General features: G+C 47.8%; 43 protein-coding genes, 1 tRNA gene and 1 riboswitch (1 of these 45 running past the window's edge). Of the genes, 18 read left to right on the forward strand and 26 right to left on the reverse strand.

Translation table 11 applies throughout. The features are described from left to right. Positions 1-319: 319 nt before the first annotated feature. The 8 genes from Q4A89_RS01380 to Q4A89_RS01415 all read right to left on the reverse strand — a co-directional run bounded on the left by Q4A89_RS01380 (position 320) and on the right by Q4A89_RS01415 (position 8,695). On the reverse strand, positions 320-823 hold the full coding sequence (locus Q4A89_RS01380) for a hypothetical protein (protein ID WP_303183164.1): 504 nt from the start codon (positions 821-823) through the stop codon (positions 320-322). A 396-nt stretch (positions 824-1,219) separates the two neighbouring features. After that, positions 1,220-1,924: an MgtC/SapB family protein gene (locus tag Q4A89_RS01385; RefSeq protein WP_303183166.1), complete on the reverse strand. Its 705-nt coding sequence runs from the start codon at positions 1,922-1,924 to the stop codon at positions 1,220-1,222. A 1-nt stretch (position 1,925) separates the two neighbouring features. After that, on the reverse strand, positions 1,926-3,197 hold the full coding sequence (locus Q4A89_RS01390) for a S9 family peptidase (protein ID WP_303183168.1): 1,272 nt from the start codon (positions 3,195-3,197) through the stop codon (positions 1,926-1,928). A gap of 61 nt (positions 3,198-3,258) precedes the next feature. Continuing rightward, a complete protein-coding gene (locus tag Q4A89_RS01395) occupies positions 3,259-5,520 on the reverse strand; it encodes a leucine-rich repeat domain-containing protein (protein ID WP_303183170.1) in 2,262 nt (753 codons plus the stop codon). A 12-nt stretch (positions 5,521-5,532) separates the two neighbouring features. Beyond that, on the reverse strand, positions 5,533-6,447 hold the full coding sequence (locus Q4A89_RS01400) for a dihydroorotate dehydrogenase (protein WP_303183172.1): 915 nt from the start codon (positions 6,445-6,447) through the stop codon (positions 5,533-5,535). Beyond that, positions 6,435-7,214, reverse strand: coding sequence for a dihydroorotate dehydrogenase electron transfer subunit (locus tag Q4A89_RS01405; protein ID WP_303183173.1), 780 nt, complete (start codon positions 7,212-7,214; stop codon positions 6,435-6,437). Before Q4A89_RS01405 ends, Q4A89_RS01400 begins: the two co-directional genes overlap by 13 nt. Before the next feature lie 36 nt (positions 7,215-7,250). Continuing rightward, the gene (locus Q4A89_RS01410; RefSeq protein WP_303183174.1) at positions 7,251-7,697 is read right to left on the reverse strand and encodes a DUF4870 domain-containing protein; all 447 of its coding nucleotides are present in this window, start codon (positions 7,695-7,697) and stop codon (positions 7,251-7,253) included. A gap of 176 nt (positions 7,698-7,873) precedes the next feature. Next, on the reverse strand, positions 7,874-8,695 hold the full coding sequence (locus Q4A89_RS01415) for an ion transporter (protein WP_303183237.1): 822 nt from the start codon (positions 8,693-8,695) through the stop codon (positions 7,874-7,876). A gap of 642 nt (positions 8,696-9,337) precedes the next feature. On the opposite strand from Q4A89_RS01415, the gene Q4A89_RS01420 reads away from it, so the two are divergent. Beyond that, positions 9,338-10,603: a carboxypeptidase-like regulatory domain-containing protein gene (locus Q4A89_RS01420; protein ID WP_303183176.1), complete on the forward strand. Its 1,266-nt coding sequence runs from the start codon at positions 9,338-9,340 to the stop codon at positions 10,601-10,603. 99 nt (positions 10,604-10,702) lie between these two features. On the opposite strand, the gene Q4A89_RS01425 is transcribed toward Q4A89_RS01420, so the two are convergent. From Q4A89_RS01425 to Q4A89_RS01435, 3 genes are read right to left on the reverse strand one after another with little or no spacing between them, the layout of a single operon-like run. Beyond that, complete coding sequence (locus Q4A89_RS01425) at positions 10,703-11,716, reverse strand: ABC transporter ATP-binding protein (protein ID WP_303183178.1); 1,014 nt, start codon at positions 11,714-11,716, stop codon at positions 10,703-10,705. Further along, complete coding sequence (locus Q4A89_RS01430) at positions 11,713-12,750, reverse strand: iron ABC transporter permease (protein ID WP_303183179.1); 1,038 nt, start codon at positions 12,748-12,750, stop codon at positions 11,713-11,715. The genes Q4A89_RS01425 and Q4A89_RS01430 overlap by 4 nt, the downstream gene beginning before the upstream one ends. Next, entirely contained in the window at positions 12,747-13,892 is a 1,146-nt protein-coding gene (locus tag Q4A89_RS01435; protein WP_303183181.1) for an ABC transporter substrate-binding protein, read from the reverse strand. Before Q4A89_RS01435 ends, Q4A89_RS01430 begins: the two co-directional genes overlap by 4 nt. Before the next feature lie 42 nt (positions 13,893-13,934). Further along, positions 13,935-14,131, reverse strand: a riboswitch (cobalamin riboswitch). 86 nt (positions 14,132-14,217) lie between these two features. Between Q4A89_RS01435 and Q4A89_RS01440 the strand changes: the two genes are divergently transcribed. The 7 genes from Q4A89_RS01440 to Q4A89_RS01470 all read left to right on the forward strand — a co-directional run bounded on the left by Q4A89_RS01440 (position 14,218) and on the right by Q4A89_RS01470 (position 24,504). Beyond that, complete coding sequence (locus tag Q4A89_RS01440; RefSeq protein WP_303183182.1) at positions 14,218-14,853, forward strand: DUF3256 family protein; 636 nt, start codon at positions 14,218-14,220, stop codon at positions 14,851-14,853. Between the two features lie 3 nt (positions 14,854-14,856). After that, positions 14,857-15,624, forward strand: a complete 768-nt coding sequence (locus tag Q4A89_RS01445) for an EFR1 family ferrodoxin (protein WP_303183184.1) — start codon at positions 14,857-14,859, stop codon at positions 15,622-15,624. Positions 15,625-15,664: 40 nt separating this feature from the next. Continuing rightward, positions 15,665-17,698, forward strand: coding sequence for a M13 family metallopeptidase (locus Q4A89_RS01450; protein ID WP_303183186.1), 2,034 nt, complete (start codon positions 15,665-15,667; stop codon positions 17,696-17,698). 5 nt (positions 17,699-17,703) lie between these two features. Beyond that, positions 17,704-19,173: a hypothetical protein gene (locus tag Q4A89_RS01455; protein ID WP_303183188.1), complete on the forward strand. Its 1,470-nt coding sequence runs from the start codon at positions 17,704-17,706 to the stop codon at positions 19,171-19,173. A 23-nt stretch (positions 19,174-19,196) separates the two neighbouring features. Next, positions 19,197-20,912 carry an SGNH/GDSL hydrolase family protein gene (locus Q4A89_RS01460; protein ID WP_303183190.1) on the forward strand — a complete coding sequence of 572 codons (1,716 nt, stop codon included), beginning with the start codon at positions 19,197-19,199 and terminating at the stop codon, positions 20,910-20,912. A gap of 866 nt (positions 20,913-21,778) precedes the next feature. Beyond that, the gene (locus tag Q4A89_RS01465; protein WP_303183192.1) at positions 21,779-23,005 is read left to right on the forward strand and encodes a beta-ketoacyl synthase; all 1,227 of its coding nucleotides are present in this window, start codon (positions 21,779-21,781) and stop codon (positions 23,003-23,005) included. Between the two features lie 35 nt (positions 23,006-23,040). Further along, positions 23,041-24,504, forward strand: a complete 1,464-nt coding sequence (locus Q4A89_RS01470; protein WP_303183194.1) for an NAD(P)/FAD-dependent oxidoreductase — start codon at positions 23,041-23,043, stop codon at positions 24,502-24,504. A gap of 235 nt (positions 24,505-24,739) precedes the next feature. Here the strand turns inward: Q4A89_RS01470 and scpA are convergent, their stop codons facing one another. The 9 genes from scpA to Q4A89_RS01515 all read right to left on the reverse strand — a co-directional run bounded on the left by scpA (position 24,740) and on the right by Q4A89_RS01515 (position 38,923). Continuing rightward, positions 24,740-26,887: a methylmalonyl-CoA mutase gene (gene scpA / locus Q4A89_RS01475; RefSeq protein WP_303183239.1), complete on the reverse strand. Its 2,148-nt coding sequence runs from the start codon at positions 26,885-26,887 to the stop codon at positions 24,740-24,742. Between the two features lie 17 nt (positions 26,888-26,904). Next, entirely contained in the window at positions 26,905-28,812 is a 1,908-nt protein-coding gene (mutA, locus tag Q4A89_RS01480) for a methylmalonyl-CoA mutase small subunit (protein WP_303183195.1), read from the reverse strand. 67 nt (positions 28,813-28,879) lie between these two features. Further along, entirely contained in the window at positions 28,880-29,977 is a 1,098-nt protein-coding gene (locus Q4A89_RS01485) for an SPOR domain-containing protein (RefSeq protein ID WP_303183197.1), read from the reverse strand. Between the two features lie 81 nt (positions 29,978-30,058). After that, positions 30,059-31,618: a RagB/SusD family nutrient uptake outer membrane protein gene (locus Q4A89_RS01490; RefSeq protein WP_303183199.1), complete on the reverse strand. Its 1,560-nt coding sequence runs from the start codon at positions 31,616-31,618 to the stop codon at positions 30,059-30,061. Between the two features lie 24 nt (positions 31,619-31,642). After that, complete coding sequence (locus Q4A89_RS01495; RefSeq protein WP_303183201.1) at positions 31,643-34,651, reverse strand: TonB-dependent receptor; 3,009 nt, start codon at positions 34,649-34,651, stop codon at positions 31,643-31,645. Between the two features lie 551 nt (positions 34,652-35,202). After that, positions 35,203-35,289, reverse strand: a tRNA-Ser gene (locus Q4A89_RS01500). A gap of 299 nt (positions 35,290-35,588) precedes the next feature. Next, positions 35,589-36,173 (reverse strand): uracil-DNA glycosylase family protein, encoded by a 585-nt coding sequence (locus Q4A89_RS01505; protein ID WP_303183202.1) that lies wholly within the window; start codon positions 36,171-36,173, stop codon positions 35,589-35,591. 1 nt (position 36,174) lies between these two features. Beyond that, the gene (locus tag Q4A89_RS01510; RefSeq protein ID WP_303183203.1) at positions 36,175-37,344 is read right to left on the reverse strand and encodes a proline dehydrogenase family protein; all 1,170 of its coding nucleotides are present in this window, start codon (positions 37,342-37,344) and stop codon (positions 36,175-36,177) included. 271 nt (positions 37,345-37,615) lie between these two features. Next, positions 37,616-38,923 carry an alpha-L-fucosidase gene (locus tag Q4A89_RS01515; RefSeq protein ID WP_303183241.1) on the reverse strand — a complete coding sequence of 436 codons (1,308 nt, stop codon included), beginning with the start codon at positions 38,921-38,923 and terminating at the stop codon, positions 37,616-37,618. 231 nt (positions 38,924-39,154) lie between these two features. On the opposite strand from Q4A89_RS01515, the gene lysS reads away from it, so the two are divergent. From lysS to Q4A89_RS01530, 3 genes are read left to right on the forward strand one after another with little or no spacing between them, the layout of a single operon-like run. Next, positions 39,155-40,891 (forward strand): lysine--tRNA ligase, encoded by a 1,737-nt coding sequence (gene lysS / locus Q4A89_RS01520; protein ID WP_303183205.1) that lies wholly within the window; start codon positions 39,155-39,157, stop codon positions 40,889-40,891. A 31-nt stretch (positions 40,892-40,922) separates the two neighbouring features. Continuing rightward, positions 40,923-41,921, forward strand: coding sequence for an NAD(P)H-dependent glycerol-3-phosphate dehydrogenase (locus Q4A89_RS01525; protein WP_303183206.1), 999 nt, complete (start codon positions 40,923-40,925; stop codon positions 41,919-41,921). A 35-nt stretch (positions 41,922-41,956) separates the two neighbouring features. Then, positions 41,957-43,303 carry a glucose-6-phosphate isomerase gene (locus Q4A89_RS01530; protein ID WP_303183207.1) on the forward strand — a complete coding sequence of 449 codons (1,347 nt, stop codon included), beginning with the start codon at positions 41,957-41,959 and terminating at the stop codon, positions 43,301-43,303. A gap of 300 nt (positions 43,304-43,603) precedes the next feature. Here the strand turns inward: Q4A89_RS01530 and Q4A89_RS01535 are convergent, their stop codons facing one another. From Q4A89_RS01535 to Q4A89_RS01550, 4 genes are all read right to left on the reverse strand, one after another. Beyond that, positions 43,604-44,350 carry a DUF6261 family protein gene (locus tag Q4A89_RS01535; protein WP_303183209.1) on the reverse strand — a complete coding sequence of 249 codons (747 nt, stop codon included), beginning with the start codon at positions 44,348-44,350 and terminating at the stop codon, positions 43,604-43,606. 159 nt (positions 44,351-44,509) lie between these two features. After that, positions 44,510-46,003: a bifunctional UDP-sugar hydrolase/5'-nucleotidase gene (locus Q4A89_RS01540; RefSeq protein WP_303183210.1), complete on the reverse strand. Its 1,494-nt coding sequence runs from the start codon at positions 46,001-46,003 to the stop codon at positions 44,510-44,512. Between the two features lie 16 nt (positions 46,004-46,019). After that, complete coding sequence (locus Q4A89_RS01545) at positions 46,020-46,451, reverse strand: hypothetical protein (RefSeq protein ID WP_303183211.1); 432 nt, start codon at positions 46,449-46,451, stop codon at positions 46,020-46,022. 226 nt (positions 46,452-46,677) lie between these two features. After that, positions 46,678-48,216, reverse strand: a complete 1,539-nt coding sequence (locus Q4A89_RS01550) for a capsule assembly Wzi family protein (protein ID WP_303183213.1) — start codon at positions 48,214-48,216, stop codon at positions 46,678-46,680. Positions 48,217-48,334: 118 nt separating this feature from the next. On the opposite strand from Q4A89_RS01550, the gene rpsF reads away from it, so the two are divergent. From rpsF to dnaA, 6 genes are all read left to right on the forward strand, one after another. Further along, positions 48,335-48,691, forward strand: a complete 357-nt coding sequence (gene rpsF / locus Q4A89_RS01555; RefSeq protein ID WP_124751179.1) for a 30S ribosomal protein S6 — start codon at positions 48,335-48,337, stop codon at positions 48,689-48,691. Positions 48,692-48,693: 2 nt separating this feature from the next. Next, positions 48,694-48,972, forward strand: a complete 279-nt coding sequence (gene rpsR / locus Q4A89_RS01560; protein WP_124751180.1) for a 30S ribosomal protein S18 — start codon at positions 48,694-48,696, stop codon at positions 48,970-48,972. A gap of 26 nt (positions 48,973-48,998) precedes the next feature. Continuing rightward, positions 48,999-49,445, forward strand: a complete 447-nt coding sequence (gene rplI / locus Q4A89_RS01565) for a 50S ribosomal protein L9 (RefSeq protein ID WP_303183217.1) — start codon at positions 48,999-49,001, stop codon at positions 49,443-49,445. 105 nt (positions 49,446-49,550) lie between these two features. Beyond that, positions 49,551-50,693, forward strand: coding sequence for an N-acetylmuramoyl-L-alanine amidase (locus Q4A89_RS01570; RefSeq protein WP_303183218.1), 1,143 nt, complete (start codon positions 49,551-49,553; stop codon positions 50,691-50,693). A 22-nt stretch (positions 50,694-50,715) separates the two neighbouring features. Then, a complete protein-coding gene (locus Q4A89_RS01575) occupies positions 50,716-51,600 on the forward strand; it encodes an MlaD family protein (protein ID WP_303183220.1) in 885 nt (294 codons plus the stop codon). A 364-nt stretch (positions 51,601-51,964) separates the two neighbouring features. Further along, complete coding sequence (dnaA, locus tag Q4A89_RS01580; protein ID WP_303183221.1) at positions 51,965-53,368, forward strand: chromosomal replication initiator protein DnaA; 1,404 nt, start codon at positions 51,965-51,967, stop codon at positions 53,366-53,368. 130 nt (positions 53,369-53,498) lie between these two features. On the opposite strand, the gene Q4A89_RS01585 is transcribed toward dnaA, so the two are convergent. Together Q4A89_RS01585 and rplS are read right to left on the reverse strand one after the other, a co-directional pair. After that, positions 53,499-55,892: an ABC transporter permease gene (locus Q4A89_RS01585; protein ID WP_303183222.1), complete on the reverse strand. Its 2,394-nt coding sequence runs from the start codon at positions 55,890-55,892 to the stop codon at positions 53,499-53,501. A gap of 344 nt (positions 55,893-56,236) precedes the next feature. Beyond that, positions 56,237-56,593 carry a 50S ribosomal protein L19 gene (gene rplS, locus Q4A89_RS01590; RefSeq protein ID WP_303183224.1) on the reverse strand — a complete coding sequence of 119 codons (357 nt, stop codon included), beginning with the start codon at positions 56,591-56,593 and terminating at the stop codon, positions 56,237-56,239. Positions 56,594-56,849: 256 nt separating this feature from the next. Here rplS and Q4A89_RS01595 point away from each other — a divergent pair, with 256 nt between their 5' ends. Then, on the forward strand, positions 56,850-57,671 hold the 5' portion of the coding sequence (locus tag Q4A89_RS01595; RefSeq protein ID WP_303183226.1) for a glycoside hydrolase family 3 N-terminal domain-containing protein. The gene runs 2,163 nt beyond the window's last position; only the first 822 of its 2,985 coding nucleotides appear in the window; the start codon lies at positions 56,850-56,852; its stop codon lies off the right edge, out of view.

Here is a 57,671-nt window from a genome sequence, read left to right on the forward strand (position 1 = left end):
GAATTTCCAAGTTTTACAAGGCGAAGAAAATTGGGCTTTTTAAGGAGTGACTAAACAGCATGTTTTTACGCGTTGTTGTACAACAATGACCCTTAAACAGCAGTTTTGACCCTGTTGTTGTACAACAACGGCATGAAACGGAGCTTTCTGCCGCGTTACCGTATCCCTGTAACGTTTAAAACAGGTTTATCCATGGTTTGTAAATTTTGTGTCTAAGAGATTGAAAAATAATCGGAAAGTAAAGAAATAAGCATAAAAAATGAGACTGTCCGCGTTTTTGAGACAGCCTCATTTTAATGCGATTAAAATATAAATGTAGTTACACACCTTTGTGTACGATTCGGGATACTGCTTCGGGAGTCAGGTCTACGCCCACAATGACTCCTTTATCGTCTATCAGAAAGTTCCTCAGTCCTTTCTTCAAACCGTACGCTTTGTACAGCGACGACGATTTTCCCTTTCCATCGTACCACTGATTCGCCGCTTCCAGTCCATCTGTTTTCAAAGTCTCCGTAAATACGGAGAATCTTTCGTCCATCGAAACGGAATACACTGTAATGCGTGTCGAATCCCAATCTTTCACTTTGTTCCAAAGCGCTATGTTGCGAACACGGGAGTCAGCATCGTAAGCTGCCCAGAAATTTACTAACGTGTAGCCTTCGGAACGATTTCGGAAATCAATATCTCTACTGTTTTCCAAAGACTCTATCCTCGGAGCAAGGTCTCCCAAACGATATCCTTCGGTCATCCCTGCTTTATCCGTCCCGGCCGATAAGAATAACCCAATCACCGCGACGGAGAGTACACAAGTTCCAATCTTCATACTTTATATTTATAGTGAAAAAAACATCGAAAAACATATCGAGAATACTCGCTCCGCTTGTCTGTTCAGACCCCAAGAAACGCTTATTTCTTCCATATTTTTCGACCCCCTGATTTTCAGGAGTGAGAAAAAAAGACCGCCTTCGCTAAGGCCGGTCTTTTACCTCAATTCGGGTGCAAAGATAATGCAAAATTTCTGAGCGGAAATCGATTTAACATTACTTGACGCCTGAAAGTCAGGCTTGAAATTCTTTGCAAGCAGTGACTTTTCTTATTCTATCGGCATCCTGAGCCATTCTTGCTCCTCAAACGACCGATTTATATGGGAATCATTGTGAATATATTTATTAATATATTGTTTTCAAATGATATGCGGATAAAAAGAAAGCTCCGTTTGTCAGGCTAAAATCTTAATTTGTGTTATGTAATCGCTCTTACGAATAGCCGTGAACAGGCTGGTATAAGACGAACGCGGTTTGACATTGACTTTATACGTAAGTACAGACGTGTCAGTCTCATAATTCAATTCATAAGAATTACTCATGACGTAGACGTTTTGCTCTTCTAATATCTTGCGCATCAACTTTAAGTTGGGCTCTGCCGTCGAACAGGTAATGACCAGAATCTTATTCACTCCGTCAAGCAAAATCCGTTTTTCGAAGCGTTCCAGCGATATCAGGACGGTTACGGTAAGCAACGTCACGATAATAGCTGCCGTGAACATACCTGCTCCGACGGCCAGCCCGATGACGGCGACCACCCAGATACAGGCTGCCGTGGTCAGTCCGTACACGCTACCGCGGCTCTGAATAATCGCTCCAGCACCCAGAAAACCGATGCCGGTCAATACCTGTGCGGCAATACGTCCCGGATCGCCGTTCAGAAAATTCGGATAAATCTGCGGAATCCAGATCGAGATCAGCATCGCCATGGTAGAACCGAGGCAGATGAGGGTGAACGTGCGCAAACCGGCTTCGCGACGACGCATCTGACGCTCCGTGCCCACAATCGCACCTAACATAAAACTGATTATCAATCGCAGTATGGTAGTCCATATATCGATCTTCGTACTGCTCATTACTTCATTTAACCATTCCATCATTTTATTTGTATTTGGGAAGATACGACATCAAATAAATAAAATAAGAGATTCCCGCACGGGGATGATCGCCGGGCACATCGATGAACGTCACTTTACCTCCGGAAGCACGATGCTTCGCCGCATATGCCTGCGCGTTTTCGAAATGAACCGTCCGGTCGTCTTTTCCGTGAATCAGCACGAACTCGCACCGGTTAGTCCAAGGTTTCAGGCTGTTCGCTTCGAGTATCGCATCAATCTGCTCATTCGCCTGATTCGTGTTGTGTATAAACGCATCCGTAAACAAGTCGTGCGTTTTGTCGGGGAACTCCTTATATGTATGACTCTGTCCGTCGAAGTAAACGGCCAGCCTCGACGCGTATGGTTCTCTTAGCAGGCGTCTCACATCCAAATTGTGATAACCGTTCTTTTTATACCCGTAAATAGCAAGAGGTAACAGATACGGTTCCGGCATCGTTTCCGAAGTCCTTACCTCGTCGGAGATATCTTTCAGCAGACAAGGCGTACCCCCGGCCAGCAGCAGATCGACCGTAAGGCCGTCTATCAGATTCGTTTCCAGTTCCCGTGCTACTTGTGTTGCGACGAAACCGCCCAGCGAATAGCCGGTGACAAGCATATTTTTCTTTTTGGCGTAATGATTCTCCTGCAACACTTTCTGTGAGGCTCGTACGAAATCGATCGTCGTACGCACCATCGATTTTTTTTCTATGTAGGGAATAAAACATTTCCCGTACGAATCGCCAAATCCCGGATAGTCGGGAATCATCACCACATAGCCTTTCGAGGCTTGCCACATCCAGAAAATCAGGTAAGCTTCCAGAGTGGAAGCATCGTAGTCTGTCAATTGTCGGGTAGGGGCCTGTTTGTCCAGTACATACGTGTAAGGAGGCGCAAGGATCTGTCGATGGAGTGTAGCCGAGTCGATGGCCGGCGGTACCAACAACACGCCGGACAGGGTGATTTTTTCGTCGGAACCGTTCGGATTTGCTGAGGAATACATGACCTTGAATGCACGCAACTGAATGTCTCCATCAAAAACGGGCGTATTACCGATCAGGCTAAACGCCGAAAGTCCCAGCCCTTTTTCCGCAGTTTTCAGTTCGGCAAACGTGAATTCCTTTAAGAGCTTCCATTTTACCCCTGAAACCTCCTCCGGTTTGAGAGGGTTATCCGGCCGGTCGACGAGTGAAGGATGATTTTCGTCGCAGGCTGTAAACAGATACAGCGATGCGATAAACCATCCCAGCAGATATTTTATTAGCCTCTCTTTTTTCATGTCCTCCGTTTTTTTCGTGTTACGGAGGGTAAAATTAGGCATTTCCGCCATATTGGCAAATTTACCGGTAATTTACCTGCGCCTTAATCGGGTAAGCCAGTTTTGAATAGACCACCTCGCGAGGACAGTAAAGCGTTTCTAACGCAGGCATCGGGGCCGATTCCAGAAACTTGAGCTTTAGGTTTTGACGGACATCGATTACTTTTAACCCATTGCCCATGCATTTCAGTCGCTTGAGCATCGGATTCTTGCTGACATCCAAATCGGTCAATCGGTTATGTGAACAATTGAGCGACTCTAATGCGGGATTTTTCGCAAGGTTCAACTCGCTGATCGCATTTCCGTTGCAGGCCAATTCGATCAGTGCGCCGTTATGCGAAACATCGATACGATCCAGCGAGTTGCGTCCGCAATCGAGAATCCGGAGTGCGGAATTACGACTTACATCGACCGAGGTGAGCTGGTTCTCACTGCATACCAAACCGGTTAGTGCCTGATTGCGTACCACATCAATCACCGTCAGTTGGTTCGCACTGCAATCCAGATAGTTTAAGCCGCTATTCTGCGATACGACGAGCATCTTCAATTTGTTTTTTCCACAGTTCAGGGTATCGAGCTGTTGATTTTTCGTAATATCAAGTGCCGTCAGATGGTTGTTATGGCAGCTCAACACACGGAGAGCCGGATTCTTAGCAATATCCAGCTTGATAAGCCGGATACTGTTGCAGTGCAAACTCTTCAACGCCGGATTATGGCTTATGTCGAGTGTGATGAGGTTGTTGTCGGAACATTCCAGATCGTTCAGCATCGGGTTGTTACGTACATCCAGCCGGTGAAGTTTATTGCGGGAGCAATCCAACGATTTCAAGGCCGGGAAATAGCTCATGTCTAACACTGTGATACGGTTATCGCTACATTTCAGTTCTTCGAGCGATGAGAAATATTCAAGTCCTTCGACGGATGTCAGTCCCAATCGCGAGCAATCCATCGTTTTGACGGCGCGCGCTTCTGCTCCCGACAATTCACCGTCGCCGTTTGTATCGTACCGTCCGAACAGGAAAGCTGCCAATACGGCATCGGGCACGGTAATGTTTCCACTGTATGTCCGTATGGCGGTGCGGCGTTGCTCTTCCGCGATGCGCTTTTCTTCTTCCAATTTTCGGAGCTCGGCCTGTCGGCGAGCCTCATCGTAATACCTTTCACGCGCGGTAAGCGGGCTCTCCTTGGATGCTTCTTCTTCGCTTTTTACAGCCGTTTCGGCTACTTTCGTCGTCTCTTCTTCCTTCGTCTTTTCCGTTGTGGCGATATATGTTTCGATCTCCGTAATCGTTGTCTGCGTATCTACGCGATACGTCGTGACTGAAGCCGTCAGATAACTCAGGTTTTGATATTCCGTGCCTTTGATCAGATAGACCGATGTGAGCGATGGCATTGCGTTGCAATACAAATTCTTCAATGCCGGATTGTGCGACACGTCTATCGCTGTCAGCCGGTTGATGCTGCATTCCAGATCGGTCAGGGCTGTATTCTGTGAAACGTCAAGTTTCGTCAGACGGTTGCTGCCGCAATCGAGATCGGTCAGCGCCGTATTATGAGAGACAATGAGCGAATCCAGTTTGTTGTGGCCGCAATAGAGTTGCGATAAATGGATATTGTTTTCCAGCACCAAAGTCTTCAGCCGGTTGTTGTTACAGAAAAGATGCTCCAGATTAGTGTTCTGTGTCACATCGAGCGACGTCAGCCGGTTCTCCGCACAGTTCAGCCATCGCAGCGACGGGCACGAACTTATGTCCAGTGATTCTAAACGGTTCATGCCGCAGTGCAGTAGAGCGAGGGCAGGACAATCCTCAAGTCGCAACTGTGTCAAGCGGTTATTGTCGCAGAGCAGCTCCTCCAATACTTTATGATGGCTGACATCGAGCGATCGTAACATATTATTCCGGCAATGCAGTTCGGTCAGTTCCACGTTCTGACTGACGTCGAGCGAATCGAGCCGGTTATTGTTGCAATGCAGCTTTTTCAGCGCCTGATTGCGGCTGACATCGAGCGAAGTAAGGCCGCCACGTTGGAAGTAGTTCGCATACGAACAGTCGAGTTCTTCCAAGGCTGTGAAATATTCGATTCCCTGCAACGAAGTGAGCGGTTTATCCGTACATTTAATTTTCCGTACGGTGCGTGCCTCTTCGACCGATATTTCACCGTCGTTGTTCGTATCGAAGTGCTCCAGCAAATATGCTTTGAAGGCTGTATCGGGAATGGTAATCTGTTGCGCACCGGCGTATAACGACGTGGTCGCAAAAAATAGAATGATATTTTTTCTCATTTCAATAATGTCTTAATCTACGGTCAGTGCACCGACGAGCTCGGCAGCTGACGCGAACCCGTGACGGTCGCAATAAGCTTCGATTCCTTCGATAACACTCTCCGAAATGGTCGGGTCAATGAAATTATAGGTTCCGATCTGAATGGCTGTTGCACCGGCAAGCATAAACTCGACCGCGTCCTGCCATGAAGCGATTCCCCCCATACCGATCACCGGAATCCGGACTGCCGAAGCCGTCTGCCATACCATCCGAAGAGCGACAGGTTTGACGCACGGACCGGACAATCCTCCCGTGACGGTCGAGAGCAAGGGACGACGACGCTCCACATCAATCGCCATGCCGAGCAACGTGTTGATCAGCGACACGGCATCTGCTCCTTCGGCCTCCGCCGCGCGGGCGATCTCGGTAATATCGGTCACGTTGGGCGAGAGTTTCACAATCAGTGTCTTAGGGTAAACCTTGCGCACGGAACGCACCACTTCGACAGCCGACGACGCACAAACCCCGAACGACATGCCTCCTTGCTTCACATTGGGGCACGAGATATTCAGTTCGATGGCAGGAATTCGCTCCAGTGCAGCCATTTTTTCGGCACACTCGACATACGTTTCGATAGACGAGCCGCTGACGTTGACAATCATATTCGTATCAACCTCGCTGAGTCGCGGATAAATCTCACGTGCAAAATAATCGGCGCCTTTGTTTTGCAATCCAACGGCATTGAGCATCCCCGACGGTGTCTCAGCCATACGCGGATAGGGATTTCCTTCGCGCAGCTCCATCGTCGTACCTTTCACAACGATCCCGCCGAGCCGGGCGATATCGAACAAATCGGCGTATTCGATCCCGTAACCGAACGTTCCCGATGCTGTCATTACCGGGTTTTTCAATGTCAAACCTCCTATGGTTATTGTCAAATCTGCCATGTCAATTGATTGATATTAAATACCGGACCTTCGGTGCAGGCGCATACATTGCCTTCGGTGGTGCGCTCGACACAACAGAGACATACGCCGAAACCGCATGCCATCATATTTTCGAGCGATACTTCGCAAGGTGTTCCGACTGTCTTCGCATATTTCGCCACAGCCATCATCATCGGCTTGGGGCCACAAGTATAAATTTGTCCGAATGTTTTCTCTTTCAATATGGAATGTTGGGTTACCAATCCTTTTTCTCCCATCGATCCGTCTTCGGTCGTAACGTATACCGATCCGTGCTTCTCGAAAGCTTCACGTTGCAGGATGTCACTTCCCGAACAGGCACCCAAGAGGAATACCGGAGTAAATCCAACCTTCTTCAACGACTCACCCAAATAGAGCATCGGTGCTGTCCCAACTCCGCCGCCGACGAGCAACAGCTCAGGCGACGACGGTTTCTGTGGAATTGAAAAGCCGTTGCCCAAAGGCAACAACACATTCACCGTTTCGCCTGCTTTATACCGTGCCATGCGTCGCGTACCTTCACCGATCAGGCGTATCAGTAGCCACAGCTCGTTTTGTATTCGATCGACATAGTTGACCGAAATCGGACGGCGCAGAAAAGTTGACGGCGAGTCGTCGACACGCACCTCTACGAATTGTCCGGGAACCATTTCGGGTAATGGCTGCTCGGTCGTCAATTTCAATAAACAATAATCATGGTGTAACGGCTCGTTCGATGTCACCGTCATATCCAACAAATATTTCTTCATCCTCTCCATTTTACTCCACAAGTGCCGGTGTACGGTTTATTTGAGGAAGCGGATAGTCAACGGATATTTCCATGATTCACCATTCAACGCCTTGATGATGGCGATAATGATCATCACAAAAATCGCAATGCCCACGACCGGAACGATGACAAGGCCTACAATCGTTATACATAACACAATAATATATAATGTATAGCTGATTTCGAAATTGAGAATTTCCTTGCCGGCTTCGTCTACTTTAGCACTTTTATCTTTATACAGTAACCAAACAATCAGCGGCACAATGAAGCTCGACAGAAACTGCGAGGCATGCATCAGTCCTACGAATGTCCGTTCGTCTATTCCCAAATCCCATGCTGGCTGTCCCGGCGAAGAAACAGGTGGGGTTAGGAGTTTTGCCTTTTCACGTTCATATTCTTCGTGCGTAATGGCACCTTGATCCAGCAATTTTTTTAACTGTTCCAGTTTTCCGTATGTGTCCATCCGTATTGTTTTTTTGAGTGTCTTATATTCGTTTTACTTCGTGATAATCTTTTGTTTGTTTTTTTGAAGGGACAAAGATAAGCATTTCCGCAAAATACGACAGACTCAGCCGTCAAAAGTGAACGGCCGGACAACAAGCGGAAGCGCACCGGTACAAACCATCCCATATATGAATATCAGGAGGTTGACTCTTCTGTTTTCACATTGACCGGTTGCCCGCAATACTTGCAGTACGAAGCGTCGAGGTCGTTATTTTTTTCGCAATGCGGACATTTTTTACTTCGGGTGCCGGATTTTTGCATCATCGTTGCCGATACGATGCCCGTCGGTACGGCAATAATCGTGTAGCCCAACAGCATGACCAATGCGGAGAGGAAACGTCCGGCCCCCGTCATCGGGGTAATATCACCATAGCCGACGGTGGTGAGCGTCACGATCGTCCAATAAATACTATTCAAGATGTTATCGAACCCCGGCGTGTGATTCGCTCCTTCGATCATATACATCAGCGTACCGAGCGAGATGGTCAGAATCAAGACAAAGAGGAAGAAAACGAAGATTTTGCGACGACTCTCCTTGAGTGAATGAAGCAGAACATTCCCTTCGGAGATAAATCCGAAAAGCCGGAAGATTCGGAACACGCGTATCAGACGGAACGAGCGTGCAATGACCAGATAAGCGGCCGTATGAAAAAAGAAGGTCATATAAAGCGGCAGCGTCGATATTAGATCGACAATGCCGTAGAAACTGAATATATACTTCTTGGGCTTCGGCGAACAATAAATTCGAAGCACGTACTCTACCGTGAAAAACAATGTGATGATCCACTCCAGCACATGCAATATCTGGTTAAACGTGTCCGTAAACAAGTGTAAACTGTCGACGATGATCAACAGAATACTGACCAGAATAAAGATGAGTAACGTTACATCGAAAAGTTTGCCTTCGCGCGTATCTGCCTCGAATATAATTTCATAGATGCGCTCTTTCCGAGTCATTGCCGATAAGGGCTTCTTGGGTAACGAACTTTTTTTGTTTTGCTTTTTCTGTTTCATTATCTGTATCGTTTATGTCATACTTTTTTCCGGTACCGATTGCCGCAAAGCAACTTTTATATCTCGATCAATCATATTAGCCGTGAGTCTTTCCTCAAGTCGAGGCCTCTCGTCTGTGTTCAATATTCGACTTTTTAATTTCTTTATGATCGTAATAGCCCAGAGGAAATAGAAAGCATTTACCTCTATGTCATTCCGGTCTGTCTCGTTATTATTCACTGTTTGCTCTTCAATAAAGCCTGTTACAGGATTCTTCCTGCGAACGCAAAGATATGAAAATTTCATTTGGCGTTATTGCCGTCGGGTAAAACTTTTTCACATCACAGATTAGCCTTGAATGAAGACTTTTTCTTCTTCTCGGACAACTGACAACCCAGTGATTCTCGTGATAGGTGTGTTTCATCAGATAAAATCAGCATGAAGAGGTGGCGTTTTTTTAATAGTCTTAATAATCAATTACTTTTAAGGGATATGGATATTCTTTTTTATCGGGAGTTTTTCGTTTTAGGTGTTAGTTAGATAAAATTAACAGACCGAAGATGTATTTGTTTTCCGGATTTTTCTATCTTAGGAGCATCATTCAATATGGGAATTATGAAAACAAACGCGTTGATTCGAATTATTTTATGGAGCGCATTCTTCGTAGCTACCGGATTTTCCTTGTTCGCACAGGAGGCAGGGAGTGATTTTATTACGGTGAATGGAGTCGTTAAGGATAAGCAAACGAATAAAAAACTGGTGTCCGTCAACGTGTCGATTCCACAAACGACTGTCGGCACAGTCACCAATGCCGATGGCTATTTTTCGATTAAAGTGAAAGATTCGTTGCAGGCGAAAAATCTGGAATTTTCGCATATCGGATATGCCAATTTGCTTTATCCTGTTGGTAACAAGGATATAGAAAATGCCGAAGTGTTTTTACTTCCGAATGCCAATGTCTTGGCTGAAATAACCGTGATGGGGGGTGATGCGCGTGGAATTGTGGAGGAAGCGATAGAGAAAATCGCAACAAACTATCCGGCAAAAGAAAATCTGTTGACCGGCTTTTATCGCGAAGTGATACAGAAACGGAAGCGATATATTAACATTTCGGAAGCTGTCGTTCATATCTTCAAAACGCCTTATACACGTGGCTTCGAACATGATCGGGTACAGGTCTTTAAAGGACGGAAGCTGCTTAGCCAGAAAGCGGGCGATACGTTGGTTGTCAAGCTGGAGGGAGGACCTAATCTGTCGCTTTATATCGATTTGATCAAGAATAAAGAGTTGCTACTCGACAAGACGGAAATGGAAAATTACTCGTTCCGTTTCGGAGAGCAGGCCATGATAGACAACAGGCCTCACCATCAAGTGAACTTCCAGCCGCGTTTGTTGTTGCCTTATGCCCTTTACTATGGCTCTTTATATATCGATAAGGAAACGATGACGATCACTCGTGCCGAGTTTAACCTCAGCATGGACGACCGTTCGAAAGCGACTCAGGCCATGTTGCGCAAAAAGCCTTTCGGCTTGCGTTTTAAGCCGGAACGAATGACTTTTCTTGTGGCCTACAAACGTCATGAGGGACGTAGCTATCTGAATTATGTGCGTAACGAAGTGCGCTTCAAATGCGACTGGAAACGGCGCTTGTTTTCGACTTCTTATACCGTTTTTTCCGAAATGGTCGTTACCGAACGGAAAGAAGATGATTTTTCCCGAATTTCATACAAAGAATCCTTTAAGTCCGGCCATTCTTTGTCGGATAAAGTCGGAAACTTTTATGATGAAGATTTTTGGGAAGGTTACAATATTATCGAGCCTACCGAATCGCTGGAGAATGCCGTTAACAAGCTAAAGAAGCAGTATAAATGATGTCTGCGTTGTTGTATCGTTTGTGTTTCTGACATAGCAGGTGAGCATAATCTTTTCCGATTGAAATCACCTGCTTTTTTTACGTTGGCCGTTTATCGCTTATTGAAAAATCAAGTTGGTAGCTTCCAGCAGTGCTTCAATCGTTTGAGCCTCTGTCATCTCTCCGTTCGGATGATGGAGTACAAATCCTCCGGGTGATTCTCCGTCTGTTTGGATATAGATGTCGCTATCGATATGCCGGTGTGCGAGGATGCCGTTGCGCTGTAATGCTTTGCGTACCATCGCGTAACGGTTACCATGCCCCTCGATGCGAATTTGTGCGCGGAATACATTGTCGATACGAAAGAAGCCGGTCTCTGTGTCATACGTAATGCCTTTGCGCGAAAAGAAGTTGCTTAGTTTTCCTTCGAGCGAAAGATCTTCGGGGGTTCCGGTAACAATGCCGTTCACTTTGTCCATCAGCCATATTTTATCGGCAATCTGTAAAGCGAGCTCCAGATCGTGGGTCGACATGAAAACGGTTTTGTCAAGCGTCTGCGTCAAGTTGTGAAGCAATTGCATAATCTCGACTTTGCTCGGAAAATCGAGGAAAGCCGTCGGCTCGTCGAGGAAGATGACGGGTGTTTCCTGTGCCAGCGCTTTTGCGATCATCACCTTTTGGCGTTCTCCGTCACTTAGCGTATGCACCATACGTTGGGCAAGCGCCCTGATATTCACCAGTTCGATGGCTTCCTGCACGGCCTCCTTATCTTTTTGCCTCAGCGTTCCCCAGAAACCGGTGTACGGGCTGCGTCCGAGGCCAATCAATTCTTCTGCCGTCATGTTTCGGATATCACATTTTTCCGTCAGGACGACGCCGATGATCGTAGCTAATCTTTTGTCGTCGTACTGCGAAAGCGGTCGGCCGAGGATTTCAATTTCGCCGCTGAGCGGAGCCTGAAAAGCGGAGAGGGTACGCAACAAGGTTGATTTTCCGACACCGTTTGTTCCTAATAGACATGTCAATTCGCCGCTGTTGATTTGCGCGTGAATATGGGATGCCACACGCTTCGTGCCGTGCTTGTCGGGATATCCGATGCTCAGATCCCGAATATTTATCGTCGTTTGTTTCATTCGCTCATTTCGTTTTTACGTTTGCTGAAAAGGACATACACGACGATCGGGGCACCGATAAGCGCCGTGATGGAGTTGACCGGCAACGCACCTTCGAAGCCGGGCATACGTGCGATCAAGTTGCACAGCAGAGCTAGTGAAGAGCCGGTAAGTACGGCTGCGGGCATCAATACGCGATGATCGGAGGTGCGCAGCAAGCCTCGGCACAGATGGGGTACAGCGAGCCCGAGAAAAATCACGGGGCCACAATAAGCCGTCACAATGGCTGTAAGGATTCCCGAACAGGAGATGACATACAACCTTGCCCGCTTGATATTCAAACCCAGATTCTTCGCATAGCCGTCGCCGAGAAGCAGCAGATTAAGGGTTTTAATCAGCAAGAACGACAGTGGCAGCAATACGGCCATGATGCAGATGAGGAGCGTCATCTGGTTGCCCGATACACGCGCGAAACTACCCAATCCCCAAATAACATATGCGCGAATGTCTTCCTCGACACTGAAGTATTTGAATACGCCGATAATCGCATTCGCGACGTAACCGATCATCACTCCGATAATCAGCAAAGTTACGCTTCCTCGGACCTTCTGCGAGACAAATACGATCAGCGTCATTACCGACAGCGCACCTGCCGTAGCCGCGATTGTGAGGGCAATCTCTCCGATGTATCCCAGTTTGCTCAAGGCTACGCCGCCGAGGCTGCCCGAAAGCAGGATTACCGAAGCTACGCCGAGGCTGGCTCCTGAACTGATGCCCAGCACGGAAGGGCCGGCCAAAGGGTTGCGGAACACGGTTTGCATCTGCAGGCCGCTTACGGATAATCCTGCACCGGCCACCAACGCCGTAAGTGACTGAGGAATCCGCGACTTCCAGACAATATTTTGCCATACGACGGGTTCTTCTGCCGATCCGCAGACAATGTTCCAAACCGCTCGTAAGGGGATGTGTACAGATCCCAGTACGAGGTTGAGGAAGAAAAAGAAGACGATCGATACCGTGATGAAGATCAGTACAAGAACCGTGTATCGCTTCATTTCAATAATTTGTAATATACCGGTTCGTAATCGGGCAGCAAATCGGGGTGGAACACCCGGATCAAGTCGGCCAGTATGACTTCCGGTTGCGAAGGAGCGCTTTCGTAAAACGGTTGTTTACGCAGGTTGCAGTAAATAATCCCTTTGTCGCGGAAGGCTTTGAAATCGGTGTAGCGATTGTCTTCTTTACGCAAGGCGTCGTATGAAAACTCCCCGTCGAAACTGTTCACGATACGCCAGTATTGAGCACTCTCGGCTTGACTGTAGACGGCTTCGAAGTCGAGCGTAAGTCCTCCGGAATGCGTATCGTCTTTCAGAAAGTAATTGGCTCCGGCATCGCGGAACTGCTGTGCGAGAAAACTTTTTCCACCGACGGCATACCAATTGCCTCCCCGCATTTCGCCGCTGAACACGACAGGACGCTCTTCGACATCGGCGGTCAGCGCCTTCAATTCATTGTATTTTCGTTCAATCTCGTCGAAACGTTCATTCGCTTCTTCTTCACAACCGGTCAGCAATCCGATCAATCTGATCCATTCGGCTTGTCCGAGCGGGGTCAGTTCTTTGTAGCCCAGATGAGGAATCAGGGGAACTCCTGTTTCTTTCAAGGCTTCATATCCTCCGCGTTTAAACGGAGAGATCAGGATAATTTCCGGATCCATCCCGATAATGATTTCGGTATCGAAATTCCCTTCGATGCCAATTTTCCGTGTTTGGCCTGTTTTCAGCTGTTCGTTCATCTTCGGGTCGAAGAGATGGCGTGTACTGGTAATGCCCGCCACAAGGTGCTGCCTGTCGAGCTTGATGAAATTCGATAGTTGCAACGAAGTCATACAAACGACCTTTGTTATGGGGATGGGAATTCTTTCGTAACCGTCCGGAGCAGAGATATCCTGCTCATCTTTGGGGACGAGGGCATAATGATAGGAGGCTCCTTCTTCCTTTTGCGGGTCTTGAATATCTACGAGCCATATTTTGCCGGAAGAGGTGATGCGAAACCCCTCTGCATAATGGGTGCGCATTTGCTCTGTTCGCTCCTTATCGGCGGTATCTCCCGTACTTTTATCGGCTTGTCGCTTGCCTGTCTGCTGACACGATGCCCAAAGCATCAGCATGATGCAGACGATCATTTTTTTCTTCATTTCTATGTATGTATCATTTCTTGCTCCTTCACCCGAAAGCGGTCTGTCCTGTATGCAATAGGCAGGTCTTCTGACTTGTTCCGGTAAGCACGCCTTCCCGGTTTTTCGACCAGTGGCGGAGGTTGTGCTCCCATCAATAGAACTTACAGCTACGGGGATAGTTCCCGATTTTCACGGGATTCCCTTTTCATTTCGCTTCGTGTATGACGAACCGAAAAACCTTTGCGGAAGCAAAGATAGTGCAAGCAAAAGCAACGGCAAAAAAAATTGTCTTCTTTTGCGAAAATGCCTACCTTTGAGACCCGATTAATAAAGACGAATGAAGATGAAGCGAATGATAATGAGTGTGCTGTTCTTCGCATGCGCAATAATCAGCGCCGGAGCGCAGGATATGGCCGAGCTGTTTGTGAAGATGCCGGACGAATATATGGTCGAGCTGGAAGATGCGTGGCGGAAAGATCTGGTGGATCTCTACAAAGCAGGGAAAGAAGCCAAGCTGCAGAACATGATGCAAGGCACATCGCAATTGATGAAACTTACCCCCGATTATCTGAAAATACAGACGAGCGGGCGAAGCACAGTCGAACTGAGACGCCTCCCGCTGGTTAATCATACATATATCCTTTGTAGGGTTACGACCGTTTCGGCTCCGGTATCCGACAGCCGTATCGATTTTTTTACGACGGATTGGAAACCACTTCCTGCCGGCGACTTGTACACACCCGTTTCGGCCGGTGATTTTCTACGATCGGATATCGATACAACCGAAGTCGCTTTTCTCGATGTGACGGCTGCACTCGATATGGATTTATTCGTTTACCGACTGAGTGAAGAAACACAGACATTGACTGCTGAATACACGACTTTGCAGTATCTCGACAAGGCGATGCGTGAAAAAGCGAAACAATTTTTTCAAACAGAACCGAAGGTTTTGATGTGGACAAAGGGGCGCTTCGAATAGGCGATGGTTTTTTATTTTTCAGGTACGGGAAATTCTTTGTGGGTAGCGCGTTCGGTAGCCGATGCTTTTTCCGAGCAGCTTATCCCGATGTCGGAATATCTTCTGAAAGATACGGTGAAGCAGTCGTTTTTCTCTTTATCTGAAGGAGAGCGAGTAGGCTTTGTCTTTCCGGTGCATTCGTGGGGTGTGCCTCCGCTGGTGAAAGATTTTATTCGCTGGGTTCGTTTTGATGTTCATGCTGCACCATTCATTTACGCTATTTTTACGTGTGGCGACGAATGCGGATATACAGGACGGATGTTTCAGCGCTTGCTTGCAGAGCGGGGATGGAAAAGCCGTCACATCTATTCGTTGCAGATGCCGAACAGTTACATTGTTTTTCCCGGATTCGACGTAGATGATAAGGCATTGGAAGAAAAGAAAAAGAAGAGGGCGAAAGAAAAACTTCCCGGCCTGATTCGGGCGATAGCCGACGATGAGCCGGCAGATTGTTACCTTACCGGTTCGATGCCTTTCCTGAAATCGAAGGTGATCTATCCGTTGTTTTGCAGATATGCACTGAACAGCCGACCGTTCCATGTGTCCGACGATTGCATCGCATGTTCCCTTTGTGTCTCGCAGTGCCCCACCGCCAACATTACACTGGTCGATAAAAAGCCGCGCTGGGGGAGGAATTGCACGCAATGTCTGGCATGTATTCATCATTGTCCTGTTCGCGCCATCGAATACGGCAAAACCACTCAAAAAAAAGGACGATATACGTACTGTTGACTATAAATAATGTATAACTTTGCCCGAAAAAACATTGAATATGAAAAAAAAGTATTTATCAGTAGCATTAATCCCATTGATGATGGCTTGTAATTCAAATCCGAAGACGGCGACTTTGACAGACGATGCCGGTATCCGTCTCGAAAACCTGGACACGACTGCCAGTCCGGGTGCTAATTTTTATCAGTATGCTTGTGGCGGGTGGATGAAAAATCATCCCCTCACGGGTGAATATTCGCGTTTTGGCTCGTTCGACAAACTGGGTGAAGACAATCGCGAACAACTGAAAAGTCTGATCGAAGAAATTGCCGGAAAAGAACATGAAAACGGTACGGTAGCACAAAAAATCGGTGACTTGTACCATATCGCTATGGACAGTGCCAAACTCAATACCGACGGAACAGCACCGTTGAAGCCGTGGCTCGATAAGATCGCAGCCATCAGCGATAAAGCCGAACTGTCCACTTTCCTGGCCGAGATGAAACTGTCGGGTATGTCGCCGTTTTTCAGTGTGTATGTCGGTGCGGATGTAATGGATAGCAAGAAGAATATCTTTTCGACGTATCAAGGCGGGCTCTCGCTGGGAGAACGTGATTATTACCTCGAAGAGGATGAAAGCACGATGAAAATCCGTAACGAATTCAGAAATCATGTCGTCAAGATGTTCGAATTGTTCGGGATTTCGGGCGAACAGGCACAGCGCCAAATGGAAGATGTGATGCGTATCGAAACACGTTTGGCCAAGTCACATTTCGACAAGGTGAAAACGCGCAATCCGTATGCGAATTATCATAAAATGACGGTCGACGACCTCCAGAAGCTGGTTCCGAACATTGACTGGACCAAATTCCTCGCTACGCTGAATGTGCAGATTAAGGAACTCTCCGTATCGCAGGAGGAGCCGATGGTTGAAGTGAACAAGCTGATTGCCGAAGAACCATTGAGTGCGATCCAATCGTATCTTTCATGGAAAGCGATCGATCATGCCGCGTCTTACTTGAGTGACGAGATTTATGCGCAGAACTTTGAATTTTACGGAAAGGTGCTTTCGGGCAAGACCGAGATGCAACCGCGTTGGAAACGTGCGCAAGCCAGTGTGAACGACTGTCTGGGCGAAGCGGTGGGACAGATGTATGTGGCGAAATATTTTCCGCCCGAAGCCAAAGAGCGTATGGTCAATCTTGTGCATAACTTGCAGAATGCTTACGCCGAACGTATTCGTAATCTCGACTGGATGGGCGATTCGACGAAAGCCAAAGCGATCGAAAAACTCAATGCTTTTTATGTAAAGATCGGTTATCCCGACAAATGGAAAGATTATACGTCGCTCGAGGTGAAAAAAGATTCTTACCTTGCCAATATCGAACGTGCCGCGCAGTTCGCCGTGCGCGAGATGCTCGATAAAGCAACGAAACCTGTCGATCGCGACGAATGGTACATGACACCGCAGACCGTGAATGCCTACTATAATCCCACCACGAACGAGATTTGTTTCCCGGCGGGGATTCTTCAGTATCCGTTCTTCGATATGAATGCCGATGACGCCTTCAACTACGGGGCGATCGGGGTCGTGATCGGCCATGAAATGACTCACGGCTTCGATGATCAGGGACGTCAGTTCGATAAGGACGGTAATCTCAAAGATTGGTGGACGGCATCGGACGCGGAGAAGTTCCAAGAACGTGCCAAAGTGATGTCCGATTTCTTCGATAACATCGAGGTGGCGCCCGGTGTGCATGCCAATGGGAAGTTCACATTAGGCGAAACACTGGCCGATTACGGCGGTTTGCAGATTTCGTACCAAGCCTTTAAAAATGCGACAGCCGGTAAAACATTGGAAAACAAACTCGGTTTTACGCCTGACCAGCGTTTCTTCCTTGCGTATGCAGGCGTTTGGGCGGGGAATATCCGGGACGAAGAGATTCTTCGTCGCACGAAGACTGATCCTCATGCCTTGGGTAAGTGGCGTGTAGACGGTGAATTGCCGCATATCGATGCATGGTATCAGGCCTTCGGTATCACGGAGGACAGTCCGATGTATATCGCCAAAGAAAAACGAGTAACGATTTGGTAGTGTAAATGAAACAAATCGTAGTCTTATTTTTAAGTATCGTTTGTCTGTCAGGTGCCTTGCGCCTGACAGCGCAGACGTATAACGCGCAGGAAGTAGCCAAGCTGAAAGCGTTCTTCAGCCAGAACTCGGCGGAAAAAGGGAAAAAGAATTACGAACAATTGGGCGTTGCTTCACTCGATGCAGTAGACTGGAAGAACGTTTCCGGACTGAAATGGAATGCGAACGGGCGTGTGGAGAGTATAAACTGGAAAGAGAAGAAACTGGGAGGCGATTTAGATGTCAGTGGCTTTACCGATTTGCTGGTAATGCACTGCGAAAGGAATCAGTTGCAGTCTTTGAATGTCACCGGCAATACGAAGATGACTTATCTCGACTGTTACAATAACGAATTTAAATCGATCGATATCTCTACGAATGTCAATCTGACAAGTTTCTGTTGTCGTTATAATCAGTTGACGAAGCTGGACGTGACGCATAACCCAAAACTTACGTTTCTCTGCTCGAGCGGAAACCGGTTCGAACAAATCGATCTCTCGAACAATGCGGAACTCGTAGAATTTTATGCGGCCAACGGTAAACTGAAGAGTATCGATCTTTCCCATAATCCGAAGCTGAGAGATGTGGCTTTGCGTACGAATCAACTCACATCGCTCGACGTATCGAATCTGACAAAATTAGAAAACCTGACTTGTTACGAGAATAACTTGACAATATTCAATGCGTCCGGCTGTAAATCGTTAAAATTGATTCGCGCTTACGAAAACAAAATCACGTCTCTCAATGTGTCGGGGTGCACGGCATTGAAAACGTTGGCTTTCTATTCCAACAACCTCGCGGAGTTGGATGTGTCGGAATGCCCGAACATTGAGTTTATTTCGTTGATGAATAATGGGACACATACGTTAAAGCTGCCGCCTAATCCGTCGAATAAGCTGGAAATCATGTGCGAAAGAAACCGTTTTACTTTTTCCACGTTACCCCGGCCGTCGTTTTTGCGTTCTTATGCACCGCAAGCCAAAGTGACGTTGTCGGCGCCATCCGACAAAATCGATCTGAGAAGCGAGTATAAACTGAACGGAACGGCATCCGTGTTTGTTTGGATGGACAGGGGCGCTCCCGTGATTCCTGAGGCTAATCGAGACGGACTCTTTTCGTTTGCCGAATCGTATGTGGGCAAAACGTTGACGTGTACCGTCACGAATCCCGCATACCCCAAGCTGACGATGACGTATGAGGTGTCGTTGACGGAGCCGGTAGCCAATATCATCGTCGAATCGGAAGTGGCGTTCCGGACACAGAGAGAACAGCTTTGCCTGACGGCAAGTCGTCCTGTGACAGTGTATATTTATACGATCATCGGCACGCTGTTGCGGAAGCAAAGCCTGAGCGAAGGCGAGACTTGCTTCGCGTTGCCGCAGGGAATATATATCGTGTCGTTGAGTAACGGTACGGTACGAAAAATAGTAATACCATAAAAGAAACGATTTTTTAAGCAAGTATGAATAAAATATATACGATATTAGGTCTGTGCCTGATTTCTATGAGTCTACAGGCGCAGACCATGAAGTGGTTTAATCCGCAACAGAGTGAAATACCCTGCATTCAGCAACGCGGCTGGGCCGATGAGATGAAGAACAGCTATGCGCGCCTTCCCGACCGTGCCCGCGCCGAGGTACGCGAGCCGGTTTGGAAATTATCGCGCAACGCTGCCGGGTTGGCAATCTATTTTTATACGAATGCTTCCGAAATACGCGTTCGATACACGGTGAGTAGCGGGCTGAGCATGCCTCACATGCCGTCGACCGGTGTTTCGGGCGTGGATTTGTATTCCATCGACAAGCAAGGACGCTGGATGGATAACGGAGTTAAATACATCTTCGGAGATACGATTCTCTATACGTATACCGATTTGAATACGAAGATGGAACGCGAATACCGGCTCTATCTGCCGCTTTATAATTCGGTGACGTGGATGGAAATCGGAGTCCCCGAAGGGGCAGTCTTCAAGGTCGAACCCGTACGCCGGGAGAAACCGATTGTCGTTTACGGTACGTCGATCGCACAGGGCGCATGCGCCTCGCGACCGGGCAATGCGTGGACGAATATCCTGGCGCGCAAGCTGGACTGGCCGGTCGTGAATTTCGGTTTTTCGGGAAACGGACAACTGGAGCCTGAGGTGCTTAAGTATATCAACGAAGTAGACGGAGCGGCCTATTTGCTGGATTGCTATCCGAATCTCGGTAAGTTTACGGTCGAAGAGAAGACGCGTCGTACCATCGAAGCGGTGCGTACCATTCGTGCGCGGCATGCCGCTCCGATTGTGATCGTGCAGCATACCGGATTTAATCAGGACGAAGTGCAGGCGTCGACTCGCACTCAGGTGGCGGAAGCGAATGAAGCGGCACGGAAGGCGTACGACCAGCTCAAGAACGAGATCAAAGACCTTCATCTGATGACGTTCGACGAAAGTGTCCGCACAACGGAGACAACGGCCGAAGGCATTCACCCGAACGATTACGGCATGGTTGTTTTGGCCGGGCATCATGAAGCGTTCTTGCGTCGGCTGCTGCGTATGTCGAAAGGGACGAAGAGCACCATGATTCCGGTGACGCAACGCCGTGAACCGGGTACGTACGACTGGCAGGCAAGGCATCAGGATATCCTGCGTCAGAATGCCGAACAGGCTCCGCGACGTGTCATCATGGGCAATTCCATCACCCACTATTGGGGAGGAGCGCACAGGATTCAAGACGGCAAAGAAAGTTGGAACAGAGAGTTTGTACCGGCCGGATACCGTAACATGGGTTACGGCTGGGATTATGTGCAGAATGTACTCTGGCGGGTGTACCATGGCGAGCTGGACGGGTTTGAAGCCGAGAAGGTGGTGCTGAATATCGGCACCAACAATTTGACTTTCGATAGCGACGAAGATATCGTCGAAGGATTGCTTTTCCTGCTGGCCGCGATTCGTGAGCGTCAGCCCAAGGCGGCTATTAAAGTCGTCGCCCTGTATCCGCGCCGGGCTATGGAGGAACGCGTGGCCGGACTGAATCGAAAGATTGAACGGGCTGTGCTTCCCTTGGGCTATGAATATTGCGATGTGGGCAGTTACTTTCTCAAGCCCGACGGAAAAATCGATGAAACACTTTTCAGAGACGGTTTGCATCCCAATGCGAAAGGGTACGAACGGATCGCCGCGAAAGTAGCCGAATAAGATAGAGTGAAGAGAGGGTGTGTCAAAACGCAATGTTTGGGCACACCCTCTTTAAGAATGGGCGAAAAGCCAATCTCTCGGTATGATTAAGTCTTCCGACGGCCATGATGAAGCCTTCGCGTGGTTATGGATAAGCTTGCCGATGCTTATGAGTTATTAGAACCATAGTTGTGTTCCAATTGGATCACAGCTGTGAAACAATTGTCTCACAACTGTGATCCAATTGTCCCACAATTGTGGGACAAGTAACTGAATGTGATCGGCCGGCTTAACTGTACGCATCGGAGGGCTAAACAGTGCCGATCGCTTGGGTTAACCCCGGATTCCGCAATAGAACAAATCATAATGAATTTCATTCAGGCTTTCAGCCCTCTAAATAGGGTGCGGACATCGATACCCCACCCTTACGGGATGGGGCTGAAATAATTCGGGCTTTCAGCCCTTGGATGCCCTTCGGGGGGGAGTTGTTGAAATGTTTATTTGTTGAGTTGAATGTTAAACAACAAACACCTAAACAACTAAACATCCGAAGGACTGAACGCTGAAGGCAAATAACGCAAATGACGCGAATGATCGTAAAGTGAAAAACGAAAAGTGAAAAGTGAATACCCGGAGGACTTCTCGTTTTTCGTTCTTCGTTTTTCACTTTCCCATAACAATTAAATAATGATAAACGCCGAACTGTGTATCGCGTAATTTGGGTTAAAAGTAAGGTGGAAATACCGATAGGTTTTGCCAAAAGGAGTTTAATGGCTGTTATGCTTCGTAAAGAGATGCTTTTTTACGGGCTCGTGTATCGGAATCTCAGCTTTTTTATCTATGTTTGCCGAGTTTTGCACAGACGATAACATTAGAAAAAGAACAACGTGAATAGGAGAGTAGTTATTACCGGTATGGGCATTTATTCGTGCCTCGGAAAGAATCTGGACGAAGTGCGGGAGTCGCTTTATCACGGAAAATCAGGAATTATCTTTGATCCTGTCCGCAAGGAGATGGGATTTCGTTCGGCGTTAACGGGGCATCTTGAAATCCCCGAATTGAAAGGGATACTCAGCCGCAGCCAACGCGGATATATGCCCGAGCAGGCGAAATATGCCTACGTCGCCACATGTGAAGCGATGGCGCAGGCACGGCTCGATGCCGATTATATCGAACGGCACGAAGTAGGTATCCTTTATGGGAACGACAGCACCTCCGAAGCTATGGTCAGAAGCGTGGACATCTTGCGTGAAAAGAAAGATACGACCTTGATCGGTGCGGGGGCTATTTTCCAGTCGATGAACTCGACCGTCACGATGAATCTCTCCTGCATCTTCAAGTTGAGAGGGATGAATCTGACGGTTTCGGGCGCCTGCGCGAGCGGATCGCATGCGATAGGTCTGGGCATGTTGCTGATCCGTGACGGACTGCAAAACTGTGTGATTTGCGGGGGGGCTCAGGAGATCAACCCGTTTGCCGTTAGCAGCTTCGACGGAATCAGTGCGTTCTCGGTCAGAGAAGGTGAGCCGACGAAAGCTTCCCGCCCGTTCGATCGCGATCGTGACGGATTGGTGCCCGGCGGTGGCGCCGCAACGGTTATCCTCGAAGACTATGAATCGGCCGTACGCCGGGGAGCACCGATTCTCGCCGAAGTGTGCGGATACGGCTTTTCGTCGAACGGCGACCATATTTCGGTGCCGAACGTAGAAGGACCGGTACGTTCTTTGCATATGGCGATCAGGCAAGCGGGCATAGACATCCGCGAAATCGGCTATGTGAATGCACATGCGACTTCAACCATTGTGGGCGACAAGAATGAAGCGAAATCGATCGACACGGTGTTCGGCGACCGGAAGCCCGAAGTGACTTCGACCAAGTCCATGACCGGACATGAGATGTGGATGGCGGGAGCGAGCGAGGTCATCTATTCGATGCTGATGATGAAGAATGATTTTATCGCGCCGAATCTCAATTTTGAAAATCCTGACGAAGATTCGGCCAAACTTAATATTCCCGCGACACGCATCGATAAACATTTTGATATGTTTCTGTCGAACTCGTTCGGCTTTGGCGGAACGAATTCGACCCTTGTCATCCGAAACATGAACGGCTGACCGTTCGTATCACCTACCTGTCAACATATACAACAGTGAATTACGACGTAATTATTATCGGAGGAGGGCTGGGCGGTCTGGAGTGCGGTTTTATATTAGCCCGTCACGGACTGAATGTATGTGTACTGGAGCAACATACACAGGTTGGCGGCTGCTTACAGACTTTTCGGCGAAAAGGCGTAACGTTCGACACGGGTTTTCATTATATCGGAGGATTGGGCGAAGGCGAATCGCTCTATCCTTTCTTCCGTTATTTCGGGCTGCTCGATTTGCCGTGGCAGCGAATGGACGATCTGTTCGACGAAGTGGTTATCGGAGAACAGTCTTACTTTTTTGCCAACGGACACGAACGCTTCGTCGATACACTGGCAGAATCCTTTCCGCATCAGCGCAAACAGTTGGAGACTTATACCGCTTTTCTGAAAACGGTGGGCGAGCATCTGCTCGATGTGTTTGATCCCGACGTGATGAATGGAGAGTATGTGCTTCCCCTGTTCGGACGGTCGGCGTATGAATTTCTGCATGAAACGATCGACGATCCGCTGTTGCGAAAGGTCCTTTCGGGTACTTCGCTCAAGATGGAGCTGGATGCCGACAAGCTGCCGCTTTATACGTTTGCGCAGATTCATAACTCCTATATTCAGAGTGCGTGGCGACTGCGTGGCGGAGGATCGCAGATTGCCGATCGTCTGGTACAACAGATCGAGGTGATGGGAGGAACCGTGCGTACCCGGGCCGGTGCAACACGATTGATTGAAACGAACGGCCGAATCACGGCAGTCGAGGTGAACGGTGACGAGCAGCTTACCGCTCGCTTTTTCATCTCCAACGCCCATCCGTCCTATACGTATTCGATGCTCGAAGAGAGCCGGTGTATCCGTAAAGCTTTCCGCAAACGTATCACGCATCTGCCTAATACGGCCGGGGTATTTACGGCCAACATCCGGCTGCGTCCCGGCAGTGTGCCCTACTGCAACCGCAACATTTACCTTCACGACGAGGCGTCCGACCTTTGGCGATACCGCTTTGACAAAGAACCGTCCGGCATGTTTATCAGTTATAAGATACCGGAAAACAGTGACGGCTATACGCCGAATATCGATTTGCTTGCCCCCATGGCGTGGGCTGAGGTGGAGCGCTGGAAAGATGGGCCACGTGATGCGGGCTATGCCGCGATAAAGCGCGAGAAGGCCGAGGCGTGCCTTACTTTTGCTGCGCGTCGGCTGCCCTGGCTGCGTGATGCCGTCGAAGAGATATATACCAGTACGCCTTTGTCCTACCGCCGCTATACGAATACGGTCGACGGTTCGGCGTACGGTATCCGAAAAGACTGTACTTCTCCGATCAGTACCGTACTGATGCCACGGACGCCGGTCCCAAATCTGTTTTTAACAGGACAGAACCTGAGCCTGCACGGTATCCTCGGCGTATCCGTAACATCTTTCTTTACTTGTGCCGAAATCGTCGGTATGAAAACGGTAACGAAAGACTTTCGATAGAGTAGGGGAGAAGAGAAGTTCTCCGATAAAGAATGCGGTGTGTCATAACGGGCGAACTGCTTCGTTGCTTGCGGAATGTGAGCTCGGTCACATACCTTAGTATGCTCCCTCGCTCTCATCCTTAGCGCCCCCCAATTTCACCCATTCTTACACACCTAAAGAGGGTGTGCCCAAACATTGCGTTTTGACACACCCTCTTCAAACAGAAAATTATATGCAAATAAAAAAATGAATCTTAATCGGAGAGTAAGATTTCCAATATCTGACAAGCGGCTTTGGCCACAGACGTTCCCGGACCGTAAATCGCCGCTACACCGGCCTTGTAGAGGAAATCGTAATCCTGCGCGGGGATAACGCCTCCGGCAATGACCAGAATATCCGGACGGCCGAGTTTCTTCAACTCTTCGATCACTTGCGGTACAAGCGTCTTATGTCCGGCAGCGAGCGATGATACGCCAAGCACATGCACGTCGTTCTCGACCGCGTCGCGGGCCGCTTCTTCGGGTGTCTGGAACAATGGTCCCATATCGACGTCGAATCCGCAATCGGCATAACCCGTTGCAACTACTTTGGCGCCCCGGTCGTGTCCGTCCTGACCCATCTTGGCGATCATAATACGCGGCTGACGCCCCTGTTTCTTGGCAAACGCCTCGGCCAACTCGCACGCCTTGCGGAAGTCGCCGTCTTCTTTTGTCTCTGATGAATACACGCCTGATATCGTTCTGATAATTGCTTTATAACGTCCTACCACCGCTTCGCAAGCGTCGGAAATCTCGCCCAGCGAAGCACGCAGCCCGGCCGCTTTGACGGCCAGATCGAGCAGGTTGCCCTGCTTCGTCTTCACACACTCCGTGATATCGGCCAGCGCTTTCTGTACGGCTGCCTCGTCGCGCTTTCCGCGCAAATCCTGCAAACGAGCCACCTGCTCTTCGCGAACGGCCGTATTGTCGATCTCCAGAATATCGATCGGGGCCTCTTTGGCCAAGCGATATTTGTTCACTCCTACAATCGTCTGAACGCCGGAGTCGATACGAGCCTGCGTGCGCGCGGCAGCTTCCTCGATACGCATCTTCGGCAGACCGGTCTCGATAGCCTTGGCCATACCGCCCATGCTCTCGATTTCCTGAATCAACGCCCATCCCTTGTGGATCAATTCATGGGTCAATGCTTCGACGTAATACGAACCGGCCCACGGGTCGATTTCCTTACATACCTGCGTTTCTTCCTGAATGTATATCTGCGTGTTACGCGCGATACGAGCCGAGAAGTCGGTCGGCAACGCGATAGCCTCGTCGAGCGCGTTCGTGTGCAGCGATTGCGTATGTCCGAGCGAAGCGGCCATCGCTTCGATACATGTACGACCAACGTTATTGAACGGATCTTGCTCGGTCAACGACCATCCCGACGTCTGACTGTGCGTACGCAACGCCAGCGATTTGGGATTTTTCGCGCCGAAGCTCTTGACGATCTTCGCCCACAGCATACGTGCGGCACGCATCTTGGCGATCTCCATAAAATGGTTCATGCCGATAGCCCAGAAGAATGACAGACGCGGTGCGAACGCATCGACATCGATTCCGGCATTGATCCCCGCACGCAGGTACTCCATACCGTCCGAAAGCGTATAAGCCATTTCAATGTCGGCCGTTGCGCCGGCTTCCTGCATGTGGTAGCCTGAAATCGAAATCGAATTGAACTTCGGCATATTCTGTGACGTGTACTCGAAAATGTCGGCGATGATACGCATCGAGAATTCGGGCGGATAAATATACGTATTACGCACCATGAATTCCTTCAGGATGTCGTTCTGAATCGTTCCCTGCATCTCTTCGAGCTTGGCGCCCTGCTCCAGACCGGCATTGATATAAAAGGCGAGCACCGGCAGCACGGCTCCGTTCATGGTCATCGAAACGGACATCTTACTCAACGGAATCCCGTCGAACAAGACTTTCATGTCTTCGAGCGAGCAAATAGACACGCCAGCTTTTCCTACGTCACCCACCACGCGGTTGTTGTCCGCATTGTATCCGCGGTGCGTCGGCAAGTCGAACGCTACCGACAACCCCTTCTGACCCGCAGCAAGGTTACGGCGATAAAACGCATTCGACTCTTCGGCCGTCGAGAACCCCGCGTACTGCCGAATCGTCCACGGGCGCATGGCGTACATACCGCTGTAAGGCCCGCGCAGATAAGGCGGCAGCCCCGACGCATAATGCAAATGCTCCATCCCGTCGAGGTCTTCTTTCGTATAGACTGACTTTACCTGAATCTGTTCAGGTGTTTTCCAATTGGCCTCAATGCCATTGGACTTGGCCCATTCCGCTGCGTTCGTGGCAGCAAAACCGGCTTTCTGAATATCGATATTTTTAAAATTCGGTCTCATCATCTTTGTTTTTTCTTTTAAAGAAGGCTTCGGTTAAACATCTGCAACGTCTCCAGCACATTCGATTTCACGTGAATGAAATGTTCGATGCCGGCCGCTTTCAATTCGTCCATACATGCGGGAGCACCGGCAACCACAAACAGCTCCTTGCCTTCGGTCAGCTTGAACGCTTCGGGAGCAAAGGTGGCATATTCGTCATCGCTCGAGCAAAGCACGATGATATCGGCATGCTTCTCACGAGCGGCTTTCACTCCGGCCTCCACGGTTTCGAAGCCGAGGTTGTCGAAAATCTCGTATCCCGCACAAGCGAAGAAGTTCGAGGAAAACTGCGAGCGTGCCAGACGCATGGCCAGATTACCGATGGTAAGCATGAACACCTTCGGGCGTTTACCGCTCTTCTCCGTTTCCAGACGTAAGGCTTCAAACTCTGAAGCTCCGCGCGAGAAATCGAGTTTCGCGATTTCCGAATCTTTATGGCAATGACAGCCACATTCGCAATCGGCTTCGATCTTGTCGCCTGCAACCTCGGTGAAGTTCGGGAAGATATTCGTTCCGAGCAGACTGATGCGGCGTGTGGCAATCTGTTTCTTACGTGCCGTATTCGACTCGTTGACGGCCTGCTGTACCTCGCCGGCATTCGCCACGACAGCAAAACCGCCTTTGTCTTCAACTTCAAGGAACAACTTCCAGGCAGCCTCGGCTACGGATTGCGTCAATACTTCCACATAGTAGGAGCCGCCTCCCGGATCGACAACGCGGTCTAAATGACATTCCTCTTTCAAGAGCAACTGCTGATTCCGCGCGATGCGTTCCGAGAATTCGTCCGGTGTTTTGAACACGTCATCGTAAGGCGAAACGGTAATCGAGTCAGCCCCCGCGATAGCCGCAGACATCGCTTCGGTCTGCGTACGGAGCATATTCACATACGCATCGAAAACGGTCATGTTCCAAGCCGACGTGCGGGCGTGCATTTTCATCTTGCAGGCGCAGCGACAAAATGCGCTATCGTCTGCCGTTTTCGTATCGCAGCAGTCGGGCGGACACGCACATGCCGGATCGTAAGCTTTCACAATCTCTGCCCACAACCAACGCGCGGCACGGAACTTCGCGATTTCCATAAAATAGTTGGATGAGATACCGAAGTTGAACTTAATCTTGTTGGCTACCTTGTCCACCGGCATACCTGCTTCCGCAAGTTTGGCAAGCAGCTCGTTACCCCAAGCCAAGGCATAGCCCAGCTCCTGAGTGATATACGAACCGGCATCACTCAAGTTGCAAGCTTGTATGGCCAGCACGCGGTAATGAGGCAAGGCTTCACCGGCCTTAAGCACGGCAACCACATCTTCCACCCAATCGCTTTCAAGCGCAACTCCTTTGACAAGCGGCACCTTGAAGGCATCGTAGGAAACAGAGCCTTGCGCCTTCTCCAAGTCAACTCCTTTTTCTTTGTAGTACTCGGTAAGAATACCGAGTAATTCTACCGCCCTGCGGTTGCAGGTCATAAAATTCAATTCCGTTCCTACCGGACAAATGCCTTCAAGCAATGTCCGGATATTATCCGCATTAACGCGCTCGCCTTTAATCCGGAAACCGAGAGCGGTCACTCCGCACTCGGCCACGAGGCGTCTGGCTTTTTCGTTGGCCGACGCGCAGTCGGTCACCTCGATGTCCTGACGGACAAGCCATGCGTTAGAAACATTTGTTCCGCGAACGTACGGAAACTCACCGGGCAGCGACGTGGCAGTCGCCATCCCCTCAATGTCTTCGGCGCGATAAAAAGGATTAACATTGAACCCTTCGCCGGTTTTCCAAACCAATTTCTTCTCGAACGGCGCTCCCTTGAGATCGGCTGTGATCTTGTCCATCCATTCCTGTGTGGATACGGGAGGAAATTCGGAAAAAAGCTTCTCTTTTGCTTCTGCCATAAAACTTTTCTTTATTTATTTGTTAAACAGACTGTGTGTTCCTCAAATGTTATAATTATAACTGAATTTATCGATTATCGCGATGGCCGATATAAAGCCACGATGTTTTGAATTTCTCTTTTTTCCGCAATCGGTTTACGTACGCTTCGGCTTCTGCCCGATTATCGTACTTTGCGGCATAAATACGTATCTGCTGACCGCTCCGCACCATCCCGATCTGACGACATTCCGCCGGGTCGATTTCGGAAACGAACTTCCGCGCACGACTGCGGGAATCAAAGCTTCCGATAATGACATAATACGATCGGCGAGCCACGTTTTCTATGGCTATCTCGGTCGATGAATGGGTTGTCTTCTGCACGGCTCCGGTAGCAGGCTCAACAGACGGCTCCGGAAGAGACGGCCCCAAATCGACCGGTTCGTCCGTTTCTTTCGCAGATTGTACCGGAGATGCTTTTTCTGCTTCACCGGCTGAAAACGTAGAAGTCAGTATTTCCGAAGGTGCAAATCCGGCCGTGTAGGAATTCCGATTCACATCCTTGACGGGAGTCGTGATCAGAAAGAACAGCACGACAGCCGCAGCGGCTATAGCGGCAACGCGCCCCATCATACGTAACAGCAGAGGTACTTCGCGCCCCGTCTTTTCCGTACGAGGAGGCTCTTCGATCGGAGAATCCGGGGAAACAGGTAAACGGGTTACAAGTGAATCGTGGCTACGCTCCGTACCGACAGGTACCATATAAAACGAGGTTAGGCCATAGGTATCGAAAGTGTAACGAGAAGCATCCGCTTCCGGTTCGAAGATAAGGGCTCCGTCTTCGTTTCGTCGCAACGATCCGAGCCTACCTGCCGAAACTGTTCGGTACTCATCAAGTGCTCTCTTCCATTCGTCCAAGTCTTGTCTGAGGGTTTGCTGCGCTTCGTTGAAATCCATCCCATATATTTGCATATACGATTCGGTCAAAAGACCGTCGTTATGGTTAAGCGTAGGATTAAACACAATCTCTTTATGCGCAGGAGAAAAAGCATTTTCTTCGGCCACAAAGAAAGCCGGGCGTCGCTGGAGCACAAAACCTCCGAAGCCCGGAACAATCACGCAGTCGTTGACTAACAGTACACGCTCAATATGTGTAATAATCCGTAGCACCACGCAAAGGTATATCATTTTCCGGAATACAACACAGAAAAAGCTAAAAAAGTTACGCCCCCGGCGTTGAACGTGGGGGCGTAACCTATAAAATATCTATTAATAACCCGGATTCTGTTTCAGATTACGATTGGCATCAAGCGCCGTCTGCGGAATCGGAAAGATTTTCAGATGCTCCTTGGCTTTTGTGTCAGGTTTGAGGTAACGGGCATGCTGGAAAGTGCCGAAGCGGATACAGTCCTGACGGGAGAAACACTCCCAGGCTAATTCCAGTTTGCGCTCCAACGCGACTTGTGCGAGGGTGACGGACGTATAGTTATGCGATGTATCGCCGAACCCACGCTCACGAATGGCATTGACCAGCTGCGTGGCCAATCCGTTATCGCCGCCCATCCGAACGAGCGCTTCAGCCTTCATCAGATAGACATCGGCCAGACGGAAGATAATGAAGTCGTTCTCCATCGCTCCCAGAGTAGACTTGTCGAAGGGCCACTTGTAACAACGATAGCCGTCTTCCTGATTCACCTGTCCCCATACGGAGCCTTCGTACTGCGAACCCTCGATCTGAATCACGTCGATGTAATGTATCAACGGACGATCGTGTGCGGTCATGAGTACTTTGCCCGTAGCCGGGTCTTTCATTTCGCCCATCAAGAAAGAGCCTTTCAAGCGCTGATCACCTTCTTCGAAGAGTTTGGCATAATCCGTCGTGGCGCAGATCCCGTTCCACGAGCTCCAAGTGCCGCCGAGTGCAATGTTGTCTTTATAATGTAACGTACGGAAATGTAACGTATTTTGATCTTCCGTATCATTCGCACTATAACATACTGCCAGGATAGCTTCGCGCGAGGCTTCGTTTTTGATCTGAAAATTTGTCTTCCAGCTTGGTTCGAGTACATAACTCATCCCCATAACTACATCGCAAGCACTCACTACTTCCGCCCAGTTATTTGTCTTTTTCGTACGTACACCCCACGCTTCGGTGTTCAGATACATTTTGGCCAGCAAGGTATATGCGGCGCCTTTCGTGAATTTGCCGTAGCTTGCGCTCGACACGTCGGAGCGAAGAAGGTCTTTGATCTCGTCCAGTTCTTGCACGATATAATCGAATACTTCCTGACGCGTCTTCGTTGCCGGCAGACCGGCATCCTTAAAGTTTACAGCCAGCGGCACGTTACCGAAAGCATCCATCAGACAATAGAGCCAGAAAGCACGTACCCCGCGTATTTCGGCTAATGCGGCTTTTTTATCTTCGTCCGAAATACTCTGCGAATCTTCGATCGTCGCATAGATGAGGTTACAGGACGAAATAGACTGCGTAGCTGCCTCCCAGCATCCGCGCAATGTACCCGTTTGAGAAGTCCAGGTATGCATGTGCAGATCACGATACACGCCACCGTCGAACCAGTCTCCGCCCTTACGGGTAGGGTTAATGGCCATATCTCCCGTACATTCACTTAAATAAAGCCAATTAGACGGGAAATATCTTTTCAGTGTATTATAGACCGGACCGATAATGGCCTCGACTTCGGCCTTGTTCTTCCCGAACGTATCGGACGGGATTTTGTCATAAACCGTCTCATCCAGATCGAAACACGAAGGAAGAGAGAACAGCATGGCAGCGCCGGTCAGCATGGATATGATTGATTTGATCTTCATATTATCATTCTTTTATACGGATTATTAAAATGTTACATTAAGTCCCACTGTGAAGGTTTTCGACTTGGGATAGAAATCGCGATACTCGATACCGGGATACAGTCCGCTGCCGGCCATGATACCGGTACTTGTTCTCGAACTGTTGGCACGATCGGTCTCGTTGCGTCCTCCTAACTGTACTTCCGGGTCAAGTCCCTTGTATCCGGTAAGGACAAAGAGATTCTGCGCAGCTACGTAAATGCGTGCTTTACTGAGCCAATCGATCTTTTTTGTGTTGAACGTGTAGCCGAGTGCGAGGTTATCGAGACGAATAAATGATGCGTCTTCCACATAATACGAACATATCTGTGAGTTCTGTCCTTTCAGTTTATAGATCAGTTCATCGTTCAGCGCGTTGGTGCCGATTAGATAGGTGTTGTTACCGTAAGCGGCGCGAGGCCCGTTGAAGACTTCGTTGCCGATCATGCCCCGGAAGAAGACCGAAAAATCCCAGTTTTTATAGTTTACCGTATTCTGCCATCCGAAAATCACGTCCGGCAAAGCCGTACCGCAATACGTACGATCTGCCTCGTCGATATTGCCGTCCTGATTGATATCTTCAAAGATATATTTCCCTTCATCACTGATCCCCTTACATTTCCACATATAGAACTGTCCGACCGGACGGCCTGTTTCGACAATATGAGATGTCACTCCCGATCCTCCGCGAATCCACGGACTGCCTACATAGACTTTGTCTGTCTCGTAATGCTCGTTCGAGAGGCGCGTGATTTTATTTTTGTTATACGACCCGTTGAGTGTCATCGTCCAATCCAAGTCTTTGTTGCGAATCACCCCGATGTTGAACATCATCTCAATACCCGTATTCTCCATGTCGCCGACGTTGGCCATCATACGGTCATAAACAAACGGAGGGGTGGGCACGGCATACGTATAGAGCATGTCGGACGTTTTCTTTTTGTACAACTCGACACTACCTCCGAACCGTCCGTTAAACAAAGAAAAATCGAGGCCGAAGTTCATTGTGGCCGTCGATTCCCACTTCAGGTCGGGGTTTGCATTCTGGCTGATCGCGTAAGCCGTTTTCCACGAACCGTCGTTATAATAGATACCTTTCATGCCATACAACTCGAGAGTCCGGTACGGATCAAGTCCGGTCTGATTACCGGTGACACCGTAACCAACACGTAGTTTCAGATCATTCACCCATTTGACCTCTTTCATAAACGCTTCTTCCGAGATACCCCAAGCTGCGGAAACAGAAGGGAAAATACCCCATTTATTGTTCTTTCCGAACTTGGACGAACCGTCACGACGGAGCATGGCCGTAATCATGTAGCGATTGTGATAGCCATAAAACGCTCGGGCATACAGAGAAATAAGCTTATAGGCGCTCTTGCCCGATTCCACATCGCCTGTTTTGAGACCGATGCCTGATTGCAGTGAATTGTAAGACAGGTTATTTGAGAGGAAATTCCGATTCTGGGCAAAAAAGTAGGCATACGCATTTTCTTCCCACGAATAACCGGCCAGCGCCTGCACCTTATGCTCTTCATCGGCTCCGAATGCCCGCTCGTAGTCAATCGTCCACTCGAGCAGGTTACGGTTCCATACGCGGTTCCGCTTGTAGGCATTACCTTGATCGCTCTGTCCGTCTTCGGTCGTTGAATTATTGAACTCACTCCGCGTATCGGAAAAGCGGCTCTTGTAAAGATTCAGTTTCGTATTCAGTCCATTGGCCAGTTCAAATTGAATATCGCCCGAACCGTAGAAATAAAGCATCTCATTGTCTTTGCGGTTCAAGTCCTGATTTTGCACAGGGTTGCCCTGATCGAATTCCGCATTGACCTTGGTAAAGTATGTTCCGTCAGCATTGTAAATCGGATAGACAGGGAGCATACTGTATGCCAAAATATAGTTTCCGGCTTCCGGGAGTTCCTGATTCGTAATGGTCCCCGATCCGGTCAGCCCTATGCGCAGACGGTCGTTGATAGCGCGTTGCTGCACCTGAAAACGAAAGCTGTGACGTTCCTGCTTGTTATCACGCATCACCCCGTTACGATCCTGATACGTATACGAAATACGGTAATTGCCCTTCGACGTGCCACCAGCTAACGACAAACTATGATTTTGTGACAATCCTGTACGTGTCAGTTCGCCAAACCAGTCCGTATCGGCTCCGTACTGATCGTAAACCGAAGGGTCTTGCTTAGAGTGAGCGGCGTAAGCACGCCACTGATCGGCATTAAGCAGATCCGGCTTATTCGCCAGCACATCGACCGACATATACCCATCGTAGTTGACTATGGTACGATTGCCAGCCCCTTTTTTTGTTGTGATAAGAATCACACCTCCCGCTGCACGCGACCCGTAGATCGCAGCCGATGTCGCATCTTTCAGTACGGAGATGGACTCGATATCGGTGGGTGCCACCGTACTCAAATCGCCACCGGGAATCCCGTCGATTACGACGAGAGGCCCCATGTCTTCCTGCAACGTTGTGACACCACGCAGCCGCATCCGCGACGTGCTCGTCACATCGCCCGAACCCGAATTAATCATCAGTCCGGCCACTTTACCCTGCAACAAGTCGGTTGCATCGCGTGTCAGCCCTTTGTTAAAGTTTTCTTCCGTTACATTTGCAACCGAACCGGTAATCTGACGTCGTGTCTGCGTACCGTATCCGATAGCCACCACTTCACCCAAGTTCACAACAGACGGCTGCATCGTTACATCGATCGTACTACGCCCTTTCACTGCTTCTTCCTTCGTATTATAACCGATGTAAGAAAACTGCAAAACAGCATGTTCCGCATTCGAAACCGACAAGATATAACGTCCCTCCAAGTCCGTAACAATACCGTTTGTCGTTCCTTTTTCTACCACGTTGGCGCCGATAATCGGTTCCCCATTCTCGTCCAACACTGTTCCATTTACTTGTTGAGCGTACGTCATCGTTACGCCCAAACACATCAGCGCCGCAAGCAATCCAGCTTTCCAGCGACCAATCTTTCCATTCTTTTCTTGTTTCATACAAGGCACTCCTTAAAAATTAAACATATCATTCATTCACACGATAAAATTTCAGAGCGTATTTCCGGAAACAGGAATTGTAAGCAGCAGTCGTGATTTTCATGATATTTTTCTGCACGAAAGCTTATTGCAATACATGACATTGTTTCCCGGTATAGATTTTTGTAATCTGATACGGACGCAAGATATACATTCTTTTTACATCTGCAAAAAAATTAACATCTTCAGAGGGTTCTCTCGTTATTCACAAAAAGCGGAAGATGTTTGTGAATGAGCGGAATTATGCAAAAAAAGTAGAAAATCAAAAAAATCGTCCTATCATTAATTTTATAGCCCTCAAAACGTTATTAAGAGAAGTTTAGGGTTAAAGCTAAAATAAAGGTGTTCAGGATTACATAAGAGAAGGATTTTATTCAGGTTCACCAATTGTTATACGTAGTCCGCAAAAAAAAATGGGATGATCAAACGGTCTTCATAATGAGTATACTAAAAAGAAGGATGTGTTACACCCTTTTTTATCTGCGATCGACTTATATTATCTTTATATCCAGCGGAAGGAGGGGGATTCGAACCCCCGGTACGGTTACCCGTACGACAGTTTAGCAAACTGTTGGTTTCAGCCACTCACCCATCCTTCCTTCAGATATGCTTTTGAACGGCACATTTTGAAAAAGCGTTGCAAAGATAGACCATTTTTTTGAATCCGCAAATTTTTGTGTTGGCTTAAAAAATGTCTCAAGCTAAAATTTGAATCAATGCTTGATTCGGAGTTATCTCTAAATTGTTTGGCAAAATCCAAAAAACGTTGTATTTATTATCATATAGTTATTTGAGATAAAGTTGTTTCTTTTTTATTCGGCATGGAAAAGTCACATGGTTTCATATCCTTTACAATATCAAAGAGTAGGATACGTATTTTACACAACTTTCCATGCACCTATATTGTTATGCCAATCTCTTCAAACATTTTCTTATATACGACTGCTTTCTCTTCCAAAGGTTTTGGATAGGCTCTTGATGAAGAAGGCATTCGGTATATGCGCAGGTGACGGGAGCAAAAGACGGTTTCGGTCGATGAACCGACTTTCGGTTCTTCAGCTCCTGTCAGCATTAATAAGGTATCCAATGCTTTCTGACCCGTTGCCACGATTGTTCGGCAGTCCGGCAATTCCGACAAAATTTGTTTCAAATCAATCGGGCGAAGTACCTCAAGGTACTTATCCGAAGCATTCCCTTTTTGTCGATTTACTTCCATAGCCGTATCCCAAAGCGCAATCCCCTTTTCAGTCAGAAATGTACGAATTTTTGCTTCGTGAAAAGACTTTTGATCATCCGTCAGGAAATAATGTTTGTCTTTAAAAAAGACGACCCCGAATATCCGCCACATATCATTCTGAAAATTAGGGTAAAAGAAATCCATTTTCCAGCGTGCTCTGGGAGGAGGGAAACTGCCCAACATCAACATTTTTGCACCTTCCGGAGCAAAAGGAGGCAAAGGGTGAACTTCTATCAATGATTCCATCTTACTTCTTCTTGCGGCGTTTCATCTCGAGACGAAGCATATTCAATTCGCGTGTCGTTTGGCCGACAACGGACGTGTTCTCTTCGGCGCGACGAATAAGGTAAGGGATTACGTCTCTGACGCTTGCATAAGGCACATATTTCGTTACATTATATCCTTCGTGAGCCAGATTAAACGAGATATTGTCACTCATGCCTAATAATTGTGCGAAAAAGATGCGCCGGTCGTCGTGTTTCAATCCCTTCTCTTCGATCAGTTCGGCCAGCCGGTGGTTACTTTTTTCGTTATGTGTTCCCATAAAAAGTTCAAAATGGTCGAGATTATCCATGACATATTTGACACCGGCGTCAAAATTATCGTCTGTCTCCTGTTTCGTTTTGAAAATCGGATCAGGATATCCCATGGCCTCAGCACGAGCACGTTCGCCATCCATATATGCTCCACGTACAAATTTTATGCCGGCAATGTATTCTTTTTCTTTGGCATCGGCAAGGATTCGATGTAGATAGGGCAGACGGTCGTGACGATACATCTGAAGCGTAGCAAAAACGGTTGCACGCTCTTTATTGAAGAGCCGCATGGCTTCGTCCGTCATACTGTCTATCGCATCCTGAAAACAATAATCTTCTGCATCTACCAAAATACGTACTCCGTTCTCGTAAGCCCTTCGGCACAACGTCATAAAGCGTTGTTGAAAAACCTCATAATCGCTCTTTTCCGCATCTGTCAACTGATCCGGATGTTCGGAGGCTTTCGACAGCAGTGCGTCGGTCGTGATGGTTGAAGGTTTGAATACGGCATAAGCGATGTTCGGATGATCCTTGGCATTGTCGATCGAGCGCAAAGTTTCTTCCATGGTCTCCTTGATGCCTTCGGAGCTCTGCTCGCCTTCCGCCGAAAAATCAAGCGTCGACTTAACTCCGAAACGCTTCAACAGATGGATTGTTTTTTCGCAGTCTCGCAACGTTTCTCCTCCTACAAATTGTTTATATAATGTAGGCTTGACGATCCATCCTAAGGGAAAATGTATTTTTAGTGCGAGATTGCTTCCCCATTTCGCAAGTTTTACGAGAAAAGGATGCTTAATGGTATTAAATAATATGTACGCATTTCTCAATTCTGCGTCTGTTTTTGCTTCAAAAGCAATTTGGGTGTTATTAAAGTCTAACATATTTGATGTATATTTTCAGGTAAAAACGCGCCGAATATATTACATTTCATTCGGATGAGCAATTTTTTGTGTTGTTTTTTATATGAAGAAAAATATAGAAGGCTATCTGCACTTGACTTTTAGTCACGGTATGTTCTCTACCTTAGAACGTACGGCTATTGATTGCAAGTCTCCAGTCCTTTGTTTACCTTAATGCGTGTCCGGTTAATTTAGATCGTTATGTTGATCTTTATGAAACACCCTCAAAGGGTGTTTCATAAAGATATTTCTGTTAGTTTAGAGGCAATTCACTGGTGAATGTCAGTTCCAGCACATAATCGGGCGACTGGGGCTTATCCTTAAATTTCAGCAGAATGCCATCCTTATCCTGTGTAAACCGAACTGCCTTGCGACTTTCAAACTCTACTGCGCTTTTCAGTTTATTGCCTGCATAAGGAAGGAACAGGGCTTTGTCGTCGAGATTCAGCACATGCACATACAGCGTTTTTCCTTTCTGAGTCGTTACGCCCCAGTCGCGCGGAGTAACGACTCCGCCCCGTGTACCCTGTATGGTGGGAGCATAGATTTTCATCCATTCACCCATTTCGCGAAGGCGATCGACCGCTACCGCAGGCAGCTCTCCATCCGGTTGAGGTCCAACATTCATCAGCAAGTTCGCGTTCTTTCCCGCGGCTTTGACAAGATACTGAATCAATGTTTTCGTCGATTTATAATCTTGGTCGGTAATCTTGTAGCCCCACATTCCGTTCATCGTTTCGCATGTTTCGAGCGGCAGCCGACTGATATCCTGTCCCGACAGTCCGGCCTTGTTCTCGCCGGGCAGGTCGCGTTCGAAAATCTGGATATCTTCGCCTGTGAACGGGGTGATATGATGATTATTTCCGATCAAACAAGCCGGTTGCAGACGATGTATTAACGTATATTGTTCATCGAGATTCCATGTTTTGGCTGTCATGCCATCGGGATAGATGTCCTTGTCCCACATGCCGTCGAACCATATCGCACCGATAGGGCCGTAGTTCGTAAGCAGCTCCGTCAGCTGATTATTCATAAACGTACAGTAATCTTCCCATTTGCCCTGTGTCTTTCGACCGGTTCCTTTGCCTGTGCGTCCCAGCGGATAATAATCGTCGCGTCGCCAGTCGAGATGCGAATAATAAAGATGCAGACGGATACCCTGCTTACGGCATTCGTCGGCCAACTCGCGAATCACGTCACGCTTAAACGGCGTTGCATTCACAATGTTATAATCAGACTGTTTGGTCTCATACATGGAGAAACCGTCGTGATGGCGCGAAGTAATCGTGATGTACTTCGCTCCCGAAGCCTTGATCGCAGCCACCCATTCTGCCGCATTAAATTTTGCGGGATAAAAGCCCGATGCCAGTTTGGCGTACTCTTCCCAATTCAGGTTTTTGTTGTGCATGACCCATTCGCCATCGGCGAGCATACTATAAATGCCCCAGTGGATAAAGATACCGAACTTATCGTCCTGAAATGTTTCCCGAGCTTTCAGATTGTCGGCCGAAGGAGTGTAGCCGGGCTGTGCCGAAGCGTGCGTCAGGCATGTGAGAGCCATGGTTGCACAAAGAAGTAATGTTTTCGTTTTCATTGATTAGTTTTTTTGTTGATTACTGAAAAAAATAACGGGTACATACTGTTACCCGACCTCACAAAGGTAAGCGTTTTTTCGGTGAAAACAAGAATATCCTTAGTATACTTACGGAGAAATCATATCCAAGCGTATAGCTCTTTGCTATCCGAATATTTTTTGTACTTTTGCACGATTATTACCATTTTTGACCAAGTAATGAACGTATTAGATTTAAGCGAACAGGAAATCATCCGGCGCGGCAGTCTCGAACAGTTGCGCAAGATGAATATCGACCCGTATCCGGCTGCCGCGTATCCGGTCAACGGATATGCCGATGAAATAAAAGCAAACTTCAACGACGATGCCCAGCCGCGGCAAGTAACGATTGCCGGACGCATCATGAGTCGTCGTATCATGGGCAAAGCCTCCTTTATGGAATTGCAGGATTCGACCGGACGTATTCAAGTATATATCACTCGTGATGACATCTGCCCGGACGAAAACAACACGGAACTGTACAACACCGTGTTCAAAAAACTGCTCGACATCGGCGATTTTGTCGGTGTCAAAGGATTCGTTTTCCGCACGCAGATGGGCGAAATATCCGTTCATGCACAAGAGCTGACGGTACTCTCGAAGTCGTTACGTCCGTTACCCGTAGTCAAAGAAAAAGACGGTGTGGTGTACGACGGCTTCAATGATCCGGAGTTGCGCTATCGGCAGCGCTATGTCGATCTGGTTGTCAATAACGACGTGAAAAATATTTTCATCAAGCGCAACAAAATCTACGCTTCGATGCGTGAATATTTCAACGCCCGGGGCTATCTGGAAGTAGAGACGCCGATTCTGCAATCTATTCCGGGAGGAGCTGCGGCGCGCCCGTTTATCACGCATCACAATGCGCTCGACATCGATTTGTATCTTCGTATTGCCAACGAGTTATATTTGAAGCGTCTGATCGTCGGCGGATTCGAGGGAGTTTACGAGTTCTCGAAGAACTTCCGTAACGAAGGGATGGACCGTACGCACAATCCCGAATTTACCTGCATGGAAATTTATGTAGCGTACAAGGATTACCATTGGATGATGGAGTTTACCGAACAGATGATTGAAAAGATTTGTCTCGACGTGAACGGCTCGACGGAAACGACGGTCGGCGATAAGACCATCAGCTTCAAGGCGCCGTTCAGACGAGTGACGATGACTGAGGCCATTCACGAGTTTACGGGGATTGATATTACGGGAATGGATGAAGCCCAATTGCGTGAGACGTGTAAACAGCTCGACATCGAAGTAGACGAAACGATGGGTAAAGGCAAACTGATCGACGAAATATTCGGCGAAAAGTGCGAGGGCAACTACATCCAGCCAACGTTTATCACCGATTATCCGATCGAGATGTCGCCGCTTTGCAAGCGTCACCGCGACAATCCCGACTTGACCGAACGTTTCGAGCTTATCGTCAACGGCAAGGAGCTTTGCAATGCTTATTCCGAGTTGAACGACCCGATCGACCAGCTGGAGCGTTTTCAGGAACAGTTGCGTCTGAGTGAGAAAGGAGACGATGAAGCGATGTTTATCGATATGGACTTTGTGCGTGCGCTCGAATACGGTATGCCTCCGACGAGCGGTATGGGGATCGGTATCGACCGGCTGGTGATGTTGATGACCGGACAAACCACGATTCAGGAGGTATTGTTCTTCCCCCAAATGCGTCCGGAGAAGACGGTGAAGAAAGATGCGCCCGAAAAATATGCTCCGTTAGGAATACCTGCCGAATGGGTGCCGGCCATACAGAAAGCAGGCTTCGTAACGGTCGAGATGTTGGAGGGAGCTAATCCGCAATTATTGAGACAATCGCTGTTCGATCTGAACAAGAAATACAATCTCGGGCTGGAATTGCCTCCGTTACAAACGGTCGAAGCATGGATCAAGGTTGTTACGGGGCATTAAAAACGAATCATCAACTACCAAATTCTACGACATGAAAGATATTTTCGGAAAGGTGGCGATTATGGGAGGCGGAAGCTGGGCTACGGCGTTGGCTAAAATCGTACTGTCGACTCAGCCGAACATTCACTGGTATATGCGTCGTCCGCAAGCCATCGAAGATTTCAAGCGGATGAAGCATAATCCCGGTTACCTGTCGGCCGTATCGTTCGATACCGAGCGCATCGGCTTTTATTCGGACATCAATGAGGCCGTCGAACAGTCCGACATCCTGATTTTTGCCACTCCTTCTCCCTTCCTCAAGCAGCATCTGCAAAAACTCGAAACACCGTTACGCGACAAGGTCATCGTTTCGGCTATCAAAGGCATTGTGCCGGACGAAAACATGTTGATTACCGACTATTTCGCACAGTGTTATCAGGTACCGCTGGAGAATCTCGCGATCATCGCGGGACCGTGTCATGCGGAAGAAATCGCGCTCGAACGGCTTTCGTATATCACGTTGGCATGTAAAGACCTGCAAAAGGCCGAAGATATGGCTCGGATATTCCGCAACAACTATCTGAAAACATCGTGCTGTCAGGATGTAAAAGGAATCGAATACGCCTCTGTGCTGAAAAATGTGTATGCGATTGTGGCGGGCATCTGCCATGGCATGAAGTACGGCGACAATTTTCAAGCCGTCCTTTTGTCGAACGCGATCAAAGAGATGCAGCGTTTTCTCGATTCGGCGCATATCTTGCCGCGCGACATTACCGCATCAGCCTATCTGGGCGATTTGCTGGTGACCGCTTACTCACGCTACAGCCGCAATCGGACGTTCGGAACGATGATTGGAAAAGGGTATTCGGTCAAAACGGCACAATTGGAGATGGAAATGATTGCCGAAGGGTATTACGGTGCCAAGTGTATTCACGAAGTCAACGAGAAATATCGGGTCGATATGCCTATCCTGAACGCGCTGTACGATATTCTGTACGAACGAAAATCGCCGATGACCATCATCCGCCAACTGGCCGAAACTTTCACCTAAAAACGGAACGTTAAACCCCTATATAAAACAGAAAGATGAAAACAATAACGTTAGACATTGATAAAGCGCTCGGTGCGGTGACTCGCAAACAAATCGACGCATTGGCGCCGAAAGCGACCCAAAGCATCGAGATGCTGCACAAGGGGACAGGGCCGGGAAACGATTTTCTCGGCTGGTTGAACCTCCCCTCGTCCATCACCGAAGAGGAACTGAAAGACATTGAGAAAACGGCGGCTCAACTGCGCAAATGCAAGGCTGTCGTTGTGATCGGCATCGGCGGTAGCTACCTCGGCACGAAAGCCGTTGTCGAGGCGCTGAACAACAGCTTCGATTGGTTACAGACATCGAAACGCAAGAACCCGGTGCTGCTTTACGCCGGAAACAATATCGGAGAAGATTATCTTTTTGAATTGTGCGCTACGTTGGAAGGCAAAAAGTTCGGTATCATCAACATCTCCAAGTCGGGGACGACGACCGAGCCGGCCATCGCATTCCGCATTCTGAAAAAACAGCTGGAAAAGGCGATCGGTGTCGAAGAAGCCCGGAAATACATCGTGGCCGTCACCGACCGTTCGCGAGGCGCGCTTCGCACGCTGGCCGACAAGGAAGGGTACAAGACGTTCGTGATTCCCGACGATGTGGGCGGACGTTATTCGGTGCTCACGCCGGTGGGCTTGCTCCCGATCGCCGTGGCGGGTATCGATATCCGCGCCCTCGTGCAAGGAGCCGTCGATATGGAAAAAGCGACCGATGTAAAAAAACCGTTCGACCGGAACATCGCGGCGATGTATGCCGCGACGCGCAACGCCCTTTACGACAAAGGAAAAAAGATCGAGATTTTGGCCAACTTTCATCCGAAACTGCATTATATCGGCGAATGGTGGAAACAGCTTTACGGCGAAAGCGAAGGAAAAGACCACAAAGGGATTTTCCCCGCGTCGGTCGATCTGACGACCGATCTCCACTCGATGGGACAGTGGATACAGGAAGGCGAACGTACGATCTTCGAAACCGTGATTTCGGTTGCCAAGCCCGATCATAAAATGACCGTTCCGAGCGATAAAGCCGATCTGGACGGACTGAATTTTCTGGCCGGAAAACGGGTCGATGAGGTCAATAAAATGGCTGAGTTGGGCACTCAACTGGCACACGTAGACGGCGGCGTGCCCAACATCAAAATCACTTTGCCCGAACTCAACGCCTATTATATCGGACAATTGTTCTATTTCTTCGAGAAAGCATGTGGCATCAGCGGCTATATGTTGGGAGTTAATCCGTTCGATCAGCCCGGCGTAGAGGCGTACAAAAAGAATATGTTCGCTCTGCTCGACAAGCCCGGCTACGAAAAAGAAAGCCAGGCCATCCGCAAAAAACTTAAATAAAGGAGAGGGTAAAAAAGTTAGGCGGTGTGTCATAACGGGCAAACTGCTTCGTTGCTTGCGGAATGAGAGCTCGGTCACATACCTTAGTATGCTCCCTCACCCTCATCCTTAGCGCCTTGCTTTTTACCCATTCTTACACACCTAAAGAGGGTGTGCCCAAACATTGCATTTTGACACACCCTCTTTTGAAAAGGTAGGCCGGAGACTGTGGTTTATTCTCCCGAACGGCTCTTCCGAACTTCCCCGCCTATGAAGTGCGCGCCGCGCAGAAAATTCCCACAGGGGCTCTCTCCGGCCTGTTTATCCTTCGTTCGTTCCGCCTTCCTGCTTCTTACGGGCCCGCGTAGTGCGCGCAGCCATCGCAGCATTCAGACGGTCGATATGCACATTGATGCGGGCAATCAGCGCGCTCAATTCGGCATGAGGCTGGAGCACGGCCAACGCGTTGATATGCCGGACGATTTCACGATACTTTCGCTCCACTTCGCCACGGATGAGCCGCAACGGACGATGCTCCTGAGCCGTCTGCGCCTGCTCGTCGCGACGCACACGGTAGAGCGTCATAAACGCATCGTCGGCCTTCTCGAGACGTTCTACCCATCGGCTGACGCCAAGCAGATCGGCCGCCGGCTTATATTTGGGCAGCCGCAGGTCCTGAATCAAATTCCGCGTTTTGCTGTGCTGTATCTCATAACTCTCGACCGTGAAATTGCCGTATGTCTGCAACGGGATTTCCAACAGTTCGGCCGCATCGCGTTCGTCGATTTCGGGACTGTGACGCGCCGCGTGAACCGTCTTTATCAAGCCCCGGTAACAATTATCGCATGCTGTATCGAGTTCGGCCAGCTGCCGGGTGTGTTCACTGCGCCTGATCAACTCCAGCGCCCGATCTTCTTCTGCCACAAGCGGCGTTAGTTGGGCAACAAACGGCTGTAGCGCGCCGATATTCGACCGTTGCAACTCCATCTTAAATTCGGTGATGAAACCAAATTGTTCATGATTTTGAAGCCTTGCAATGTTGAGACCTCTTACTTTTTCTTCATTCATTGTTTTATCTCCTCTCGTTTATGATTTATCTCTGTTCCTTTTTTTCTCGCGTTGATATAAGTCAACGGTTGCTTTCTTTTCGTTTTCGATGCTTTGACTAATAGTCAATGGCTGCTTTTTTCCGTTTTCGGCACTTTGACTATAAGTCAATGGGCCGTTTTACTTCTTCAGCTCTACGCGTTGTTCGTTCCGATAGCTGGGAACGGTTTTCAACGCTTTCAAATACCGGATCATAGTCTCGGCCGTAGGCTGGAAAAGCCCTGTGCCCGGGTCTTGATGCTCGTACTTGTAGACCGAAGCCATATAGTTGTTCATCGCTACGGTATACGTGCGATCCATGTCGGCCGGTGTGCCGTCGGGCATAAACAGTTCCACGTTCCGGATCGTACCGTCGGGCGCGAAAAGGTAGCGTGTTTTCAGTCCCGAAGGATAGATGGGCAGTCTTTCGTCGAGCGGAAAGGCTGCGATGAAGAGCGCTTTCAGTTCGTGTCCGGTAAGTTTGAAGAGCACCGTTTCGTTGCCGAAAGGATCCATGGTGTACACATCACGCACGGTAATCGCTCCTTTCGACAGTTGATCAATGCGTACGCCTCCGGGGTTAATCAGGGCGATCTCGGCTTTCGTGCCTTCGCGCAGCGCGTCGACCATCAGGTAGCCCACCTGTTCGTAGCTTGTAAATTCGTCCGTCGCTTCGGCCAGACGCTCCTTCATGGCCGGATTGTCGTTGTACTTGTCTACCATCGCCCGAACGGTCGCTTGTTCGTTGCCTTTTTTCCCGACGGGAAGCAGGGCCATGTGACGTTCTTTCGTGCCGTTCGGATTCACTTTGACCGTGATGAGCGTCGCATATTTGAGTTTGTTCTCGGCCTGCGTAATCAGGATGTTGTGATGAAACTGTTCGTTGTCGATCTTCGTATGCGAATGTCCGCCGATTATCAGGTCGGCCGCGTCTTTCGGCAGCTGACCGGCCAGCACGACATCATCTTCGAATCCCAAATGGTTGAGATAAATGAAGACATCGCAACGGTCGCGCATCGCTAACTGTTTGGATGCCGTTTCAAAAGGATCGTAAAAAGTGAATCCCACCGCATTGTCGGGATGCGTATCGGGAATTCCTCCCGCATTGATGGCCAATACCGACGTCACGCCGACTGTCAGTCCGTTAGGCATCTTGATCGTTTTGTTCGGAAGAATACGGTACGTTTTTCCTGCCGGAGGAGCAAGATTGGCGCAGAGAAAATCGAACGACGCTTTTTCGAGCAAGAGCCGGAAGCCTTCGGGCCCGGAGTCGAACTCGTGATTACCGACGGCCGAGACGTCGAACCGTAGGGTGTTCATCAATTCGATCATGGGCAATCCTTTCGGCGAATACTGGTCGTTGATCGGATTGCCGGTCTGATTGTCGCCACCCGAAAAAAGCAGCATGTCGGGATACAACGCGCGCAGACTGTCGACGATAAAAGCGAAGCGCGGAAAATTGTCGATCGCCGCATGCATGTCGTTTACCGCCAAGATATGTAACATTCTCGGCTCTTGCGGCGCAACGGCCTGTTTACGACTCGTACCGCAACTTGTCCACGAGAGCAGTACGATAACGGACAGCGTAATGACTGCCCACGTTTTTCTTTGAATCGTTTTCATTCTATTGTTCATTTTAGAGGTTGTTTTTTTATTCTTCTTGGGCAAGCCACTTGTGTAAATCGCCTTTGACGAGATATCCTTTTATCTCGAAATCGGTTTTTCCTTTATTTTCAATCATAAACGCATAATGCGTGCGTTCTCCTTCGGCCGAAGCCTCTTTCAGCCCTGTTTGCGGCGGTTGCTCGATGGCCGAAATGGTACAAACGAAGATTTTATCGCCGACGGAATCGTAGTAATTCACCTTGTCGCCCACCTTTAACTTCCCATCCAATACTTCTCCTACCACCACGACTCCGTTGTCTTTGAGCTCAAAGATGTCTTCAATCTCGTACACAAACGTGGCCGCATCTTCTTCACCGTCTGCTTGCTCTTTTTTGATACCGCTACAGCCGAATAGCCATACGAGCGCAAACAGCATACAAAGCAGACTTCCTGCTACATTTTTCATCGTCTTTTTCATTGTCTTGTTTTTTTACAGGTTCAACGTTTAAAAAGTCCTATTAAGAATCACGGTACAAAGATAAAGAGGTATGATGGGTACGTCAATGAGTAAAATTACTCATTTTCGTATGAGTAATTTACTCATTTTTTTTTGAGGAGGCAATTCCCTGCTTTCGTTACGATCGATGGATAGGTGTCTGAAAAGCGTTCCGAAAACGCCTTTGCTCAGGGGATGTACAGAACGTTTATCTTCGTTGGAACGTGCGGCTGATCACTCCGCTTTTTGTTACAGAGAAGCTTATTCCCCAATGATTTCCAAGCAACGAACCGCAGTCCATTCCGGCAGCTACTCCGAACTCCCAGCCGGGTGTTTCGTGTTCTTTCTTCGCGCAACGTGAACGATAAGTATAACGCCAGTCGGTCGCGATCGAAAAAAGAGTCAGCTTACGCAAGGTCGGTGCATACGGTGTTCCAAAACTCTCGACCGAAGAGGCTTTTACCCGGTAAGCCACGTTCCCGGACACTTCTCCCTCGATGCCGAGATGCCATGCACGTACCCGGTTATGACGGAAACCAAGTACTCCGTTTGTATTATATTCCGGCGAAATCAGAAGCGGAGAACCGAGCGAACGGTTAAAATACGAAGCCCCCGTCGTATATTCGCCGTTATTGTAATAATTGTCCGCTCCTCCTCCGTAGCCCGGATACTTGTCATGGTCGAACTCGATAAAATGAAACGGCCCGCTCTGATCCATCGTAGAGAGACGCTCCACAACCACCTTATTCATCCATCGCAGACGAGGTAGCTGAAGCTGAATCCCTTTCAGGCCATCCCATGCGTTATACCATTCCATACCCGACCGGTCGTCGAAAAAATGCTGATAGTACCCGAAAATCGACCAGTCTCCGGGCTCGTAGGCCAGACGAAAATCGTAGGAGCCGTAATGATTCCCCAACACATTGATCCGGTCGGAAATACTCGCGTCACTTCCTCCCGACGTACCCGCCACAATACGCAGAAAATCTTTCACCGATCGAGGTTGCTTTCCCAATTTGGGATGTGTTGATGTGCCTCCCCATTGCGCGAAATGACGCGCGCCGAGTATCAGCGAGACGGGAAAATCTCCGTGCGTATCTTGTATTTGCAGATACATCGACTTATGATGCCACAACACATTCCGAACGTATGTCTGCTGTGCCCCCCGGAACGACTTCAAATAGTCCGTATCGAACGAACGCCCGACGGCAAAATTTCCTTTCGCCTGCAACCAGCCTGCGGTGCGCGGAATCGTCAGAAAACGCGGGATATAGAAATTGATCTCCGGAATAGGACGAGCATTGGACGAAAATACTAAATCTCCACTGCTCAGTTGCCGATCACAAAGCGACGGATTGTATCCATCGTCTCTCCCCTCACGACTTCCGGCACTCAGATAAAATCGGTTCTTATACGATACCTCTGCATAAAGTTCTTGCAGATATATATTCCGATAACGCGATGTTGAAGCGATCAACTGCACCCCGGCATGCCAGCCCAACCCTTTCCCCAGCTGTTGCCGATGATATACGGAACCATACAGATAGCCATTGTTCGCTTTCAAAGGAACTTTGCCGTACCGGCCGTTCACGATACCGAAAGGCGTCAGATCATTCGAAGCTACGGAGCCGAACGCTCCTGTATAATATAATGTATATAGACGTAGCGTATCCGCTTGTTCGGCATATCCTCCGATATAGCAAAGAATACCGGCAACACATAAAAAAAAGCGAAAATATCGTTTCATTATCGAGCATTACATGATAAACGACCGCAAAGCTACGAAAAAAAACTTCATCGCGAAAAGTTGGATATGTCAAGAAAATGACTACCTTTGCACCGCAAATTTTAAAACAGTAACATTTATGAACAATTACGAAACCGTTTTCATTTTAACTCCCGTTTTATCTGACGCACAGATGAAGGAAGCGGTAGACAAAATCAAAGCAGTGCTCTCTGCCGAAAAGGCGGAGATTGTGAATGAAGAAGATTGGGGCTTGCGTAAACTGGCTTATCCGATCGAGAAAAAGACAACCGGCTTTTATTGGCTGATTGAGTTTAAGGCAAATCCGGAAACGATTACGACATTGGAAACACAATTCCGCCGCGACGAGCGCGTTATCCGCTTCCTGACTTTCCGTCAAGACAAGTATGCGGCTGAATATGCTGCGAAGAGAAGAGGTTTGAAGAAAGCATCGAAAGAAACAGAAAAAGAGAATTAATCATGGCAACAGCAAATAGCAATCAGACGGAAATCAGATATCTGACCCCGATGTCGTCGGATGTAAAGAAGAAAAAATATTGCCGTTTCAAAAAGAGCGGAATCAAGTATATCGATTATAAGGATCCTGAGTTTCTGAAGAAATTCCTGAACGAACAGGGAAAAATCCTTCCGCGCCGTATCACCGGTACGTCACTGAAGTTTCAGCGCCGTGTGGCACAGGCTGTGAAGAGAGCACGCCATCTGGCATTGCTGCCCTATGTAACCGATTTGATGAAATAATTTTAAACGTAAAGAGGAGACAGAATATGCAAGTTATTTTGAAAGAAGATGTAGCGAACTTAGGCTACAAGGACGATATCGTAAACGTGAAAGACGGTTACGGACGTAACTTTCTAATCCCGCAAGGTAAAGCAGTGATTGCTTCGGAGTCGGCACGGAAAGTGTTGGCTGAAAACCTGAAACAACGTGCCCATAAGTTGGCCAAGATCAAGGAAGATGCACAGGCATTGGCGGCCAAGCTTGAAGGCGTTTCGCTGACGATTGGTGCAAAAACAAGTTCGACCGGTACGATTTTCGGCTCGGTAACGAATATTCAGATTGCTGAAGAATTGGCCAAGAAAGGATTCGAAATAGACCGCAAGACAATCCTGATCAAGGATTCGGTAAAAGAAGTCGGCTCATATCGTGCCGTACTGAAACTTCACAAAGAAGTTTCGGTCGAAATTCCGTTCGAAGTCATCTCGGAAGCCTGATATTCCGATTTGCCATACATGTTAAAAAGGCCTCTGTTGAGGCCTTTTTTCATATCTGTGCGGAAATTACTATATTTGCTGCATGATTCGTAAAAGATATATACGATGAACAGATTACGGTTTCTTTTCGTCATACCGGTAATCTGTGTGTTGTGCGGGATTGCTCAGCCTCTTTTGGCTAAAGGAGATACATTTATCGTAGTAATCGACGCCGGTCACGGCGGGAAAGACCCCGGAGCCAAAGGGGTAAAGACGAACGAAAAGACAATCAATCTTGCCGTCGCCCTCAAGTTAGGAAATCTGATCTCGGCCGGACACAACGACGTGCAGGTAATTTATACCCGTAAAACAGATAAGTTCGTGGAGTTGAGCGAACGTGCCAATATAGCGAACCGGCATAAGGCCGATCTGTTTATTTCTATCCATACCAATTCGTTAAAGAAAAAAAACACCTCCGTCAAAGGGGCTGAAACATACACTCTCGGTTTGGCAAAGACGCAAGAAAACCTGGAAGTCGCCATGTTGGAGAACTCTGTTATTCTGTTGGAGGATAACTATATGCAACGTTATGAAGGATTCGACCCCAATTCTTCGGAATCGTATATTATTTTCGAGTTTATGCAAAATAAGCACATGGAACAGAGCGTTTCGTTTGCCTCGGAAATTCAGAAAGAATTTGTGTCAGCCCGGCGTGTAAATCGTGGAGTCCGACAAGCCGGGTTTCTCGTGCTGAAAGCCACAAGTATGCCGAGCGTACTTGTCGAATTGGGATTTATCTCGAATCGTGAAGAAGAACGTTACATGCATTCGACCGAAGGACAGAACAGACTGGCCAAAGCGATTTATAACGCGTTTTCGCGTTATAAGCGGAATTATGTTCGTAAACAAGGAGGTATTACGCATAATCAAATGACCCGCAAGGGCGAAGATACATTAAAGCCCCGCGAAAAAGAGCAGCAACACGCGAAAGAAACGGTGACCGAGACGCCCCGTCCCGACGCAAACGAAAAAAGAAGCGGAACAATCGTTTACAAAGTACAGATTCTGACTTCCGACAGACGGCTGCCGGCTCACTCTCCCAAGCTGAAAGGTTACAAAGCAAGTTTCTATCAGGAAGGTAAAGCCTATAAATATACGTACGGAGAATCATCGGACTTCAAAGAAATTCAGAAGATTCAGAAAAAAATATCCAAAGACTTCCGGGATGCTTTCATCATTCGGATGAAAGACGGAAAACGTTTAAAATAAACTTATAAAACAGCGAAAGAAAATGAAGATGAAGTTTAGTAAAGAGGTAACAATCGGTATCGTAACCATCATCAGCCTCGTATTGTTATATATCGGTGTGAATTATCTGAAAGGGATTAACCTCTTTCGCCCGGCCAATCATTATTACGTCGCCTGTTCGAATGTCAAAGACGTAACCATATCGAGTCCTGTTTTTGTCGAAGGCTTTAAGGTCGGACTCGTACGAAGTATTTCTTATGACTATTCAACAACCGGAAAGATTCTGGTTGAGATCAGTTTGGAAGAAAGTATGCGCATCAACAAAGGAAGCTATATTTCTCTGGAAAAAACACTGCTGAGCGGAGGCGAGCTGCATATCCATTTGAATAAATATGTAGACGAATACCTGAAATCCGGTGATACGCTCGAAGGGCGGTCTCCTGAAGATATGATGACATCGGTACAGGAGAAAATGCTTCCTCAAATTATCGACCTGCTCCCCAAATTGGATTCGATTCTGTATAGCTTGCAATTATTAGTCAGTCATCCGGCGCTCTCGCGGTCATTAGACCATATCGAAAAAACAACGGCCAGCCTTGAAGTCTCGTCACGGCAATTAAATCAATTACTCGGTAATGATGTGCCGGTGATTGCCTCAAATTTAAAAACGACAACCGATAATTTTGCAGTCTTGAGTGAGGAAATGAAAAATCTGAATTTAAAAGGCAGTATTCAGTTGTTGAATTTAACGATCGACAACTTGGGACAAACGACCACGAAATTAAATGCAAAAGACAACTCATTGGGGCTTTTACTTAACGATACATTGCTATATAACAATTTGAATAAGACGGTTATAAACGCTTCCGATCTGCTTATTGACTTGAAGCAGAACCCGAAACGGTATGTTCGTTTTTCATTGTTTTAGCTCCTTAAAAGCAAAACAAACTTAGAGCCATTCTATATTTAAAAAGGCTCTTGTTTTTTTGAAAATAGCACCGCCGACGGTTTATTGGCGAGTTTTTCGGAAAACAAAGAAAAACTTACGCAATGTGTAAAAAAGAACACGCCGGTATAAAATAGCCGTATTATCAAGAAGTCATGTTTTCGATGCAGTCATAAAACATAAGAAGTCAGCAGAATATACACAAATAACTATGATACAATCCCCTATTGACTATCAAGCTCCTTATACCGGGACACACCTCATTTTTTATTTTGAAAATAATGCCGACCTTTACAACTCGAAAATCGAATTGAATATTGTGAGATTATTTATATATTGTTAAAATATGGAATCAGACTGTCAATTATTATGGAGTAGATGCTTGTCCATTATCAAGGATATCGTACCGGAAGCGGCTTATAAGACATGGTTTTTGCCTATTGTCCCTTTGTCTTACGAAGATCGTAAGGTGACGATTCAGGTACCCAGCCCTTTCTTTTACGAGTATCTGGAAGCAAACTACGTCAGTGTACTCAAGATGACGATACCCCGTGTTTTTGGCGAGGGAACGATTTTGAATTACCGCGTAATGGTTGACCAAGGCTCTTCGGAGGGAACAGTAGATTACCCCACCGAAAACGGCGTTGCCGCTCCTCGACGGAATACGCCGCTCGATGTGAACAAAGTCCCGTTCACACCCTTTTCGCAGGTAGCTCCGCAAGATCTGGACTCACAATTGAACCGGAAATATACTTTTGAGACGTTTTTCGAAGGAGTCAGCAACAAATTGGCACGGACAGCCGGCGAAGCGATTGCGAATGATCCGGGAAAAACGACTTTCAATCCGTTATTTGTCTATGGACCGTCAGGGGTCGGGAAGACTCACCTCTGTCATGCCATCGGTGTCCGTATTCGGGAGCTACATCCCGAGAAACGTGTATTATACGTATCGGCTAACCGCTTTCGGATACAATATACGGATGCCGTACGAAAAAACACGTCGAACGACTTCCTGAATTTTTACCAAAGTCTGGATGTGTTGATTCTGGATGATATCCACGAACTCGTGGGACTCGTCAAAACACAGCAAGCCTTCTTTCACATATTCAACAACCTACACCAACTGGGTAAACAATTGGTATTGACGTCGGACAAGGCTCCGGTTGATATGCAGGGGATGGAAGAGCGACTGATTACCCGTCTGAAATGGGGGCTCACGGCCGAGTTAGGACGTCCCGACCCGGAATTACGCAGAAAAATTCTACGTAATAAGATTGCTCACGAAGGATTAGTTATTAACGAGGATGTGTTTAACTATATCGCCGACAACGTAACGGATAATGTTCGCGATCTGGAAGGTGTTTTAGTCTCTTTGATGGCTCATTCGTTGATAAATAATAAAAGTATTGACATGGCAATGGCTCAGCGGGTGATTGCCCAGACGGTGAGGATCGAAGAGAAGCAGCTTTCCATCGAGAAAATCCAAGAAACCGTATGTCATTATTTTAACCTCGAAGAGGCACTGATTCAGACGCCTTCGCGGAAAAGAGAAATTGTACAGGCACGTCAAATCACGATGTATTTGGCCAAGAAATATACCGAATCGTCGTTTTCGCATATCGGTAAAATTGTCGGAGGGAAAGACCATGCCACTGTTTTGCACGCTTGTAAGACGGTCAAAGATCAGATGGAAATAAATAAAACTTTCCGCTCGACGGTTGAAACCATTGAAGGCTGTTTAAGAAACTAACATCCAAGTGGTAATTAGCTTAAAATAAAAGAATATATCGTTTGACTGTCGGGTGAAAACGCATATATACTGCATGTTCCACCCGACAGTCAGTTTTTCGGGACGTTTTTATATTCTTTTGAATAAGTCCCTATTCGCTTTTCAGCGTTTTAACCGGATTGATCGTAGCGGCACGCCAACTTTGCCACGAGACCGCTGCAACCGAAAGCAGCAGTACAGATAATCCCGCCAACAGGAAAATCCACCAGTCAAGAGCGGTTTTGAACGCGAATATCTCAAGCCATTTTATCATCACCATATAGGCCCCCGGGACAGCCAATAGAAAGGCTAATCCTATCCAAAGTACAAAACGATAATTCAGCATACGAACAATGTCCGAAGGCTGTGCTCCATTTATTTTACGGATACCGATTTCTTTTGTCTTCCGTTTCACGATGAAAGCCATTACAATAATCAAGCCTAATGTAGCCACCAGCAAGCATAGTGCAGAAAAGATATGGGTCAGTTGTTCGGCATGCAATTCGTTGTAGTAGATGCCGTCGTATACATCATGCAGAAAAGTGTAGTGTGCCGGATAATCCGGATTGATTTGCTGCCAGACACGATTAAATGTGCGGAGAGCTTCCTCGGTATGATCGGGCGAGAGGTAGACCATCAGGCAATGTTGAAAGAGGGCACGTTGCAGTAGCAGTTGAGGAATTGCATCGTCGTAAGTCGTCGTATAGTTGAAATTTTCCGTTACCCCGACGATCGTTCCTTTATTAATATAATCGATCCCTCCTTTCCCGTGACGAATATGGAGCCGTTGTCCGATTGCTTCGTCGGGAGTATTGAATCCGAGTATTTCGGCTGCTTTTCGGTTGATAACGTACTCTTCTGTCAGGTCAAGTGCAGGTTTACCTTCTATCGAGTCAAAAAGCATTTGCTCTTCTTCTTCGAGGGTATGCAATCCTTTGCTAAAACCTGTCCCTGATAAAAGACGAATGCCGAAGAATGGAACAAAATCTTCACCGACAACGAGTACAGGGAGTCGTCGACCTTCTTCTTCGCTCTCTTGGTCGGTACGTACATACACGCCATCCCGAATGGCTGAACCGGGTAGTTGCATAGCCGAGGTAACCCGATGAATCTCGGGATGCTTAGCCAGTTCGGCTTTCAACAATCCGTAGCGTCGTATCACGCTCGACGGCTGTTCTCTCATCACCAAAACAGTGCGCTCTTTACCTCCGACCTGGCTGGTACGAATCAGCCCGATTTGTCGTGAAATGCATACACTCACAATGACTACAAACATAACAATTGCATATTGCCCGATCAACATATACCTGATATTCGGCAGTGCAAATTCTGTACCGTAGGGATGGAACTGCATACTTAAAAAGCGCGTAGAAGACATCTGACGGATAACCGGTATGACCGACGTTACCATCACCAAGATCGGAAATAAAGTACAAAGCAAGATGAATGCCTTTGTATTTGAAACAGCTTCGGAAAATAAACCGGGCATCACCGATTGTGCCGAAAGCAGCCCGGCAAGCACCGCTGTACTTCCCAGAATGAGCGCCAGCAAGCATTCGTCCCAAAAGACGCGCCACGACGATGCTCCGTTAAGCCGTAACAACTGATAATATCGGCGGTTGAACGAAAAAATCAGTCCGGCATTCAGCCAAAGGTTGAAGAGAACAATCAATAACAGAAGTAGGTTGGCGCCGGCAATCAGATAAATATAATAGATGTTACTGTTGGGTTCGTGTTCACGCTGAAAATGGCTATGCAAATGAATATCGGTCAGCGGAAACAGCAAAGGGGATACCTTACGCGGAGCATTACTGTTCAGTTTTTCCAGATTGGCGGCAATGCCTTGTTCCAAGTCAGCTATATTAGTCTGAGGATGGAGCAACAGATAAACATATGAAAACATGCTCGTGGCATCGTCCGGTAAATGGACAAGTAAATCCGTATGGAAGTGAGACGTTTCCGGAAAATCTTCAAAAACGCCGCTGATAAACACTTTACGGTCGGGAAATTTACGTCCGTTAACAAGCTCCAACTCTTTCCCTATGGGGGAAGTGTCGCCAAACAGTCGATTTGCATAACTGCGGCTGATTACGGCTTTCTCCGGAGCGTTCAGGACGGTATGCGGATCACCGTCCAAAAGGCTAAAATCAAACACCTCAAAGAAATTTTTACTTACAAAATAGAAATGATCCGTCAGATAATTTTTTCCTTCGTGTCTTAACTCTCCGCTCTCGGCTTTATGCATCCTGACGACGGCTTCTATTCCTGTGATGCCTGCTAATGCCGCATCGGATGGTCCGAATCCGTAGATACGCACATCGGTCGGTTCGTTTTCTGTTTGAAAAGATAACCGGACGATCTGCTCGGCATGTCGGTGAAACTGGTCATAGCTTGTTTCTTTGCGGATATAGGCATACGAAAGCAACAGACATGCAAAAATAACTGATAACCCCAACAAGTTGACTAATCGCAATGATTTACTTTTTTTCAATCGTCTTAATAACATCTTCTTTCGTTTTTTAGATTCTTCCGATTATATTCTTTCAAAAATGATGCCAATATGCTAAATTCTCAATAAATCAAATCGTTGTGAAGATTTTACTTGCTTTAAAGTGTCCAAAAATTAGACACAGCCGTCTAATTTTTGGACACTTTTTAGTCTTTTGTACCAATGTCTCGAAAAACTTTTTAGCTTCAATTAGGTGCTTTGACTGAAACCGACTTAAGGAATATATAAAAAACAACATGCTGCTTGGGGGTATAGAAAAATGACTTTCAGGTTAATATAACGAAAAGGCCGCCTCGTTATAGATTCGAGACGGCCTTCTTTTAATTTTGTTACGAAGTCGATTAAACCGTAGTAACTCTTTTTTCTTTGATACGTGCTTTCTTTCCGGTAAGCTTGCGCAAATAATACAATTTGGAACGACGAACTTTACCGACTTTGTTAAGCACAATGCTTTCAATAAAAGGAGATTCGATCGGGAAGATTCTTTCTACTCCGACATTTTCCGACATTTTCCGAACCGTGAAACGCTTTTTGTCACCCTGCCCCGAAATGCGAATTACTACGCCCCGGTACTGCTGAATACGCTCTTTGTTTCCTTCTTTGATTCGATACGAAACTGTAATCGTATCGCCGCTTTTAAATGCGGGATGTTCTTTTTTCGTAGCAAATGCTTCCTCTGCAACTTTAATTAAATCCATTGTTTATAGCTCTTTATATGTTTATAATTCGAACAAAACGCAACATAACGGGTCTCACTCTTTCCCGACAGCGATTACGTAAAGCGGCTGCAAAGATATAAAAAAAACAGATATACACGCATTTTCAAGGTGTGTTTTTATGTCTGTTCGAGCAAGAAAAGGCGCTTGTATCATCGCTTGTTGATAAAAAGCAAACGAATTATTCTTGTTTTTTGTCCCCCGGCGTGTATTTTTGCGGGATATAAAAACGTAACGCATGAATAAGATCAATTGTATTTTGCTGTTTTGCCTGCTTGGGTTGAATATGACGTCGCAAGTAGAGCCTGCCTTATTTCGGAAAGCGGATAAAGCGAAGATGAATCACTGGGTCGATTCGGTATACCGCACAATGACGGAAGATGAACGAATAGGACAATTATTTATGGTCATAGCCGAGCCTAAGTCGGATGCGGCCAACATGCGAAAGATCGAAGGTTACATCACGAATCAAAAAGTGGGCGGCGTACTTTTTCACAAAGGAAATCCGTTGACACAGGCCGAAGTGACGAATCGACTGCAAAAAGTTGCGCGCGTACCGCTGTTTATCGCTCTCGACGGGGAGTGGGGCTTATCGATGCGCCTGAGCGAAACGACGCGGTTTCCCAAAAACATGATGTTAGGGGCCATTGAAGACATCCGTCTGATTGAAGCTTACGGCGCCGAAGTCGGACGACAATGCCGAGAGATGGGCATCCATATCAACTTCGCACCGACCATCGACGTGAACAGCAATACGGACAATCCCGTCATCGGTCTCCGCTCGTTCGGCGAAGATCCCGATGCTGTGGCGGAAAAAGGCGTAGCGTATGCGCGCGGACTTGAAAGCACAGGCATCTTCTCCGTTGCGAAACATTTTCCGGGACACGGTGATACCTCGGACGATTCGCATCATACTTTACCCGTTTTACGCCGTTCGATGAAAGAGATGGACAGCATTGAGCTGTCTCCTTTCCGTCATTATATCAAGGCCGGATTTGCAGGTATGATGACGGCTCATCTGTATGTGCCGGCACTCGACAAAAAGCAGAAACGGGCGGCT

Origin of the sequence: Tannerella sp. (genome assembly GCF_030528505.1) — a bacterium.
Classification (GTDB): domain Bacteria; phylum Bacteroidota; class Bacteroidia; order Bacteroidales; family Tannerellaceae; genus Tannerella.

What these genes read in the sequence shown, in the direction of transcription:
- Q4A89_RS01450 (WP_303183186.1), top strand. Translation starts at nt 15,665, where the DNA reads ATGAAAAAAAAGTATTTATCAGTAGCATTAATCCCATTGATGATGGCT.
- Q4A89_RS01425 (WP_303183178.1), bottom strand. Translation starts at nt 11,716, where the DNA reads ATGAAACAAACGACGATAAATATTCGGGATCTGAGCATCGGATATCCC.
- Q4A89_RS01575 (WP_303183220.1), top strand. Translation starts at nt 50,716, where the DNA reads ATGAAGATGAAGTTTAGTAAAGAGGTAACAATCGGTATCGTAACCATC.
- scpA (WP_303183239.1), bottom strand. Translation starts at nt 26,887, where the DNA reads ATGAGACCGAATTTTAAAAATATCGATATTCAGAAAGCCGGTTTTGCT.
- Q4A89_RS01380 (WP_303183164.1), bottom strand. Translation starts at nt 823, where the DNA reads ATGAAGATTGGAACTTGTGTACTCTCCGTCGCGGTGATTGGGTTATTC.
- Q4A89_RS01485 (WP_303183197.1), bottom strand. Translation starts at nt 29,977, where the DNA reads ATGATATACCTTTGCGTGGTGCTACGGATTATTACACATATTGAGCGT.
- dnaA (WP_303183221.1), top strand. Translation starts at nt 51,965, where the DNA reads ATGGAATCAGACTGTCAATTATTATGGAGTAGATGCTTGTCCATTATC.
- Q4A89_RS01435 (WP_303183181.1), bottom strand. Translation starts at nt 13,892, where the DNA reads ATGAAGAAAAAAATGATCGTCTGCATCATGCTGATGCTTTGGGCATCG.
- Q4A89_RS01415 (WP_303183237.1), bottom strand. Translation starts at nt 8,695, where the DNA reads ATGACTCGGAAAGAGCGCATCTATGAAATTATATTCGAGGCAGATACG.
- Q4A89_RS01530 (WP_303183207.1), top strand. Translation starts at nt 41,957, where the DNA reads ATGAAAACAATAACGTTAGACATTGATAAAGCGCTCGGTGCGGTGACT.
- Q4A89_RS01410 (WP_303183174.1), bottom strand. Translation starts at nt 7,697, where the DNA reads ATGGACACATACGGAAAACTGGAACAGTTAAAAAAATTGCTGGATCAA.
- Q4A89_RS01540 (WP_303183210.1), bottom strand. Translation starts at nt 46,003, where the DNA reads ATGAACAATAGAATGAAAACGATTCAAAGAAAAACGTGGGCAGTCATT.
- Q4A89_RS01535 (WP_303183209.1), bottom strand. Translation starts at nt 44,350, where the DNA reads ATGAATGAAGAAAAAGTAAGAGGTCTCAACATTGCAAGGCTTCAAAAT.
- rplS (WP_303183224.1), bottom strand. Translation starts at nt 56,593, where the DNA reads ATGGATTTAATTAAAGTTGCAGAGGAAGCATTTGCTACGAAAAAAGAA.
- Q4A89_RS01455 (WP_303183188.1), top strand. Translation starts at nt 17,704, where the DNA reads ATGAAACAAATCGTAGTCTTATTTTTAAGTATCGTTTGTCTGTCAGGT.
- Q4A89_RS01445 (WP_303183184.1), top strand. Translation starts at nt 14,857, where the DNA reads ATGGTTTTTTATTTTTCAGGTACGGGAAATTCTTTGTGGGTAGCGCGT.
- Q4A89_RS01495 (WP_303183201.1), bottom strand. Translation starts at nt 34,651, where the DNA reads ATGAAACAAGAAAAGAATGGAAAGATTGGTCGCTGGAAAGCTGGATTG.
- Q4A89_RS01430 (WP_303183179.1), bottom strand. Translation starts at nt 12,750, where the DNA reads ATGAAGCGATACACGGTTCTTGTACTGATCTTCATCACGGTATCGATC.
- Q4A89_RS01385 (WP_303183166.1), bottom strand. Translation starts at nt 1,924, where the DNA reads ATGATGGAATGGTTAAATGAAGTAATGAGCAGTACGAAGATCGATATA.
- Q4A89_RS01570 (WP_303183218.1), top strand. Translation starts at nt 49,551, where the DNA reads ATGAACAGATTACGGTTTCTTTTCGTCATACCGGTAATCTGTGTGTTG.
- Q4A89_RS01400 (WP_303183172.1), bottom strand. Translation starts at nt 6,447, where the DNA reads ATGGCAGATTTGACAATAACCATAGGAGGTTTGACATTGAAAAACCCG.
- rpsR (WP_124751180.1), top strand. Translation starts at nt 48,694, where the DNA reads ATGGCAACAGCAAATAGCAATCAGACGGAAATCAGATATCTGACCCCG.
- Q4A89_RS01505 (WP_303183202.1), bottom strand. Translation starts at nt 36,173, where the DNA reads ATGGAATCATTGATAGAAGTTCACCCTTTGCCTCCTTTTGCTCCGGAA.
- Q4A89_RS01395 (WP_303183170.1), bottom strand. Translation starts at nt 5,520, where the DNA reads ATGAGAAAAAATATCATTCTATTTTTTGCGACCACGTCGTTATACGCC.
- Q4A89_RS01585 (WP_303183222.1), bottom strand. Translation starts at nt 55,892, where the DNA reads ATGTTATTAAGACGATTGAAAAAAAGTAAATCATTGCGATTAGTCAAC.
- Q4A89_RS01510 (WP_303183203.1), bottom strand. Translation starts at nt 37,344, where the DNA reads ATGTTAGACTTTAATAACACCCAAATTGCTTTTGAAGCAAAAACAGAC.
- Q4A89_RS01550 (WP_303183213.1), bottom strand. Translation starts at nt 48,216, where the DNA reads ATGAAACGATATTTTCGCTTTTTTTTATGTGTTGCCGGTATTCTTTGC.
- Q4A89_RS01460 (WP_303183190.1), top strand. Translation starts at nt 19,197, where the DNA reads ATGAATAAAATATATACGATATTAGGTCTGTGCCTGATTTCTATGAGT.
- Q4A89_RS01490 (WP_303183199.1), bottom strand. Translation starts at nt 31,618, where the DNA reads ATGAAGATCAAATCAATCATATCCATGCTGACCGGCGCTGCCATGCTG.
- Q4A89_RS01405 (WP_303183173.1), bottom strand. Translation starts at nt 7,214, where the DNA reads ATGAAGAAATATTTGTTGGATATGACGGTGACATCGAACGAGCCGTTA.
- lysS (WP_303183205.1), top strand. Translation starts at nt 39,155, where the DNA reads ATGAACGTATTAGATTTAAGCGAACAGGAAATCATCCGGCGCGGCAGT.
- Q4A89_RS01525 (WP_303183206.1), top strand. Translation starts at nt 40,923, where the DNA reads ATGAAAGATATTTTCGGAAAGGTGGCGATTATGGGAGGCGGAAGCTGG.
- Q4A89_RS01440 (WP_303183182.1), top strand. Translation starts at nt 14,218, where the DNA reads ATGAAGCGAATGATAATGAGTGTGCTGTTCTTCGCATGCGCAATAATC.
- rplI (WP_303183217.1), top strand. Translation starts at nt 48,999, where the DNA reads ATGCAAGTTATTTTGAAAGAAGATGTAGCGAACTTAGGCTACAAGGAC.
- Q4A89_RS01420 (WP_303183176.1), top strand. Translation starts at nt 9,338, where the DNA reads ATGGGAATTATGAAAACAAACGCGTTGATTCGAATTATTTTATGGAGC.
- Q4A89_RS01515 (WP_303183241.1), bottom strand. Translation starts at nt 38,923, where the DNA reads ATGGCTCTCACATGCCTGACGCACGCTTCGGCACAGCCCGGCTACACT.
- Q4A89_RS01545 (WP_303183211.1), bottom strand. Translation starts at nt 46,451, where the DNA reads ATGAAAAAGACGATGAAAAATGTAGCAGGAAGTCTGCTTTGTATGCTG.
- rpsF (WP_124751179.1), top strand. Translation starts at nt 48,335, where the DNA reads ATGAACAATTACGAAACCGTTTTCATTTTAACTCCCGTTTTATCTGAC.
- Q4A89_RS01390 (WP_303183168.1), bottom strand. Translation starts at nt 3,197, where the DNA reads ATGAAAAAAGAGAGGCTAATAAAATATCTGCTGGGATGGTTTATCGCA.
- mutA (WP_303183195.1), bottom strand. Translation starts at nt 28,812, where the DNA reads ATGGCAGAAGCAAAAGAGAAGCTTTTTTCCGAATTTCCTCCCGTATCC.